Annotated in this window: 59 protein-coding genes and 6 tRNA genes (1 of these 65 running past the window's edge); 15 read left to right on the top strand and 50 right to left on the bottom strand. The window is 53.1% G+C overall.

The window, feature by feature from the left end:
* The 8 genes from tig to QMF38_RS04745 all read right to left on the bottom strand — a co-directional run.
* Window positions 1-812, bottom strand: the 5' portion of a protein-coding gene (tig, locus tag QMF38_RS04780; RefSeq protein WP_006446714.1) for a trigger factor. Its footprint begins 481 nt before the window's first position; only the first 812 of its 1,293 coding nucleotides appear in the window; it begins with the start codon at window positions 810-812; the stop codon falls past the left edge of the window.
* A gap of 173 nt (window positions 813-985) precedes the next feature.
* Window positions 986-1,062 (bottom strand) — tRNA-Arg (locus QMF38_RS04775).
* A 1-nt stretch (window position 1,063) separates the two neighbouring features.
* Window positions 1,064-1,137 (bottom strand) — tRNA-Gly (locus tag QMF38_RS04770).
* A gap of 14 nt (window positions 1,138-1,151) precedes the next feature.
* A complete protein-coding gene (rdgB, locus tag QMF38_RS04765; RefSeq protein WP_281758832.1) occupies window positions 1,152-1,757 on the bottom strand; it encodes an RdgB/HAM1 family non-canonical purine NTP pyrophosphatase in 606 nt (201 codons plus the stop codon).
* 14 nt (window positions 1,758-1,771) lie between these two features.
* A complete protein-coding gene (murI, locus tag QMF38_RS04760) occupies window positions 1,772-2,617 on the bottom strand; it encodes a glutamate racemase (protein WP_040289260.1) in 846 nt (281 codons plus the stop codon).
* An 80-nt stretch (window positions 2,618-2,697) separates the two neighbouring features.
* Window positions 2,698-3,132, bottom strand: a complete 435-nt coding sequence (locus tag QMF38_RS04755; protein ID WP_237716434.1) for a MarR family winged helix-turn-helix transcriptional regulator — start codon at window positions 3,130-3,132, stop codon at window positions 2,698-2,700.
* Window positions 3,133-3,275: 143 nt separating this feature from the next.
* Window positions 3,276-3,503: a helix-turn-helix domain-containing protein gene (locus QMF38_RS04750; protein ID WP_006446718.1), complete on the bottom strand. Its 228-nt coding sequence runs from the start codon at window positions 3,501-3,503 to the stop codon at window positions 3,276-3,278.
* Window positions 3,504-3,640: 137 nt separating this feature from the next.
* Window positions 3,641-4,861, bottom strand: a complete 1,221-nt coding sequence (locus QMF38_RS04745; protein ID WP_052012287.1) for a MalY/PatB family protein — start codon at window positions 4,859-4,861, stop codon at window positions 3,641-3,643.
* 200 nt (window positions 4,862-5,061) lie between these two features.
* On the opposite strand from QMF38_RS04745, the gene QMF38_RS04740 reads away from it, so the two are divergent.
* The 4 genes from QMF38_RS04740 (at window position 5,062) to QMF38_RS04725 (ending at window position 8,704) form a co-directional block, all read left to right on the top strand.
* Window positions 5,062-5,895 carry a sulfurtransferase gene (locus QMF38_RS04740; protein ID WP_006446720.1) on the top strand — a complete coding sequence of 278 codons (834 nt, stop codon included), beginning with the start codon at window positions 5,062-5,064 and terminating at the stop codon, window positions 5,893-5,895.
* Window positions 5,885-6,280, top strand: coding sequence for a hypothetical protein (locus QMF38_RS04735; protein ID WP_006446721.1), 396 nt, complete (start codon window positions 5,885-5,887; stop codon window positions 6,278-6,280). Before QMF38_RS04740 ends, QMF38_RS04735 begins: the two co-directional genes overlap by 11 nt.
* A gap of 107 nt (window positions 6,281-6,387) precedes the next feature.
* Complete coding sequence (locus QMF38_RS04730) at window positions 6,388-7,119, top strand: GntR family transcriptional regulator (protein WP_281758831.1); 732 nt, start codon at window positions 6,388-6,390, stop codon at window positions 7,117-7,119.
* Window positions 7,120-7,276: 157 nt separating this feature from the next.
* Window positions 7,277-8,704 carry an MFS transporter gene (locus QMF38_RS04725; RefSeq protein WP_040289263.1) on the top strand — a complete coding sequence of 476 codons (1,428 nt, stop codon included), beginning with the start codon at window positions 7,277-7,279 and terminating at the stop codon, window positions 8,702-8,704.
* Here QMF38_RS04725 and trhO read toward each other — a convergent pair.
* From trhO to gltX, 11 genes are all read right to left on the bottom strand, one after another.
* Window positions 8,667-9,602 (bottom strand): oxygen-dependent tRNA uridine(34) hydroxylase TrhO, encoded by a 936-nt coding sequence (trhO, locus tag QMF38_RS04720; protein WP_040289264.1) that lies wholly within the window; start codon window positions 9,600-9,602, stop codon window positions 8,667-8,669. The two genes, QMF38_RS04725 and trhO, sit on opposite strands and share 38 nt — an antisense overlap.
* 90 nt (window positions 9,603-9,692) lie before the next feature.
* Window positions 9,693-10,157, bottom strand: a complete 465-nt coding sequence (locus QMF38_RS04715; protein ID WP_006446725.1) for a hypothetical protein — start codon at window positions 10,155-10,157, stop codon at window positions 9,693-9,695.
* Window positions 10,158-10,234: 77 nt separating this feature from the next.
* Window positions 10,235-11,008 carry a succinate dehydrogenase iron-sulfur subunit gene (sdhB, locus tag QMF38_RS04710; RefSeq protein WP_040289265.1) on the bottom strand — a complete coding sequence of 258 codons (774 nt, stop codon included), beginning with the start codon at window positions 11,006-11,008 and terminating at the stop codon, window positions 10,235-10,237.
* A complete protein-coding gene (sdhA, locus tag QMF38_RS04705) occupies window positions 11,005-12,765 on the bottom strand; it encodes a succinate dehydrogenase flavoprotein subunit (RefSeq protein ID WP_074692579.1) in 1,761 nt (586 codons plus the stop codon). The genes sdhB and sdhA overlap by 4 nt, the downstream gene beginning before the upstream one ends.
* A gap of 53 nt (window positions 12,766-12,818) precedes the next feature.
* Window positions 12,819-13,445: a succinate dehydrogenase cytochrome b558 subunit gene (locus QMF38_RS04700; RefSeq protein WP_006446728.1), complete on the bottom strand. Its 627-nt coding sequence runs from the start codon at window positions 13,443-13,445 to the stop codon at window positions 12,819-12,821.
* Window positions 13,446-13,613: 168 nt separating this feature from the next.
* Window positions 13,614-15,443: an excinuclease ABC subunit UvrC gene (gene uvrC / locus QMF38_RS04695; RefSeq protein ID WP_058094576.1), complete on the bottom strand. Its 1,830-nt coding sequence runs from the start codon at window positions 15,441-15,443 to the stop codon at window positions 13,614-13,616.
* 13 nt (window positions 15,444-15,456) lie between these two features.
* Window positions 15,457-16,986: a hypothetical protein gene (locus tag QMF38_RS04690; protein WP_058094577.1), complete on the bottom strand. Its 1,530-nt coding sequence runs from the start codon at window positions 16,984-16,986 to the stop codon at window positions 15,457-15,459.
* Window positions 16,987-17,134: 148 nt separating this feature from the next.
* Window positions 17,135-17,210, bottom strand: a tRNA-Lys gene (locus QMF38_RS04685).
* Between the two features lie 9 nt (window positions 17,211-17,219).
* Window positions 17,220-17,292 (bottom strand) — tRNA-Glu (locus tag QMF38_RS04680).
* A 1-nt stretch (window position 17,293) separates the two neighbouring features.
* Window positions 17,294-17,367 (bottom strand) — tRNA-Gln (locus QMF38_RS04675).
* Between the two features lie 138 nt (window positions 17,368-17,505).
* The gene (gene gltX, locus QMF38_RS04670; protein ID WP_058094578.1) at window positions 17,506-18,993 is read right to left on the bottom strand and encodes a glutamate--tRNA ligase; all 1,488 of its coding nucleotides are present in this window, start codon (window positions 18,991-18,993) and stop codon (window positions 17,506-17,508) included.
* A 61-nt stretch (window positions 18,994-19,054) separates the two neighbouring features.
* Here gltX and QMF38_RS04665 point away from each other — a divergent pair, with 61 nt between their 5' ends.
* Window positions 19,055-19,384: a hypothetical protein gene (locus tag QMF38_RS04665; protein ID WP_058094579.1), complete on the top strand. Its 330-nt coding sequence runs from the start codon at window positions 19,055-19,057 to the stop codon at window positions 19,382-19,384.
* 214 nt (window positions 19,385-19,598) lie between these two features.
* Here QMF38_RS04665 and hisC read toward each other — a convergent pair whose 3' ends face one another.
* The 3 genes from hisC to cax all read right to left on the bottom strand — a co-directional run bounded on the left by hisC (window position 19,599) and on the right by cax (window position 22,497).
* Entirely contained in the window at window positions 19,599-20,696 is a 1,098-nt protein-coding gene (hisC, locus tag QMF38_RS04660; RefSeq protein WP_058094580.1) for a histidinol-phosphate transaminase, read from the bottom strand.
* Window positions 20,697-20,765: 69 nt separating this feature from the next.
* The gene (locus QMF38_RS04655) at window positions 20,766-21,422 is read right to left on the bottom strand and encodes a DUF502 domain-containing protein (protein ID WP_198146644.1); all 657 of its coding nucleotides are present in this window, start codon (window positions 21,420-21,422) and stop codon (window positions 20,766-20,768) included.
* Window positions 21,423-21,435: 13 nt separating this feature from the next.
* A complete protein-coding gene (gene cax / locus QMF38_RS04650; RefSeq protein WP_083496074.1) occupies window positions 21,436-22,497 on the bottom strand; it encodes a calcium/proton exchanger in 1,062 nt (353 codons plus the stop codon).
* A gap of 129 nt (window positions 22,498-22,626) precedes the next feature.
* Here cax and QMF38_RS04645 point away from each other — a divergent pair, with 129 nt between their 5' ends.
* Window positions 22,627-22,995 carry a hypothetical protein gene (locus QMF38_RS04645; RefSeq protein ID WP_058094582.1) on the top strand — a complete coding sequence of 123 codons (369 nt, stop codon included), beginning with the start codon at window positions 22,627-22,629 and terminating at the stop codon, window positions 22,993-22,995.
* A gap of 4 nt (window positions 22,996-22,999) precedes the next feature.
* On the opposite strand, the gene QMF38_RS04640 is transcribed toward QMF38_RS04645, so the two are convergent.
* Both QMF38_RS04640 and QMF38_RS04635 read right to left on the bottom strand, forming a co-directional pair.
* Window positions 23,000-23,224 (bottom strand): hypothetical protein, encoded by a 225-nt coding sequence (locus QMF38_RS04640; protein ID WP_058094583.1) that lies wholly within the window; start codon window positions 23,222-23,224, stop codon window positions 23,000-23,002.
* Window positions 23,221-24,123, bottom strand: a complete 903-nt coding sequence (locus QMF38_RS04635) for a DUF72 domain-containing protein (RefSeq protein WP_083496063.1) — start codon at window positions 24,121-24,123, stop codon at window positions 23,221-23,223. Before QMF38_RS04635 ends, QMF38_RS04640 begins: the two co-directional genes overlap by 4 nt.
* A gap of 93 nt (window positions 24,124-24,216) precedes the next feature.
* Between QMF38_RS04635 and QMF38_RS04630 the strand changes: the two genes are divergently transcribed.
* Window positions 24,217-24,411 carry a hypothetical protein gene (locus tag QMF38_RS04630; protein WP_232302234.1) on the top strand — a complete coding sequence of 65 codons (195 nt, stop codon included), beginning with the start codon at window positions 24,217-24,219 and terminating at the stop codon, window positions 24,409-24,411.
* A gap of 73 nt (window positions 24,412-24,484) precedes the next feature.
* The gene (locus QMF38_RS04625) at window positions 24,485-25,540 is read left to right on the top strand and encodes an LCP family protein (RefSeq protein WP_232302235.1); all 1,056 of its coding nucleotides are present in this window, start codon (window positions 24,485-24,487) and stop codon (window positions 25,538-25,540) included.
* A 26-nt stretch (window positions 25,541-25,566) separates the two neighbouring features.
* On the opposite strand, the gene QMF38_RS04620 is transcribed toward QMF38_RS04625, so the two are convergent.
* The 10 genes from QMF38_RS04620 to QMF38_RS04575 all read right to left on the bottom strand — a co-directional run bounded on the left by QMF38_RS04620 (window position 25,567) and on the right by QMF38_RS04575 (window position 32,469).
* A complete protein-coding gene (locus QMF38_RS04620) occupies window positions 25,567-26,721 on the bottom strand; it encodes a glycosyltransferase (RefSeq protein ID WP_281758830.1) in 1,155 nt (384 codons plus the stop codon).
* Between the two features lie 54 nt (window positions 26,722-26,775).
* On the bottom strand, window positions 26,776-27,015 hold the full coding sequence (locus tag QMF38_RS04615) for a hypothetical protein (RefSeq protein WP_058094586.1): 240 nt from the start codon (window positions 27,013-27,015) through the stop codon (window positions 26,776-26,778).
* A 33-nt stretch (window positions 27,016-27,048) separates the two neighbouring features.
* Window positions 27,049-27,930 carry an NAD(P)-dependent oxidoreductase gene (locus tag QMF38_RS04610; protein ID WP_058094587.1) on the bottom strand — a complete coding sequence of 294 codons (882 nt, stop codon included), beginning with the start codon at window positions 27,928-27,930 and terminating at the stop codon, window positions 27,049-27,051.
* Window positions 27,927-28,406, bottom strand: coding sequence for a MarR family winged helix-turn-helix transcriptional regulator (locus QMF38_RS04605; RefSeq protein ID WP_232302236.1), 480 nt, complete (start codon window positions 28,404-28,406; stop codon window positions 27,927-27,929). Before QMF38_RS04605 ends, QMF38_RS04610 begins: the two co-directional genes overlap by 4 nt.
* 70 nt (window positions 28,407-28,476) lie before the next feature.
* Window positions 28,477-29,160, bottom strand: a complete 684-nt coding sequence (locus tag QMF38_RS04600; RefSeq protein ID WP_052012282.1) for a TVP38/TMEM64 family protein — start codon at window positions 29,158-29,160, stop codon at window positions 28,477-28,479.
* A 122-nt stretch (window positions 29,161-29,282) separates the two neighbouring features.
* On the bottom strand, window positions 29,283-29,483 hold the full coding sequence (locus tag QMF38_RS04595; protein WP_281758829.1) for a hypothetical protein: 201 nt from the start codon (window positions 29,481-29,483) through the stop codon (window positions 29,283-29,285).
* 86 nt (window positions 29,484-29,569) lie between these two features.
* Window positions 29,570-30,097, bottom strand: coding sequence for a GNAT family N-acetyltransferase (locus QMF38_RS04590; RefSeq protein ID WP_281758828.1), 528 nt, complete (start codon window positions 30,095-30,097; stop codon window positions 29,570-29,572).
* Window positions 30,094-30,771, bottom strand: coding sequence for a ribose-5-phosphate isomerase RpiA (gene rpiA / locus QMF38_RS04585; protein WP_281758827.1), 678 nt, complete (start codon window positions 30,769-30,771; stop codon window positions 30,094-30,096). Before rpiA ends, QMF38_RS04590 begins: the two co-directional genes overlap by 4 nt.
* Before the next feature lie 42 nt (window positions 30,772-30,813).
* Window positions 30,814-32,265 (bottom strand): cardiolipin synthase, encoded by a 1,452-nt coding sequence (cls, locus tag QMF38_RS04580; RefSeq protein WP_281758826.1) that lies wholly within the window; start codon window positions 32,263-32,265, stop codon window positions 30,814-30,816.
* An 81-nt stretch (window positions 32,266-32,346) separates the two neighbouring features.
* Window positions 32,347-32,469: a hypothetical protein gene (locus QMF38_RS04575; RefSeq protein ID WP_269744864.1), complete on the bottom strand. Its 123-nt coding sequence runs from the start codon at window positions 32,467-32,469 to the stop codon at window positions 32,347-32,349.
* Between the two features lie 68 nt (window positions 32,470-32,537).
* Here QMF38_RS04575 and QMF38_RS04570 point away from each other — a divergent pair, with 68 nt between their 5' ends.
* A complete protein-coding gene (locus QMF38_RS04570) occupies window positions 32,538-32,864 on the top strand; it encodes a DMT family transporter (protein WP_058094593.1) in 327 nt (108 codons plus the stop codon).
* On the opposite strand, the gene QMF38_RS04565 is transcribed toward QMF38_RS04570, so the two are convergent.
* The 6 genes from QMF38_RS04565 to QMF38_RS04540 all read right to left on the bottom strand — a co-directional run bounded on the left by QMF38_RS04565 (window position 32,855) and on the right by QMF38_RS04540 (window position 40,456).
* Entirely contained in the window at window positions 32,855-33,826 is a 972-nt protein-coding gene (locus tag QMF38_RS04565; RefSeq protein WP_281758825.1) for a cation diffusion facilitator family transporter, read from the bottom strand. The genes QMF38_RS04570 and QMF38_RS04565 overlap by 10 nt on opposite strands.
* Window positions 33,827-34,165: 339 nt before the next feature.
* Window positions 34,166-35,068 carry an SPL family radical SAM protein gene (locus tag QMF38_RS04560; RefSeq protein ID WP_058094594.1) on the bottom strand — a complete coding sequence of 301 codons (903 nt, stop codon included), beginning with the start codon at window positions 35,066-35,068 and terminating at the stop codon, window positions 34,166-34,168.
* 146 nt (window positions 35,069-35,214) lie between these two features.
* Entirely contained in the window at window positions 35,215-38,418 is a 3,204-nt protein-coding gene (locus QMF38_RS04555; RefSeq protein WP_058094595.1) for an adenosylcobalamin-dependent ribonucleoside-diphosphate reductase, read from the bottom strand.
* A gap of 26 nt (window positions 38,419-38,444) precedes the next feature.
* Complete coding sequence (gene nrdR / locus QMF38_RS04550; RefSeq protein WP_058094596.1) at window positions 38,445-38,918, bottom strand: transcriptional regulator NrdR; 474 nt, start codon at window positions 38,916-38,918, stop codon at window positions 38,445-38,447.
* A gap of 149 nt (window positions 38,919-39,067) precedes the next feature.
* Window positions 39,068-39,931 (bottom strand): HAD-IIA family hydrolase, encoded by an 864-nt coding sequence (locus tag QMF38_RS04545; RefSeq protein ID WP_281758824.1) that lies wholly within the window; start codon window positions 39,929-39,931, stop codon window positions 39,068-39,070.
* Between the two features lie 60 nt (window positions 39,932-39,991).
* Window positions 39,992-40,456, bottom strand: a complete 465-nt coding sequence (locus tag QMF38_RS04540; protein ID WP_058094598.1) for a hypothetical protein — start codon at window positions 40,454-40,456, stop codon at window positions 39,992-39,994.
* A gap of 326 nt (window positions 40,457-40,782) precedes the next feature.
* Here QMF38_RS04540 and QMF38_RS04535 point away from each other — a divergent pair, with 326 nt between their 5' ends.
* From QMF38_RS04535 to QMF38_RS04525, 3 genes are read left to right on the top strand one after another with little or no spacing between them, the layout of a single operon-like run.
* Entirely contained in the window at window positions 40,783-42,036 is a 1,254-nt protein-coding gene (locus tag QMF38_RS04535) for a glycosyltransferase family 39 protein (protein ID WP_058094599.1), read from the top strand.
* Between the two features lie 24 nt (window positions 42,037-42,060).
* Entirely contained in the window at window positions 42,061-42,978 is a 918-nt protein-coding gene (locus QMF38_RS04530) for a glycosyltransferase family 2 protein (RefSeq protein ID WP_058094600.1), read from the top strand.
* A complete protein-coding gene (locus tag QMF38_RS04525; protein WP_006446760.1) occupies window positions 42,962-43,360 on the top strand; it encodes a DMT family transporter in 399 nt (132 codons plus the stop codon). The genes QMF38_RS04530 and QMF38_RS04525 overlap by 17 nt, the downstream gene beginning before the upstream one ends.
* Window positions 43,361-43,387: 27 nt before the next feature.
* Here QMF38_RS04525 and dapF read toward each other — a convergent pair whose 3' ends face one another.
* Window positions 43,388-44,224 (bottom strand): diaminopimelate epimerase, encoded by an 837-nt coding sequence (dapF, locus tag QMF38_RS04520; RefSeq protein ID WP_058094601.1) that lies wholly within the window; start codon window positions 44,222-44,224, stop codon window positions 43,388-43,390.
* Window positions 44,225-44,334: 110 nt separating this feature from the next.
* Here dapF and QMF38_RS04515 point away from each other — a divergent pair.
* Window positions 44,335-44,421, top strand: a tRNA-Leu gene (locus tag QMF38_RS04515).
* Window positions 44,422-44,484: 63 nt separating this feature from the next.
* On the opposite strand, the gene QMF38_RS04510 is transcribed toward QMF38_RS04515, so the two are convergent.
* Window positions 44,485-44,904, bottom strand: coding sequence for a DoxX family protein (locus tag QMF38_RS04510; RefSeq protein WP_083496066.1), 420 nt, complete (start codon window positions 44,902-44,904; stop codon window positions 44,485-44,487).
* 125 nt (window positions 44,905-45,029) lie between these two features.
* Here QMF38_RS04510 and QMF38_RS04505 point away from each other — a divergent pair, with 125 nt between their 5' ends.
* Window positions 45,030-45,554 (top strand): CBO0543 family protein, encoded by a 525-nt coding sequence (locus QMF38_RS04505; RefSeq protein WP_281758823.1) that lies wholly within the window; start codon window positions 45,030-45,032, stop codon window positions 45,552-45,554.
* A gap of 61 nt (window positions 45,555-45,615) precedes the next feature.
* Here QMF38_RS04505 and QMF38_RS04500 read toward each other — a convergent pair whose 3' ends face one another.
* The 6 genes from QMF38_RS04500 to QMF38_RS04475 form a co-directional block, all read right to left on the bottom strand.
* Window positions 45,616-46,980 carry a GH1 family beta-glucosidase gene (locus tag QMF38_RS04500; protein ID WP_058094603.1) on the bottom strand — a complete coding sequence of 455 codons (1,365 nt, stop codon included), beginning with the start codon at window positions 46,978-46,980 and terminating at the stop codon, window positions 45,616-45,618.
* Window positions 46,981-46,997: 17 nt separating this feature from the next.
* Complete coding sequence (locus tag QMF38_RS04495; RefSeq protein ID WP_058094604.1) at window positions 46,998-47,975, bottom strand: ABC transporter ATP-binding protein; 978 nt, start codon at window positions 47,973-47,975, stop codon at window positions 46,998-47,000.
* Window positions 47,968-48,960 carry an ABC transporter ATP-binding protein gene (locus QMF38_RS04490; protein WP_058094605.1) on the bottom strand — a complete coding sequence of 331 codons (993 nt, stop codon included), beginning with the start codon at window positions 48,958-48,960 and terminating at the stop codon, window positions 47,968-47,970. The genes QMF38_RS04495 and QMF38_RS04490 overlap by 8 nt, the downstream gene beginning before the upstream one ends.
* Complete coding sequence (locus tag QMF38_RS04485) at window positions 48,947-49,930, bottom strand: ABC transporter permease (protein WP_006446768.1); 984 nt, start codon at window positions 49,928-49,930, stop codon at window positions 48,947-48,949. The genes QMF38_RS04490 and QMF38_RS04485 overlap by 14 nt, the downstream gene beginning before the upstream one ends.
* Window positions 49,927-50,916, bottom strand: a complete 990-nt coding sequence (locus QMF38_RS04480) for an ABC transporter permease (RefSeq protein WP_040289290.1) — start codon at window positions 50,914-50,916, stop codon at window positions 49,927-49,929. The genes QMF38_RS04485 and QMF38_RS04480 overlap by 4 nt, the downstream gene beginning before the upstream one ends.
* 106 nt (window positions 50,917-51,022) lie before the next feature.
* Window positions 51,023-52,750, bottom strand: coding sequence for an ABC transporter substrate-binding protein (locus QMF38_RS04475; protein ID WP_058094606.1), 1,728 nt, complete (start codon window positions 52,748-52,750; stop codon window positions 51,023-51,025).
* A 469-nt stretch (window positions 52,751-53,219) separates the two neighbouring features.
* Here QMF38_RS04475 and QMF38_RS04470 point away from each other — a divergent pair, with 469 nt between their 5' ends.
* Window positions 53,220-55,766 carry a beta-mannosidase gene (locus QMF38_RS04470; protein ID WP_058094607.1) on the top strand — a complete coding sequence of 849 codons (2,547 nt, stop codon included), beginning with the start codon at window positions 53,220-53,222 and terminating at the stop codon, window positions 55,764-55,766.
* A gap of 78 nt (window positions 55,767-55,844) precedes the next feature.
* Here the strand turns inward: QMF38_RS04470 and QMF38_RS04465 are convergent, their stop codons facing one another.
* Entirely contained in the window at window positions 55,845-56,294 is a 450-nt protein-coding gene (locus QMF38_RS04465; protein ID WP_058094608.1) for a hypothetical protein, read from the bottom strand.
* Between the two features lie 82 nt (window positions 56,295-56,376).
* Window positions 56,377-56,613: an indolepyruvate ferredoxin oxidoreductase subunit alpha gene (locus QMF38_RS04460; protein ID WP_006446774.1), complete on the bottom strand. Its 237-nt coding sequence runs from the start codon at window positions 56,611-56,613 to the stop codon at window positions 56,377-56,379.
* Window positions 56,614-57,671 lie beyond the last annotated feature (1,058 nt).

Here is a 57,671-nt window from a genome sequence, read left to right as displayed (position 1 = left end):
AAGTCAGCCTTAAACTCGTCCACCGTCTGAAACTCGCTGATTTCCTGTACGAACTCGTCGTTCAATTCGCGTAGCACGCGACGCTTAATATCGTGCAGCAACACATGAAACTTCGCGAGTTTTTCACGCAAAGACTTGACGTGATAATCGTCAGGGAACGTGACCTCAATATCGCGTTCCTCACCGGGTTTCATACCGATCAGTTGCTCTTCGAACCCCTTAATTAAGGCGTTGCTCCCAATCTCCAATTGGAAATTCTCCGCTTCGCCGCCTTCAAACTCTTCGCCGTCGATGGTGCCCTTGAAGTCAATACTGACCGTATCGCCGTTCTCCACTGCACCATCTTCAATCACTTCAATTTGGGCATGGCTGCGCAAAATGCTCTGCAATTCTTCTTCAACGGTCTCATCTGTCACATCGAACGACTTGTCCTCGACTTCGAGCCCTTTGTACTCTCCCAGTTGGACTTCCGGCTTGACCGTGACCGTAGCTTTAAAAATGAACGGTTTGCCCGTCTCCACCTGCACCACATCGACGGCAGGTTGATCCACCGGTTCGATCCCTGTCTCAACGACGGCCTCCTGATACGCTTGCGGCAACAGGATATCGACCGCATCCTGATACAGAGACTCCACACCAAAACGAGCTTCAAACAGTTTGCGCGGTACCTTACCCTTGCGGAAACCAGGCACGTTTACGCGCTTCACCACGCGTTTAAACGCTTCATCCAGAGCCTTCGCAAACCGTTCGCTGGCGACTTCGACCTCCAGCACACCCACATTCGCCTCGGTCTTTTCCCACTTAGCCGTCATCCATCATTTCCTCCTAACAGTCCTCGCAACCGTCGGACCGGCAGCTTTCAATATCACTCACGATTTCAGGCGGAGTAGCCCACCTACGGCAAATCACGGTTATCCAGACAACGCACAAATATCATATTTGCGAATCGAGCACCCCTGTCGGGATGCTCAAGCATTGGCCACCGTGGCGTCCCAGGAGGGATTCGAACCCCCGACCCACAGCTTAGAAGGCTGTTGCTCTATCCAGCTGAGCTACTGAGACATGGAGCGGGTGATGGGAATCGAACCCACGCTACCAGCTTGGAAGGCTGGAGTTCTACCATTGAACTACACCCGCACGCGTAACTCCACCTATGATAGTTTAGTCGATTCCGCCATTGATATCAAGATAGGTCGAATGAGTTCAACTGCCTTCGCGCGATGGGAGTATGCAGCTTTCTCTTCCATGGACATCTCTGCGAAGCGACGCCCTTCGCCATGTGGTGTGAACAGCGGATCGTAGCCAAAGCCATGTGTGCCCCGCGCAAAGTCGTGGACGGTCCCGGTCACTCGTCCCTCGACGGCGCCGATGACACCATCTGCGTTGGCAAACGCGACAGCACATGCAAAGTACGCCTCTGCCGACGAAATCCCTTTCTCGTGCATGCGTGCAATTAGCTTAGCATGATTCGCGAGATCATCGCCGTGTTTTCCACCATAGCGCGCTGAATAGATCCCTGGTTCGCCATTGAGTTCGGGTACAACCAAGCCAGAATCGTCCGCTAACACCATAGCACCGAGTTGTCGCGCATAAAACAGGGCTTTTTCCTGGGCAATCGCAAGAAACGTCGTCGCAGTCTCAGGCGCTTCAGGCAATTCCGCAGGCAGGGGCAGAAGCTCAGCCAGGATATCTGCGAGTAGCAACCGAAATTCCTCAACCTTATGCACATTCTTTGTGGCAATGAACAATCGCATCATTTATCAGACCATCCTTAGGGATTCACCATGCGCTCAATTGTCACGACGAGTGGAGCATCCACATGTTCAACCGCTGCAGCCACCACAGGTTCCGCAAACCAGTTGGCGAGTGCCACCTTCAAACTGGCTGAGTCCCCTGATGTGAGATAGCGATACATAGGTTTGGCAGAATCTGTATTACGAAGGTTGCGCTCGGCAAGCAACCTTGCCACGTGAGCCGCCGTCGCATCGGCCGACGAGATGACCTGCACCGCGGCACCCATCACACGTCGGATGATCGGTGCAAGCAACGGATAATGGGTGCAACCGAGCACCAAACTGTCGATATCACTGCCGGCCAGAGGCTTAAGCGATTGGCGGACGACAGCCTCGACGTGATCCCCATCCAATTGGCCCCGTTCAACGAGTGGCACAAACAACGGACAAGCCAACTCATGTACAACGATGTCAGGCGCGATTGTACAGATGGCCTTCCGGTAAGCGTGGCTCGAGACGGTCACGGATGTCCCGATGACACCGATACGACGATTGCGCGTCGCCCTGACTGCCGATAAAGCCCCAGGAGCGATCACGCCGACGACCGGAATCGGGAGTCGCTCTTGAAGATTGTGCAAGGCGACCGCTGTTGCCGTATTACACGCGACGACCAACAATTTAATGCCGCTAGCAAACAGATAATCTGCAATTTCTTCCGAAAATCGAATGACTTCCTCTGGCTGACGGTCGCCATACGGACAACGAGCACGATCTCCAAAGTAAACCACAGACTCATGTGGTAAGCGCTCTTGTATAGCACGCATCACTGTTAAACCGCCAATGCCCGAATCGAACACACCTATCGGCAGCCGCGACGTTTCCAAGGTATGTGCACTCCTCACGCTGATCTCAGGTGTCGATGAGCACCAATCGCTACGACCTGCAACACGCCGTAGGCTGGCGCCTACTGATTAGCCATATTCGTCAAAAGCAGTTCGAGTGCTTCTAAAATTGTCTTGCGCGTCGAAACGTCGACATGGCTTAATATAGTATGTAAATAGGCGCGGCGAGCACGAAGCACTTCTTCAATAATTTGTGCCCCCGGCGGCCTTAATTGAACGCGCACAACGCGACGATCCACCAAGTCCCTTTGTCGGCAGACGTAGCCAGCCTTTTCCAATCGATCCACCAAGTCGGTCGTCGTGCTATACGCGAGATACAGCTTGGACGACAACTCACCAATCGTCAGTTCCCCCTCGTTGTTGAGTGCGATGAGAGCATCGAACTGCGGCGAGGTAATGTCGTGTTCTCGCAATAAAACACGGCCCTTGCGGCGGACAGCAGCTGCCACTAAGCGAAGGGACTTTTCAATTTCCTCAACGTACTCGTTGAACTCCACCAAGCCTTGTCCACATCCCGTCCATGCTTGCGTCCAGTAAATAGTACCACTCAGCAATTTCGACGGTCAACGGACAAATCTCGACATGAAGTTCACTGCCAAATAAGACGCTGAACACCCCTACCTAAGTAGGGGTGTTCGGATCAAATCACAAGCTCACCCAATCGAACCAATTCGACAACCGCTTGCGACCGGCCTTTGACGTTCAGCTTTTTCATCACATTCGAGATATGGTTGCGAACCGTCTTCTCACTGACGAACAGCTGCCCGGCGATCTCTTTGGTCGTCTTATCCTGAACAAGGAGTTCAAATACCTCCCGTTCCCGATTTGTAAGCAGCGATTTTACGCGCGCGTCCTTGGCAGGTGCCATCCCCTTATCCCTCCTTGTCGAGTAATACAAGAGCGGGATACAGTCAGGGTATAGTATGACACCTCGTAAGCGAGCGTTCCGCGACGTATCCGGGATGGGCGGCTGGCAGCCAATCACGCCAAGCCTTCTCCCTCCCTTTACCCTTTCCTTCGTGCCTTTATCGCTCCGGCCAATTGTTGCAGTCCTTGTTCGAGCAAGGCGCGTGGACAAGCGATGTTCATGCGTTGGAAGCCCTCACCTTCCCGACCGAATAGGTGGCCCTCGTTCAAGCCTAGGCGAGCTTCTTCAATCAAAAACTGATCGAGTTCTTTCGGACTCAACCCCAGTGCACGAAAGTCGAGCCATACCAGATACGTTCCTTCCGGCCTGAACATGCGCACTTCGGGAACGTTTTGTTGTAAAAATGACTCCATAAAATCGAGATTGCCTGCAAGGTAATGCAACAAATCATCCAGCCAGTTTTCACCGTGGTTGTATGCCGCAATCATCGCCTCAACGCCAAATACATTTAACTCCGCCATCGCGGCGCGCGCCGACGCAGTCTGGTACTTGCGCCGCAAATCGCCATCTTCGGCGATGATGTAAGCAGTATTCAGCCCAGCCAAATTAAAGGTCTTGCTCGGAGCCGCACACGTGATCGAGCGAGTCGCCAAGCTTGGATCCAGCGACGCAAACGGAATGTGGCGATGTGGCGCAAAGACGAGATCCGCATGAATTTCATCAGCCACCACGAGCACATCGTGACGTAGACAAATCTCACCGACCCGCCTGAGTTCATCCTCTGTCCAGACGCGCCCCACAGGATTGTGAGGAGAGCACAAAAACATAATCTTGGCCTGACGCGCCTTCTCCTCAAGGTCTGCAAAATTGATTTCATAGCGACCGTTACGTTCCACGAGTGGATTTTCAATGACAGTTCGATTCCAACTCGCAATCGTCCGCTTGAATGGGTGATATACGGGCGGCTGGATCAGCACACCTTCTCCTGGTTCTGTGAAGGCCTGGACGATCACGGATAATGCAGGCACCACCCCTGGTGCGGGGACAATCGCTTCAGGCGCAATGGTCCACTTGTGCCTGCGCTGCATCCAAGACACGATACTGTCGACATAGGCTTGAGACTTAATGGTATACCCATAGACTCCATGTTGAACGCGGCGCATCAACGCCTCTTGTACGGCTGAAGGCGACGGAAAATCCATATCAGCAACCCACATGGGCAAAACATCTGTGCGGCCAAATCGCGAGGCCAAGGAGTCCCATTTCGAGGCCGCGGTATTCCACCTGTCAATGACTTGATCAAAATCGTATGACACGCTGCATCCTCCGTTCACCCGCCTGCGCACTGGGTGATCCATCCGCATCGGCGGTTCATACCAACACATCTACTCTATCACAAGCACCTCGGATAGTGTCTTTCTGCCGGAAGGAAGCGCTAGAAAAATGGAGAATTTCCTCTTGCGTATTGACGCGACATTCTCTAATTTTAATTTAAGGGGTCGGAAAACAAGGTTTTCGGTTTGCCACCTCTACGTTCCGATTTCAAGGAGGTCGTACCATGGCAAAGGACGTACTTGTCACAACAGAGTGGGTAGCAGCCCACAAAAATGATCCCAACGTACTTCTCGTAGAAGTCGATGTCGACACCAGCGCATACGAAAGTGGTCATATTCAAGGCGCTATCGCGTGGAACTGGACGACCCAATTGAATGACCAAGTTCGCCGCGACATTCTGAACCACGAACAGTGGGCGGAGCTGTTGAGCAATAGCGGCGCAACGCCAGAGACGCTCATCGTCCTCTACGGCGACAACAACAACTGGTTCGCTGCATTTGCTTATTGGCAATTGAAGATCTTCGGTCACGAGAACGTCAAACTGATGGACGGCGGCCGTAAAAAGTGGGAACTCGAAGGTCGCGAACTCGTCAAGGAAGTTCCGTCGCGCACGAAAACGCAATACCCTGTTCCAAACCGCGATCTCGACACTTCCATTCGCGCTCGCCAGATCGACGTTTTGAATTCGCTCAACAAGGGTAATGTCGCTCTGGTCGACGTCCGGAGTCCACAGGAGTTCACAGGCGAAGTCATCGCACCTCCCGGCATGACGGAAACAGCTCAACGCGGCGGTCACATTCCGGGCGCAGTCAATGTACCGTGGGGCAAGGCTGTCAACGAAGACGGCACCTTCAAATCGGAAGCTGAGCTTAAGCAGTTATACGAATCGGTCGGCGTTACCCCTGACAAAGAGGTCATTGCATATTGCCGCATTGGCGAACGGTCCTCACATACCTGGTTCGTCCTTCGCGAGTTGCTTGGCTTCCAAAACGTCAAGAACTACGACGGATCGTGGACAGAATGGGGCAGCATGGTAGGGGTGCCCATTGAGCGATAAGCACACACTCTATCGCGCTGACGCGCAACCTCCGGCAAAGCGCTTGCTTGAAGCCATGACGTCCAAACAGAAGCCTGATATAGCGCAATTGTTTTTTGATGCGAGCGTGTTGAATGCGTATCGCGAGCGCGACGGTTTCCGTATCATCCGCACGGACACGTCTGGCAGGCTGAGTAAGCCGGGTGGCTGGAGCGTCGATTTCGGTATCAGCGGCGAAGGCGACCGGTATATACATATCCCGGCGCACGCATGGGTGCATCGCATCCCGGTCGAAGAGCAAGCGCATTGGCTAGAGTACGCCTTGACACTGCCGCTTAGCGACAACTTCGTCCGCGGCGTCGTTCGCCCCGGCTGCATAGATGACGGACCCATTCGCAACTGGTAAGGTATTAGGGGAAGCCTTTGGCACAGGCCGCGGCTTCCCCTCTCCGTATATGCCAGCGAAAGCAGGGCGGATAGGGACCATACCCGCCCGAGAAAGGATCGAGTTTCATGCGCGAAAGCGTCCCGCTTTACAAACAATTAAAAGCCGAGCTGTTATCGAAAATTCGCAACGGAGAATGGGAAGCAGGGCAGCAACTTCCGTCGGAAGCGGAACTGGCAACCTTGTTTGCCGTAAGCCGGACGACGGTTCGGCAAGCTGTGGGCGATTTGGTCAGCTCGGGATTTGTCATACGCCGCCAGGGCAAAGGCACGTATGTGGCAGAACAGGCCTTTCATTCCACAGCCACCACACTATACGGATTTGCGGAAGAACTGAGAGCAGCGGGATACGAGGTCAATATTGTTCTTGATCGCCTTGAAGAACGGGAGTGTCCAGAGGATGTTGCCGCCATCTTACGGCAAAGCAAAAACCGACGTATTCTGTATGTCGAACGGACGGCACACGTCGACGACCTGTGCTATTTTCGGGAGACTTCGTACATTGTCCCCCCTTATCACATCGACCTCGCCAAGGTGATTAGCCAACGTTTGGCGTACGATTACATATATGGATTTTTTGAGCAAAACGGTGTGAGAATCAACTCAGGTAATCAGACGATTTCGGCAGAACTTGCAGACGAGACGGACTGCAGCGTCTTTCAACTCGAACCTCCCGCTGCCGTGCTTGCAATCGAACGTATCACGCGTGACGAGTCTGGTGCAGCCGTCGAGTATTCCCATGTTCGCTACCCTGCCTCTCGCTATCGCCTTCACCTCAACCTCCTTCGACACACGGACTAATTCGACCTATACAAAAGACACGGCCTTCGTTACAATGGTCGTGTTGAATCTTACTTGTTATGATGTCATAACAAGTATATGCATAGTGACCATAGAATTGGCGAGCTGACACCAGGTTTGCTTGGCTTTGGATCGCCGCACGCGGTAGGTGACCACGATGCATTCACATGTAAAAGGTCGTACAGTGTTGCACCGATTTCCCCTTAAAGCTGTTTCCTCGAGCCCCCATGGCGTCTGGTTTGTGGTAGGTACAGTCTGCCTCGGAGCCTTCATGGCGGCCCTTGACGCGAGTATCATCAGCATAGCCTTACCAAAACTGGAACAGTCATTTCGAACAACGATGGCACAAATCGAATGGGTCAGCTTGATTTATTTGCTCGCACTGGCGGGTTGTATCGTGACATTTGGGAGACTGTCCGATATTTTGGGTAGAAGGCCGATGTATACCTTTGGCTTTTGCGTGTTCTTGGTCGGATCTGCCCTCTGCGGCGCGGCGTGGAGCTTGCCATCCCTCCTCGCTTTTCGCGTGCTTCAAGGCATAGGCGCTGCCATGCTGCAGGCCAACAGCGTTTCCATAATCACCGCAGCGACCGACGCAAGCCGCCGCGGCCAAGCCATCGGCTTTCAAGCGCTCGCGCAAGGACTTGGTCTGAGCTTGGGGCCGTTATTGGGCGGTGTTCTGACACACATGGGATCTTGGCGTCTCATTTTCTATATGAACGTTCCCGTCGGCATTGTCGGGATCTTATCGGCCATTCTTTGCCTCCCGCGCGATCGCGATGGTCAATCTCACCCAGCATTCGATTGGGCGGGATCTATCACATTGGCCGGCATGCTTGTGGCGACAATGTATGTTTTAAAAGAAGGATTTCGCCCACATAGCTCCATTGGGGTGACCGCGTGTATCGTTCTGGGAATTGTCCTGCTCGGAGCACTTTTCGTGACTCTGGAGAGAAGGCACAGCTCGCCCTTGATTTCTCTGGCATACATCGAACGTCGCCTCATATGGCTCGGCAATCTCAGCTCTATCCTCGCATTCAGCGTCATGTACGCGATCACGCTGCTTGTACCGTACTGGTTCGTGCATATCGAACATCGCTCGTCAGCCATCGCTGGGCTTCTACTGACAACCTTGCCCATCGGTATGGCACTTTGCACACCGTTTGCCGGGCGTCTGGCAGACAAATGGTCACAGCAGCGTGTCGCCGCAGTCGGCATGGCTGTTGCAGGGATTGGGTGTGTGTTGCTCACGTTGTATGCGTATCGCACCCCCATTTTTCTCTGCGGCCTTTTCTGCATCGGATGTGGCGTCGGAGCGTTCACCCCTGCGAACAACGCCCGCGTGATGAATGCCACGCCGAAACACGACCTCGGCGTGGCTGGCGGAATCCTGAATATGTCGCGCACTCTCGGCATGGGGGTCGGCGTCACGATAGGCGGATTGAGCGTGGAATTGCTAACAGCCGCATTGGGTCAGCATGCCGTCGCAACGGCATACCGCGGCAGTTTCATTGTCGCCGCAGTTTTCGCCTTGGTGGCGCTCATTCTCAGCCTTGTGCCAGCCCCGACGTCGACAGATGTTTAAATAGCGGATCGACTCTGTCTTCAGCAATGGCCTTGGCTTCGCACTCCGGTGTGCAGAAACCATGCCGCTCCACTTCACAAGCAAAGCAACATAAGTGCTGACGATGGCAATCTAAATATGCGCAATTGATATAGCGATCACATGGTTGACCACAGTGACTGCAGCGGGAGATCACTGTATCCTCTTCCGTTTGGTTGATGCGAACGGCTATCCGATTGTCAAACACATAGCACTTCCCATCAAAGAGGTGACCCTTGACTTCTGGGTCTTTGGCATAGGTTACAATGCCACCATCCAGTTGATATACTTCGTCAATGCCTTCGCGCATGAGGTAGCCAGACAGTTTCTCACAGCGAATGCCGCCCGTGCAGTAGGTTAGAACCTTCTTGCCCTTCCACTCATCCTTATGCTCTGCAATCCACTCCGGGAATTCGCGAAACGTGCGGATGTCTGGACGTATCGCATTGCGAAAGTGGCCGATGTCGTACTCGTAATCGTTTCGTCCGTCGATCACGACGACATCTTCCTCCTGTAACATGGCATGCCACTCTTTGGGCGACAGCCGTTTCCCTGTTAATTCCCACGGACGAACCTGGTCTTCGACGCCAAAGTGAACGATCTCGCTTTTGTGCCGCACGGATAGCCTGGGAAACGCATGGTCCTCCGCTTCGTCGACTTTGAAGACCATATCGGCAAAGCGCTCATCGCGATGCATGAATTTTCGATATGCCTCGGTCGCCCGTTTTGGGCCGGAGAGTGTGCCGTTGATCCCTTCATGTGCGACGATCACACGTCCACGCAAACCCAACATCTCACACAGTTGTAGTTGCTCCGCAACCAAAGCATCCGGATCATCAATCGGAATGAACTTATAGAACAGCAAAATTTCGTATGACATGCAAATGCCTCCTTTACATCTTATACACGGCAAAGGCCGAGGCCCGCCAACGAGCCCCGGCCCATCTCTTGATTCCTGACATCCGTGCGTTTACTGTGCAGAAGAAGAACCGCTTGCCGTTGCCCCGCCGCCAAGCGACTGATCCACTTCATTCGGACTCATGATCAACCAACGGCCATTGATCTTTTTCAGATACAACACGCCACCCTGTTCACTGGAAAACTGAACTTGCGCAATATCGCCTTGCTGGCCCGTAAGTGCATACGAAGTCTCCGCTGGATCGAGCGAAACGTACAGATTGTACAACGACGCATGCCAACCAGGCGTGTTTTGGAACGTGGGCGTCATCAGATTACGCGCCTGGGTAAACTCTTTTAACTCCACAAATCCGATAAAGCGCCGCACGGTATTTACCGGCGTGTTGCTGGTTTGGTTATCGATGGTCGGACGCAACAAGAAGTAGCTCCCGAAACCGAGGATCAACAGCGCCACGATCAGAGTGACAAATCCACGCGTCTGCGCCCGCTGCCGACGCCTTTGCGCCTGAGTATTCATCGGCGAACCCCCCGCTTGAAAATCAAGGCACTGCCCCGGCAACCCGCATAGCGCGAAGGCCAGGGCAATGTTTCACATTATTTACGCAGCCAGGCGCCAAGTGCGTGGTACGTAACCTGTCGATTCATGGCCGCGATCGACGTCGTCAGTGGAATGCCCTTCGGGCACACTTGGACACAGTTTTGGGCATTGCCGCATTCGTGAATACCGCCCTCGCCCATCAAGGCTTCCAGCCGGTCTTCTTTGTGCATCGCACCGGTTGGGTGCATGTTGAAAAGACGGGCTTGCGAGATGGCAAACGGTCCGATAAACGGGTTTTTGTCATTCACATTCGGACACGCCTCAACGCATGCGCCGCACGTAAAACAGCGCGACAGTTCGTACGCAATCTGTTGATCCCGCTCCGACATGCGCGGTCCAGGGCCGAGATCATACGTCCCATCGATCGGAACCCAAGCCTTGATCTTCTTCAACGCGTCGAACATGCGGCTACGATCCACCACGAGATCGCGAACAACGGGAAACGTACGCATCGGGCGGATCCGGATGGGCTGTTCGAGTTTGTCGACGAGAGCCGAGCAAGCCTGCCGCGGCCTGTTGTTAATGACCATGGTACACGCGCCGCAAATCTCTTCAAGACAATTCATTTCCCAGGTCACAGGTGCCACAGGATCGCCATTTTTGTTGCGAGGGTTGCGCTGAATCTCCATCAGGCAGGCGATCACGTTCATACCCGGACGATATGGAACGACAAATTCTTCGGTGTATGGATCGGATTCCGGGCTGTCTTGGCGTTCAATGATCAAGTGCACCGTCCGCGTTGTTTCCATCGTTTCCGCTGTCGTGCTCATTCTTTGGTCGCCTCCTTGCTAACCGCATAGTTGCGTAAGCGTGGCTTAATCAGGGAGACATCGACGGCTTCATACGAAAGCTTTGGACCATCAGGCGTAAATTCCGCAATGGTGGTCTTCAGGAAGTTTTCATCATCGCGATCCGGAAATTCTGGCTTGTAATGTGCACCCCGACTTTCATTACGATTGAGCGCACCCAAGGTAATCGCCCGCGCCATAATGAGCATATTCTTCAAATGGCGAGTAAACTGAGCTACTTGGTTCTCCCAGCGCGATCGATCCGACATATTGATCCGTTTGAACCGCTCTTGCAGTTCCTGAATCTTTTCGTCGGTCTTCTGCAGCCGTTCATTAACGCGCACGACCGTAACGTTGTCGTTCATCCATTTACCCAGTTCGCGGTGGATCTGATACGGATTTTCGTCGCCTTCCATACGCAGAATCCCCTCGAACTCGTCTTCATATTTCTTGCGATACGATTCGAACAACGACTCAGGCAAACTATCCGTAGCCTTACGTAGATTCTTCGCATAGCGAACCGCGTTGGGCCCCGCAATCATGCCACCGTAGATGCACGACAACAAGGAGTTTGCACCCAAACGGTTGGCACCGTGGTACTGAAAGTCCGCTTCGCCTGCCGCGAACAGCCCGGGGATGTTTGTCATTTGATCGATATCCACCCAAAGTCCACCCATTGAGTAGTGCACAGCCGGGAAGATACGCATCGGAACTTTGCGCGGATCATCACCTACGAACTTCTCGTAGATATCCAAAATATTTCCCAATTTGACATTCAGCACATCAGCCGGAATGTGCGACAAGTCAAGGTAAACCTGATTTTGGCCGTCCACACCGAGCCCCATCTCGACACAGACTTTATGGATGGCACGCGTTGCAATGTCGCGCGGCACCAGGTTTCCGTACTCTGGGTACATCTCTTCGAGGAAATACCAAGGCTTTCCGTCTTTGTACGTCCAAATGCGGCCGCCCTCACCACGAGCTGACTCTGACATCAACCGTAGTTTGTCGTCGCCTGGGATGGCGGTCGGGTGGACCTGGATCATTTCCGGATTGGCGTACTTGACGCCCTGCTGATACAGCTCTGACGCGGCGGATCCCGTATTGATCATCGAGTTCGTGCTCTTGCCAAAAATGAGACCATTGCCGCCCGTACACATGACAACTGCGTCCGCCTTAAAATAATGAACTTCCATCGAACGCAGATCCTGTGCACAAATACCGCGACAAACCTGTTCATCATCGAGCACAGCTCCGAGGAAATCCCAACCCTCGTATTTTTCGACTAGGCCGGCCACCTCGTAGCGGCGAACCTGCTCGTCCAGCGCGTACAACAACTGCTGCCCTGTCGAGGCCCCGGCAAAAGCTGTACGGTGATGCTTCGTACCACCAAAACGGCGGAAGTCCAGCAATCCTTCGGGCGTGCGATTAAACATAACCCCCATGCGGTCCATCAGGTGAATAATGGCTGGAGCCGCCTCACACATGCCCAAAACCTGCTGTTGGTTGGCGAGAAAGTCGCCGCCATAAATCGTGTCGTCAAAGTGTTCCCACGGGGAATCGCCTTCCCCTTTGGTATTGACCGCACCATTGATACCGCCCTGTGCACACACCGAGTGCGAGCGCTTGACAGGCACCAGGGAGAACAGTTTAACCGGCACACCGGCCTCAGCGATTTTGATGGTTGTCATCAAACCTGCCAAACCGCCGCCGACGACGATGATTGTCTGATTAGCCACGCAGAATCCCTCCCATGCTCCGTGGTTCCTGCACGTTTCAAATACCTACAAACTCATGCGGAATGCGTGAATGCGATAATCGAAGCCACGCCCATCCCCGCGAGGACGACGAACACAATCATCGTGACCCATGCGGTGATCCGCTGTGCGCGAGCGCCCACGGTGATGCCCCAGTGGATGCAGAACGACCAAAGACCGTTGGCGAAGTGGAACGTCGCGGCGACCACGCCAATGATCATGAACCAGAAATAGGCCGGGTTGCTGACGAGATTGTGCACCATGTCATAGTTCGGTGCATTCCCGGAAAACCGCGTCGTCCAAAGGTGGAAAATAATAAACACGAACGTGATGACGCCCGTCACCCGCTGCAACACAAACAGGATATTGCGGCCGAACGAAAACCGATTCGCGTTGTACCCCGACACAAATGCGACGTACAGACCAAATACCCCGTGGTAGGTGATTGGCAGAAAAATAAAGACAAACTCGATGAAATGCAACAGCGGCAGCGTCTGAATCGCGTCGACCGCGTCGTTGAACGCCGCCGGACCGCGCAATGCTGTCGCGTTTGTGAACAGGTGCTCCAACAGGAAAAGCCCAACCGGGATCACGCCAGACAACGTATGCAAACGCCGCCACAGGAATTCCCGATTTTTGTGCGCTGCTTGGGCCACCGCCACAAAGGTTCCTCCCTTCGACTCCTAGCCAGTTCATATGTATCGGCAGCCTTCTGGCCGCCTTGCCGGATAGGGTACAGATTTCTGGTTCGAGACTCCACATGACTGGGGAACATCGGTTCTCGAACCTGCTTTGCACTTTTTAAATTGTAATGATTGGCCATCGTAGAATCAAGAAAGCGGTGCCTTAGAAGAAGCATCCTGTCGAATATTCTTGTTTCGCTCGTTTAGCACCGCGCGCAAATGCTTGACGATCTCGCTCGCCAATTTATCGCCAATCCCAAGGCCTCGAAATTCATCCAAATCAGCATCCGCCATCGCCTTAAGACTTCCAAACTTGCGCAACAGCGCCTTTTTACGTTCAGGGCCAACCCCCGGGATGTCGTCAAGCGCCGACGAAAACCCTGTCTTTCTGCGCTGCTGTCGGTGAAACTCGATGGCGAATCGATGCACCTCGTCCTGTATGCGCTCCAACAGGTAAAAGGCCTGGCTGTGCCGATCCAGGGCAACAGGAATCTCTTCGTCCATAAAAAAGAGCTGACTCGTCCGGTGCTTATCGTCTTTCGCCAAGCCGCAAACTGGAACGTCGAGGCCGAGTTCGCCTTCGATCACCGACAATGCAGCCGCAAGTTGACCACGCCCACCGTCGATCACGATCAGATCTGGCAAAGGTTTGCCTTCACGTTGCAGGCGCGTATATCGTCGGCGAACCACTTCCCGCATGGATTCGTAGTCATCGGGCCCGGAAACCGTCTTGATTTTGTATTTCCGATACTCTGATTTCGCCGGTTTGCCATCGATAAAGACGACCATGGCCGCGACGGCGTCCGCCCCTTGGATATTGGAGTTGTCAAACGCCTCAATTCTGCGTGGCGCTTCAATGGCCAAGGCATTCCCGAGTTCTATGACGGCCCCCAGCGTGCGATCCATGTTCTTCTCCATCAACTGGATCTTATCTGACAGTGCTTGTCGGGCGTTTTCGCAAGCGAGATCGACAAGGTCTCGTTTCGGACCGCGCTTTGGCTGAATAACCTTGGCATCGAGCACCATTGCCAAAGCCTCTGATGGCACACCATCCGGCAAGAGCACTTCCTTGGGCAAATCGGCCCGCTCGTGATAAAACTGTTCGACGTACGACATAAAGTCGGTCAGCGGTTCATCGTAGTGTGGCATGATCGCGACGGAGCGTTCGATGACCTTGCCGCTGCGAACATAAAATACCTGGATGCTCAAGAGGCCCTTATCTTCTGCATAGCCGAACACGTCGCGATCGACGCGGTCTGCGGTCGTCATCTTTTGTTCTTCCATGACCTGTTCGATGTGCCGGATCAGATCGCGCAGTTCAGACGCGCGCTCAAATTGCAGCGCTTCCGCCGCGGCCTCCATTTTCGCGGTCAAATCCCGCACAACGTCCTGATGACCACCACTCAAAAAATGTGTAATTTGCTTGGTCATCTCCTGATATTCCGTTGCGTCGACTGTGTACACGCACGGTGCAAGGCACTGCTGAATGTGATAGTACAAACAAACCTGCTTCTTGAGCGTTTTGCATTTGCGCAACGGATACAGTCGATCCAATAATCGCTTTGTTGCTTGCGCGGATGTGGCACTTGGATAGGGGCCGAAGTACTTGGCTCCATCGCGCTTGACCCGCCGTACGATTTGCAATCTCGGATGCGGTTCATTGGTCAATTTGATATACGGATACGTCTTGTCGTCGCGCAACATAATGTTGTACGGAGGCGTGTGCTGCTTAATCAGGTTGCACTCGAGGATTAACGCCTCAGCCACCGTGTCCGTCACGATGTACTCAAAATCACAGATGTTCGAAACCAGAGCTTGTGTCTTGCGATCATGTGATCCTGTAAAGTACGACCGAACGCGATTGCGCAAGATCTTTGCCTTCCCGACATACAAAATCTCGCCCTTGCCGCCCTTCATCAGGTACACCCCTGGGCGCTGCGGCAACAATTCCAATTTGTCGCGGATCATTTGGTTCATCCAATCACCCCCCTCACTGGACGGCTGCGATGACAAACTCCGGACCGCCCTTGCCCGATTGTACCCACAAGACATAGGAGCCACATGTCGAAAATTGTTGCAGAGGCGTTTGTAACTGCATCGGCTTTGCCGTGCCGCCAGATTTGACCAACGGCGCCATGGTCAACTGCAGCCCCCTCCCAGCATTCGGTGTCGTCTCGAGCCACCATAAAGTACCGGAGGCACCTTCTGCAACGTAATGCGGTTGCCCGTCGACCGGCGGTCCCTGATAGCGCGTGACCTGCCCGCTTAGATTGATGCCATACCACGTCGATCCGCTGTTTGCAGAGGCGCGTTGAGGCTTGCCGACAATTCCTTGAAAGACTAGCCCATCCCCGACGACGCTGGGCCCTTGCATAAACCCGAAAGCTGCCGGTATCTGCCGCACCTCGGTCCAGGCTTGCGCCGGACTGCGGCCGACCAATGTATACTCGCCGATGGGCGTACCTATCCACGCACCATCTCGATACATTCCCGACTGGACAGCAATTTGCCCGTGTCCAACGGCGACGACAGCCGACGTCGATGGCTGTTGCGGGATCGACTTGACCAGTGCCGAACGTCCGTTCGCCAATAACAAAGAGTAGATCTGTTCGTCACTGATGCCGCCTGGCGCACGCCAGTTCGCCAGCAGCACAAGCCACCCCGGAATCGCCACAAGCGACCAGTTGCTCAACTGCCATGCCGATTCTTCGACGCCCGAGACGACCGGGGTCACAAACGCCAAGGCGTAACGGCGGCTTGGCGTCGCCAGTGAGCCTGGTGTTTGTAGCGGATAACGGCGCACCGCAATGGCGTAAGATCCGTTACCATACTGCTGAATACTTCCGAGAAACAACGAACCTGCCCCCACTGTTGCATGCGTGAGATCGACTTGTTGGCCTTGCGCCAATGAGTACAAACCCTTCAGTTTAAGCGGTAGCGAGTCAAACTGGATAGCCGCAGCCGTCTTGTCCTGGACGTGCGTCGACAGTTTGGCGCCGTAAACCGATTGCCATTCGCCAAACCCACCGTACACGGCAAGCCCCACACCGACAAGCGCCAGTCCTGCCGCACCAATTCGCACAAACCCCGGCCCGCGATGGTGCCGCAGCGCTTCATCAAACGCGATATTCGCGCGCATGACTTGTACGGCGCGAACGAGCAATGGCCGCGGAACGCCAATAGCAGCTTCGGCGACCTCGGGCAACGCGGCCGTTTCGCCCGACTCGGGCCAGTCGTCGAGATCGTGCGAATCGTCCAGAGCCTCACCGACGTCAATATGTGGTACCGTGGCCGCCTCCACTTGTTGCAAACAACGTTCGATCACGCTGTCGGGCAGCGTCTGCACCTCGGAGCGCCGGATTGTACGAATGGCGACGACAAAGACCTGTAAAAACGCGTCCTCGGCCTTCACGCGGTCGTTATATCGATTCCAGAGTACTTCCCAAACCTGTGCGGCGAAGCGCTCGAGCAAGCGCTCGACCAACTGCCTGCGTTCACTGCCACTTAACCGCCTTTGCACACCGCAGCTCCTTCTTCCCGTTCCAGAATTCCTAAACCATCATACCGAACCCTCGTCGGAAAGGACAGGACCAGCAATCGCCAAAAGTTTGCCATGGGTTTCTAGAAGCGCAAAAACGCGATCTCCTTAATGGAGACCGCGTCATCTATGGTGGGTCATGAAGGACTCGAACCTTCAACCTGCCGATTAAGAGTCGGATGCTCTACCAATTGAGCTAATGACCCTCGACCTAATGACCCTAAGGGGATTCGAACCCCTATTACCGCCGTGAGAGGGCGGCGTCCTGAACCATTAGACGATAGGGCCATGGCTGCCGAACTAGGACTCGAACCTAGACTAACTGATCCAGAGTCAGTCGTGCTACCATTACACCATTCGGCAACAGAGCGAGCGTCAACGGTATTAACTATACTCACTGACGCCCATTTTGTCAACCACTCTGCAAAACTTTTTATCGGTTACTTTTTCCCGTCTCTCCGAAAAGAGGTCCGTGCATCATCAACCCGGCATGAACCGTCTTTACTTTGTCGCTATCGTCCCCGACGCGATGCGCTCGGCTGCAATTTCAAGCCGCTGGCAAGCTTCCTCGCGACCAAGCATGGCGATCACGTCAAACAGTCCCGGACCCACTGTGACACCCGTCAACGCCAGACGGACAGGATGAATGAGTTGCCCCGCCTTTAAACCAAGTTCGTCGATGAGGGCGCGAAACGACGACTCGATGACCGGAGTTGTAAATGGCGCAACGCCGGCAAGTCGCTGTGCGACCGCCCGCAGCCTCTCAGGAGTGGCCGGATCGCTAAACTGTTTGCGTACACCCTTGTCGTCATATGCCGTTACGCTTTCGAAATACGGGCGCATACCGTCGATCAAATCCGCGGCGCTGCGACTGCGCGTCTGCACAAACTCCACGACAGTCCGAATCCAAGCCAATACATGCCGATCCACTTCATTCGCCGCAACATAGCCGAGCTGGACCAATGCATCCCAGATTTGACCAACCACCACATCTGGCGATTGCGCGCGGAAATAGTGCGCATTCAACCATTCAAGCTTTTTCACATCGTAGACAGCCGCATGTTTCGCGACGCGATCCAGGCTGAACACTTCGATAGCCGTCTCTCGGTCGACAATTTCGCGATCGTCACCGGGTGAAAAACCGAGTAGCAACAGATAGTTGACCAGCGTCTCCGGCAAAATCCCCATCTCTCGGTACTCGGACACGCTTGTCGCACCGTGGCGCTTGCTTAATTTACTGCGATCCGGCGCCAGAATCATGGGCACGTGCGCAAACGCTGGTGCCTCGGCACCGAACGCTTCAAACAGCGCCACGTGCCGCGGCGTGTTCGATAAGTGCTCTTCGGCTCGAATGACGTGCGAGATATGCATGGCGAGATCATCCACACAGGAGGCAAAGTGGTAGGTCGGCGAGTCGTCAGCCTTCCAAACGATAAAATCGTCGATCTCGCTGTTCTGAAAGACAACATCTCCGCGAATGAGATCATGAACCACCGTCTCCCCCACTGCATCAGTACGCAATCGATAGACATGTGGTTCTCCTGCCGCCAACCGGCGCTCCCGTTCCTCGGCCGGCAAGTCGCGACATCTTCCGCTGTAGCGCGGCGGCCGACCTTCGCGCGCCGCCTCCTCGCGATCCGCCTGCAACTGTTCTGCACTGCAAAAACACGGGTATACTTTGCCTTTGGCAATCAGTCTCTGCAAATGGTTACGATAAATTTCCGTGCGCTCCGACTGCCGATACGGTCCATACGGACCACCACAATCAGGGCCTTCATCCCAGTCGATGCCAAGCCACCGAAAACTGTCCAGAATCTGCCGATATGACTCCTCCGTTGAGCGCGCTCTGTCCGTATCGTCGATGCGAAGTACAAAGATGCCTTGCTGCTGACGCGCAAACAACCAATTAAAATAGGCCGTACGGGCACCACCGATGTGCAGTGCACCCGTCGGACTCGGCGCAAAGCGAACCCGAACCTGCTTGTCCATAGTTACCTCCTAGCGGATAGCCAACCCGTCAAAGCACACAATACAGCTGAGGTGACAGCACATGACACGACGAGTCGATCCAAACCTTCGGGAAGTCGACGTCAGCCCGAACTCGGGTGCCTACGACCCCGGACCACTCGACGAAGGTGTAACCGACTACCCAACAGCCGAATTATGGCAAGCGCAAGCGACGACATACGATCTCGCTGTCGAAGAATTCCCGGAAGGGCCCTACGGTGCGGCAACCAACGAGAAACGCCTTGGCAAGACCTCTCCTTGGCTGGAAGGCCAAATGGTCAGCGGCCGCTTTCGCGACAGCAATCTGATTCGCTCGGACCGGCTCTCCGCTGCACACGAAAGCGATACCGATGAAACCGTTGATCCCACCTAAAAAGCGAAGTGAATAACGCCTTCGTCCAGCCAACCATTTTGTGGTATGGAACCCACCAGCCCCCGATTGCCAGTCTGTGCTTGGTACGGGTAACATCGTATTTGAAATCAGTACTCTGATTGAAGACACGGCCCCCTAATCTGGTTGGTTTACCACAGGGGGCCGCTGTGATTTTACGGCTTTTTTCTCCGCCAAACAAGCCAGATTGGCAGCCTTAAGCGTGTGCGACGACCTCGCGCAAGGCGGCGATACACGCCTGATTCTCAGCCTCAGTGCCAAACGACACTCTCACATAGGATTCCAACCCCACAAATCCCGTTCGCACAAGAATCGCTTGCTTGCGCAAAGCCTCGAACACACGCTTTCCATCCCCGACTTCAATGAGCGCGAAATTCGCCTCGCTCGGGACAACATGCATGCCCGACTCACGCAACGTCTCGTACTGGCGGCGACTCGCCTGAACCAGCTCCTGTGACCGTTTCACGTGCTCTACATCGGACAACGCGGCGATAGCACCGACTTGCGCAATGCGGTTGACGTTGAACGGTTCCCGAACGCGATGGACATAGGCGAATACCTCTGGATGGCCAATCGCATAGCCAACACGCAATCCGGCAAGGCCGTACAGCTTCGAGAATGTGTACAGAAGACACACGTTCGCGTGCCGTAACACCCCTGCATTAAACTGAAACCGTTCCGGGTTCGTCGCATAGTTATCATAGGCCATGTCGACAATGACCAACACATGATCCGGCAAATGCTCTATTAAGTGATCGAACTCAGCCTGCTTAAGGACCGTTCCGGTTGGATTGTTGGGCGTGCACAGATACAACAACTTGGTTCGTTCGGTCACCGCGGCCAGCAAAGCCTCGACGTCGTATGTAAAATCCGCACGCAACGGTGCGAGCTTGACCCTGGCCTTCATGACCTGTGCCCCAAACGTGTATTGTGAGAACGTCGGAAACGGCGTCACAATCTCGTCTCCCTCATCGAGAAACGTCTCCGACAAAAGTTTGATGATATCGTCCGACCCATTCCCCACGAATACTTGTTCAGGCTGCACGTGATGGTGCTTGGCAATGGCAGCTTTGACCAAGTCACTGCCGCCGTCAGGATACAGGTGCAATCTTGGCAACTCGCGTTCCATCGCACGCAATGCCAACGGCGAAGGCCCAAGGGTGTTCTCATTGGAATTCAGCTTGACAAGCGGGCGATCACCCAATTCCTTTCGCAACTGTTCATCACTGAGACCTGGCTTATATGGCTCGATGTCCTTCAGATTTTGGCGAACCTGCACATTCGGATCAAACATGGTTGGCACCTCCGGCCTATATACGTTATGTCCATTGTAGCCCAGCACACACCTGACGTCACCTGGTGGTTACATCGGCATCGGCGGGGATTTCGGCAAGTGGGTCGGCGCCTGTGTACTTTCAGCCCCCTCTTCACGCTTCGATGCACGCGATTGGCCTAATCCTGCAGACAAGGCGAACTTCCAGGCTTGTTCCACTGTCATACCTGCTTCGCGCACCCGGGATCGGGGAACCATGACCGTCGCTCCAGCGAACTGAAATGCATTGGGCAGATACACCGCAACCAAATCCCCTGTTGGATCTATACTTTCGGGCAATTCTTCAGATGTGATAAAGCCAAGTACGAGTGCACGCTCGTCTGGCCACTCAATCAAAACGGGCGTCTGAAACGCCTGGCGTCTGCGAAACAGGTTCTCGATGAGCTCCTTCGCCGTTGTATACAAGGACTTGATCACAGGGATGTGCATGAACAAAGTGTCCGCCCAGGACAGCAGCACGCGACTGACGTAAATCCGAGACAGTAATCCCAGGATAAAAATCGCGACAATCACGATGGCAAAGCCGAGGCCAGGGATGTGCAGATAGGCCCAAGGCACATACCAACTGACCAAGCCGTCTACCTGATTGACAACAAATACGACGACCCAAACGGCGAACACAAACGGCAAAACCGTGGCAAGTCCGATACCGAAATGTTTTGCCGCTGCACGCAACAGCCCCTTCATCGCAATCACCCCTTTACGCGGCTGCCGGTAGACTGTAGAATCCGGCAGCGAGGACGAGATAAGCGCCAACGGCCATGGCGCCCTCGAGCCAGTTCGATTCTCCGTCGAGCATTAAAACAACCACGAGTAGCACGGCGGCAATCATGCTGACCAACTCGGGCCAGGTAAACATAAAGTTGAAAGGTACACCGATGCACACGCCGACAAAGAATAGAACGGGCGCGATGAACATCGCCACCTGTAGGGTGCTGCCGACTGCAATTTCGACAGACAGATCCATGCGATTCTTCCATGCCATCCAAACGGCCGAAGCGTGTTCGGCGGCGTTGCCAATAATGGCGACAACGACAACGCCGATGAATAGCTCGCTCCAACCGAGTTGCGTCGCGATGGATCGCACGGTACCGACAAGCCAGTCGCTTTCGACGCTGACAAGTACGGTGGTTACGGCGAGTGTCAAAATGGCTGGCCAAAGCCTTGGTTGCGAACCTTGTGCTTCCTCCTGCTCGTGCCCGATATAGGCGAACACGTCGCGATGCGTAAACAGGCTAAAGTAAAGGCCAAGAAGATAAACAATGAGCGATACACCCGCAACACCAAAGGACAACACAGACGAAACTGGATGAGCCGTGCGGGCAAACACTGTGGGTACGACAAACGCAACCCCGACACCGAGCATCAGCATGGAAGCATTGCTACGAGCGACCCGCACGTTAAATTCTTGAATCGGGTGGCGGATGCCGCCCACAAAAAAGCTTAGCCCCAGTACAAAGAGAAGATTTCCGACAACGGAACCGGTAATCGAAGCCTTTACTAAGGATGTTAACCCTTCGTGCAACGAGAAAATCCCGATAATCAATTCAACCGCATTGCCAAACGTCGCTGACAAGAGTCCTCCCAAACGTGCACCAGCATGTGCGGCAATGGTTTCGGTCGCCTTCCCCATGAGCGCAGCTAGCGGAATAATAGCAATTGCGGCAGCAAAGAACTGCGGCATATCACCAAAGCGACCTACTTGTACGACAATGCTAACCGCCACGAGAATGGCCGTGACGATGGACAATAAACGGTTCAAATCCGACACCTCACTCGAAACGACAAACGTTGTCTTCAACGTAACAGATTTTCCCCACAACTGCACATGGTTCAGTAAGCACGTCTAGTTGCTGTGTTACAATACGATTGAAGAACGGGGGGAAGATGGATGTATCAGTTTCCGAAGATCAAAATGCTACGCGGCGAACTGAAGCGCACGGAAATTCGCAATCAAGTCAAATATCAGTTGACCACCAAAGAGTTTATTCAACAACGTGGTCGAACAACCTATCGGATCGCGCTTGAGCATATTTTAGGATTCGTGGAGTGCGCCGATTCGGAATATGATCGCCATGCCAAGCCCATGTACGGCACGAAACCCGATCGATTCGGAAAGCCGTACAAAATTGTCGCGAACTTGATGTACCTGGTCACGGAAAGCGGCGTGATCGAACAGTCGCGCGTTTCCTTTTACACGCGTCTCTCGTCGCACTTTGCAAAACAAATGGAAATGCTTCTTGGCTCGAGCGGAACGTGAGCCATCAGTAGTTTCGCCAGTCGTCTTCCTCCTGCTCCGGGGGCCGTTGCTGTTGCCGGATTCGACGCACCACCCAGCGTATCGCAACGACGAGGACACAGAGTGCGACGACTCCATACCCCACCCACATGATCCAGGGTACGCCCAATCGTTGATGTAACCAAGCTGCCAATTCATACGCGGCAATCGCAATTGCTGCGAACATCCAGTCAGGAAAGCCGTAATTCATGAACATCCTTCACCGCCGTCTACAATGTGGTCGGGTAAAAGCGACAATTGCTCCGAGTGCTGTAACATCGGGCGCGGACGCTTCGCCCCTCCGATCAAATCGAGCCAATCAAACGCGTTCCATACCGCGTCATTGTTAGAATTGTTGTTCATGAGAACATGAAACTCTTGAACCCCATTGGCAAGGGTAACGACGTCTGGCACGAACGATTCGAGTTCGGTGCGGCTGTATCGGTAGTCAAACCGCTGTTTGGAAGATGTCAGCCCTGGCTTGTCCCACATCTCCACGTTCCTCCCGTGCATCCGCAAAATTCCTAATTGCGCATGCGTCACACGCGGCACATAGGGCACCGATTTGCGACCGGCTTGGGGTTCATCGCAAATCACATGGACAGCGCCAAGCGACGAGAGCCAAGCGATGGTCTTTTCGATCCGCTCGGGATCTTGAAACCAACTGCGTTCCCGAAATTCTACAGCCGCGTTCAGAGGATGGCAGAACGCCACCAACCGCTCGACGGTTGCTTTATTCTCGCGCGTTGCTCCGAACCACGGTGGAAACTGCAACAAGATGGCTGATATCGCCCGTCGTTCGGCAGCTGGGCGCAGTGACTCGAGAAACGCTCGGCCCACTTCCCGCCGCTCCTGTCGCGTCATACCATGCGCATGCAACGTCAACGCAGCGGGTGCTTTCGCGTGAAAACGAAAATCTCCGTCAACCTGATCCAACCACCGCTCCCATGTCCGAGCGGCTACAATGCCATAAAACGTGCTGTCGATCTCGACGACGGAAAAAAAAGAAGCATAATAGCGCAAACGGTCCACATTGGCCAAATGACGAGGATAGAACGAATCGTGATCGGCAAATGCACACGTTCCAGCGCGTATGCGCAACCTCTCCACCTCATTCCAACCCTCGCAACTTTGACCGCTTTCCTGTCAAATCGCTATAATAGTCATGGTTATTTGGCACAGCTACCCCAGCACTGATAGGAGATGAGACACGTGGCCAGCAACCAACACGCCATCCGCTGTCCGCATTGCGATCATACCTGGTTCCGAGAAGAACGCCAAGTGCAGCTTGACTCGAGCGTCGTCATACGACCCGACTTACCGGTACCAGGGCGCATCCTGCGCGAGCAATACCAGTACATCTGCACAAATTGCAACCAAGTGTTGCACCACGAATAAAATCCTCGTTTAACCAAAACGCATAAAACACCCCATCTCCTCAAATCATAGGATAGATGTCGAGGAGATGGGAGTGGTTTTCTTGACAGAAAGACCCAAGAAGCCCTACAAAAAAAGACTTGCTAGCGCTGGACGCTACGCCGCCGTCGCGTTCGGCCTCCTCGCAGCCGCGGCGACATTCGTATATGGCAACCGCCATATCCTCGCACACAAGTTCGCGCCGGCCACAGGCTCATCAAACCATCCAATACAGCCGCAAATCTGGCCTCATGCCCAGATGAGTCACATCGGCTCCGCGACCAGGCAGACCATTCTGTTCATCGGAAGCGATGAGCGTCCAAAACAGGGCAATGGCAACTCCGACGTCTTGATGGTCGCAAGCCTCGACGATGAACATCGCCGAATTGAACTACTGTCCATTCCGCGCGATACCCAAGTGGCTTTTCCGGACGGCCGCTATCACAAAATCAATGACGCTTTGGCAGAAGGAGGTCCATCGCTCACGTGCGGTCTGGTCGAACAGCTAATTGGCATGCCCATCGATCACTATGCCTTGACCGAATTTGACGGACTCGTGCGCATCGTCGACCGCATGGGCGGTATTGACATCAACGTCCCGCGAAATATGTATTATCGCACCGGGGACAAAAAGTATGGAATTATTCGCTTGCACAAAGGCACGCAGCATCTCACCGGCGAGCAAGCGTTGGGTTTCGTCCGCTATCGGCACGACGCATTAGGCGATATCGGCCGCACCGAACGACAGCAAGCATTTCTCGTTGCCGTCAAAAACCAACTGCTCCGCCCAGAGACCATTCCGCAACTGCCCGCAATCGCGTACGATCTATTACGCAGCGTGGACACCGATCTGACAGCTGTCGATCTCGGTCGGCTCATTGCGCATGCGCACACGTATCGCACCTACAGCACCATCCACGCAACACTGCCGGGATCGTTTCACGATCCGGACGCAACGAGACCGGGCGATTTAAGCTACTGGATCGTGAATCCAAAAGAGGCCCACTATGTTGCCAAGCGCTTCTTTATCGATGGAGTCGTCCCCAAAAACACCATCCAGGATCCCCAATTGACCCGCACTTGGACGACACCTGCCGACTCAGATCATTGAATAGAGCAACAAATGAGCGGCGCATGTTAGACGCCGCTCTTTGCACGTGTGAACGTAGTTGATGCCGATTCTCGCGTGACCACGATCTCGCCGCGTTCACGATGCTCAATTTCTCGCCATGTCACCCTATTGTTCATCACGTATGACCAGACCGTTGAAACGAGAATGCCAACGGCTTGTCCAATCGGAACCATCAAGCCGATCCGTTCGCAGGCATGCATCACAAGCGTCGTAATCAGGATGCCGACGAGCGAGATCGCAACAAAGATTGGTAGCTTCACATTCCATTTACGGCCCTCACCCTGCGAGCGCCAAGTAATTTGATCGTTCCAAATGTAATTGCTCAACATGGCGACAAGGGAAGCGAGAATGGACGCCATGGTATCCTTCATATGAAATCCATAGAGCAAGATGGACAGTACCACCTCATTGACGATCACGCCGCTTGCCCCGATGATACAGAACAAGAAAAACCGTCTATCACTGGGGCTTTGTGAGACCAAGCGCACAAGGTGCCGGAAATAGTTCCACTGTTCATGCATGCTCATTTTCGATTCGCCGGCATCGCGGGCCAAAAAAGAATACGCGATTTCGTGAACCGTTCGATAGTGCCCCTTGACCAACACCTCAATCAGGATCTTCCAACCAATCGGATCGAGCTCGGCGCCTGCTACCACTTCGCGCTGCAAGCCGAAGAATCCACTCGTGCAATCCGAAATACGCCGTAGACGGTGTAATGCAATTTGCCCGATCACGCGCGCAGTCCACGATACTAACTTTCGGAATGGCCCTAATCCTCCGTCCGATCCACCTTCGACAAAGCGACTTGGGATCACGATATCGGTACCCTGTTTAAGTCGTTCATACATCGCAGGAAGCAACTCAGGAGGATGCTGCAAATCTGCATCCATCACGATGAAATATCGACCCTGAGCCAACTTGAATCCTTGCACAACCGCACTGGCTAAGCCGCGCTCACCATCTCGATGATGCACATGCACGCGCTCGTCCGTCCCTGCCAGCTCGGACAACACCTGCAGTGTTTCGTCAGAACTATCGTCGACGAACCAGATCTCATATAAGACATCATGCAAAGATGCCATGGCTTCGTGAATACGCCGCACGATCGGACGAATGTTATCCTTTTCATTATAGGACGGGATAATAATACTTAAGTCCAAGTTGACAACCCCTTTGGTCTGCTCACCGTAGCGAGTTCGACCATCTTCAAAGCACTATGGCCACCAATAGCCTGTGTGCATCGCCAGCCAATCCTGTTCGATGAGCGACCCGATGGGATAATACGGTGCCAGAACAGGATAGCTGTTGACAAACCACTGAGCTTCTTCGGACGAGCCTTTACGCAACCACCAAGGAAGCAGACCCATTCCTTGCCCCAACCACAAAGGCTCTTCTAAATCCTCGTACCAATCGTACCACGTATAGGGTTCACTCGCGTCACCATTTTGCACCATGCCGGGCCCTCCCGTATGAGAGACTCCTACAGCTTATGCCTGACGCTCGCCTCCGGTTTGTGCAGCCATAAAGGCGACCAGCGAAGCCATATCGAGATCGCCAAATCCTGATGCGACAGCCTCGCTCATCACGGATGCGGCGGTCGACGCCAAGGGAAGTCGCCCATGTACCACTTCCGCCTGACGCAATGCAAGGCGCATGTCCTTCAACAGATGCTTTAACGCGAACTGAGCGGGATAGTCATCCGTAACGACAAGTTGCCGTTTTGCAGACAAAACTGGCGACCAAATAGCACTCGCTTCCAGAACATCAAATACCGTCTCACGCGCGAAGCCGCTCAGTTCGCCATAGATGACCGTTTCGGCCATCGTTTCCATGACGATACCCAGAAATGAATTCACCAACAGCTTCATCGCCGCACCTTGGCCGACACCACCCAAATAAAACGACTTGCGTGCCATGACAGCAAGGAGGGGTTCTGCTTCCGTAAAGTCGTCGACTTGACCGCCAGCTACAACTACCAAGGCTCCATCCTGAGCGGGTTTCACCGAACCCAGAACTGGGGCTTCAAGATACCGCAATCCAAGGCTATATATACGATCCGCCAATCGACGGCTTTCCTCGACGCCTATGGTGCTCATATTCACCACGAGCGTACCTTGTTCCATGCTTTCAACTGCACCAGAGTCAAACAACACGGATTCGACTGCGGCAAAGTCGGACACCATCACGAATACGACATCCTGAACAGCTACCGCGTTATGCACATCGGAAACGACCGTCACATTCTCAGGCATATCTTGCGCGAACGGTTTCACGGTTCGATTATACGCCGTGATGGAATGGCCCAAGCGCGCTAGGTTTCGCACCATGGGTACCCCCATATTGCCAAGACCCAACCAGCCAAGTTTCACTCCACTTCACCCTTTCTTCCGTGACAGGGCGCATCGCACTCGTTGTCCAAAATCTCCACCATACGTTCCAGCAAGTTTAAAAATTGCCGCGCATCATCTTCACCGAGCTTGTCCAACAAGTCCCCCAATTTTTTTGTTCGCTCGATGGACAGCAGCCTTAATTGGCGTTTTCCATCTTCCGTCAAACTCACATAGACAACACGGCGATCTTCGTTGGACCTGACCCTCTCGACATAATGTAACCTGACCAGCTCGTCGCACACTTGTGTGATGGCACCCGGGCTCAATCCAGCAATACGGGCGATTTCAGATGACTTTGCCTGCTGAACAAAGCTCAGGTACCGCATGACAAAGAGCTGTGTGGTCGTTAAGCCGGATTTGTTCTCAGGGAAATGCGCACGCATGCCACGCACGAAGCGTTCCACAATAGTATCCAGCTTTTGAACGATATCCAGACGCTCTGTGTTCACCGACATTCACTCCAAATCAAAGATACAGGCAGCTCGCCCATAACGCATGGCTGCTGCCGTGCTCACATCCGGGAAATTAGCGAGGCATACGTTGCTCTGTCTCATGAGACGATCGCGACGATTTTGATACGCGTTTGCGCAACAGCGTACCGAACCACACTAAAGCAGCGAGCGGTATGCAACCGATGATGATATAAATCCAGTTGCCGAACACTCCTGCATAGACCAGTGCCACACCAAGATAATAAGGTAGCATCGCGACAACCGCAGTCCATGTGTACGACCACAGCGTGGTCGCCGGAATCATGCCTGCGACATAGTTGACGACAAACGCAGGCACCGGCAGCAGACGGGCAAGCAATAAGCCCCAGCTTCCCCATTCGCGAACCCAGAGGTTAACCTGGTCAAACCGCTCGTGTGACGCAACACGCCCAAGCATGATGCGAGTAAAATGGCGGGCAATGAAATAAATGATAATGGAACTGATGGTGGATCCAATCCAAGCATACGCAGTCCCATACAAAACGCCAAACACTCGTAAAAATATAATGAGCAGGCCCTCTGACGGGATTGGTGTGAGGCACCAAATAACCATCAAAATGATTCCGTAAATAATGCCCCAAAATCCCCACGACTGTATGAGTTCCGTCAGTCTATGATTTCTATCTAGATACAGTACCACACCGGCCATCGCAGCGCCCAAGACGACCATTGAAATGGTGCGCCAATCGGTGAGTAACTGTTTGATGAATCCCGCCACGCCCACGACTCCTCGCTCAACTATCCACTCTTCCTTCACAGTATCAGACCGCGGGCAAACGTTCAAACGTTTCCCTAGCCAAAAACGTGAACTGCCGCTCAAACGACAGTTCACGCTTTGCGTTACACAGGATCGATGGGTGACGTGCGTTTGCTCCCGATCCGCTTGGCGTCCTCAGGCTTCGGTGCCAAGGAGTGATCATTGAGTGTCGTGTGGATGGCATAGTGTTCTGCAATTTCGCGATCGCGCTCCATGAGTTCGTGCTGATCGAAATTCCGCATCGGCGGCCCTGGTTTGCGATGTGTCTGACCTTGCACAAACATCCCTCCCTCGTGCCTTTACCCTGCCCGCCTGTGGTCAAGCTATGTATACCGAAAGGGAGGGTGAAATCTCCATATGTGGCGAACCTTTATCGAAGGGATGCAGCGAGGCCTTGGTCAAGCTCCCGCTCCATGACGTAATATTCAAGCCCAGCCGTATCGACATGTGTTGCGATCCGCACAAAGCCCGCCTTCTCGAACATCCGCCAAGATGCCCGATTTCTCGCCAGCACTTTATGTGCAACAAGCTTTGACCAACCGAGTTCTGTAGCCAAGCGAACCAACCTCTCGATGACCATCGTACCAATGCCCATCCCACGCCATCGCGAATCCCCGATGACGATGGGCAGCATATCTTTGCACAAGGTTACATCGCCGACCATGAACCAGTCTTTGCGGCCCATTCGCCTTTCAATGGCAAAGGAATGCCCACGGCTCGCCAGCCAAGTATACATTCGAACGATGTGGCGCTCATCATAAGGGGCATCCGTTGTGCCCTCAAGCCATTCCACCAATTCGGCGTCATACCACCGGATAGCAACAGGCAGGTCGCACCGCAAATTAAATGGACGGAGACGCCAAGCCCCGTCCGCCAGCCGCAAAGTACCGGACATCATGGTGAATCCGCACGCGACAACGTCTCGACACCATCGGCTCGCCCCACGATGACAGCGTGGGCCATGTTGACGAATAGTCCCGTCTCGACGACGCCCGTGATCGCCTTGAGGACGTCTTGCAACCGACCCGGATCGGCGACAGAGTCGAAAACGGTGTCCAGAATATAATTGTGATTATCGGTGACAAAAGGCGCACCGTCCCGCTCGCGAAGCGTCCACTTACCGCCCACATTTGCGATCCGTTGAGCCGTCGTTTCCCATGCAAAGGGAACCACTTCGATTGGAATCGAAAGTTTGGCGAAGGAATCATACAACTTGCCGTCGTCGACGACGATAAGCAATTGATCAGACGCCGCCGCAACCAGCTTCTCGCGAAGCAGGGCACCGCCCCCACCCTTGATCAATTGAAAATCAGGTGTCACCGCGTCCGCGCCGTCGATGGTGAGATCCAGCCGCGGGCATTCTTGAAATGTCGTCAACGGAATATGTAACTCTTTTGCGAGTGCCTCGGTGGCGGCAGACGTAGGAATACCGACAATGTGCAATCCTGCGGCAACACGCCGACCCAGTTCCACAATGGTATAGTAGACGGTCGACCCGGTCCCGAGTCCCACCTTCATGCCGTCCTTCACATGATTGGCTGCTTCCACACCAGCGAGTTCCTTTTTGTTCATAGCCTTCACTCCAGGTCATTTACATACATGGCGCCCGCCTCTTTAGAGAATCGGCGACAGCAGTCGCGCACACGATTCTGCGATACGTTCAAAGCGCGGTCGACCATTGTACATCTTCAATGTCAATCTATCACACTTGGCGAGATCCTGCTCAAAAATGTCGGCCAACTCGCCCGCCTTAGCGCGATCGTAGAGAATGGCGTTGACCTCGAAATTGAGTTTAAAACTGCGGATGTCGATGTTCGCGGTCCCCACCGAGGCCACGGCGCGATCGACAACCACCGTCTTCGCATGTAAAAAACCATCGCCATACAAGTAGCATTTCACGCCAACCTGCAGCAACTCCCCCAAATAAAAGCGCGACGCCCAAAACACCCAAATGTGATCAGCTTTTTGCGGCAACATGACACGGACGTCAATACCGGAGAGTGCCGCCGTTTTGAGCGCGGTCAGCAAACTGTCGTCCGGGATGAAGTATGGTGTTTGAATGTAGATGCTCTGTTTGGCAGCATAGATCATCTTGATGTATGCATTGCGAATTTGCTCCCACGCAGTGTCCGGACCACTCGCCACCACCTGCATGCCGACGCCGCCAAGGCTGGACTGCGCCCGTCTGAAATAGCGGTCCTCAAACTCGATGGGATCTCGAGATGAAGAGTTCCAATCAAGCAAAAAGATGGATTGCAGTTCAACAATGGCACTACCCGTTATGCGCAGATGTGTATCTCGCCAGAATCCGAAGCGCTCGACGCGCCCCAAGTACTCGTCGCCAACATTGAATCCACCCACGTAGGCAATTTTCCCGTCGATCACGACGACCTTTCGATGGTTGCGATTGTTCATCCGCAAATTGATATACGGGATGCGAGATGGAAAGAAGGCAGCCACCTGTCCCCCAGCCGCCTCGAGACGGCGGAAAAATGATTTGGGTGTCCACGCACAGCCGACAGCATCGTAGAGCAATCGAACTTCCACGCCAGCTTTGGCGCGCTCGGCAAGTGCCGCTACAAGCCGCTCGCCAAGGCCATCTGGGCGAAAAATATAGTATTCAAGATGAATATGATCCTGCGCGCGAGCTATATCCCCCAGCAGGGCTTCAAATTTATCCTTGCCGTTGGTGAATACCTGCACCGAGTTGTCTTGCGTATAAATCGCGTATGCGGTCGTCAGGTTCATGGCGATTAAATCTTGGTATTGTTTTGCTGCCGGATCGTTATACTGCATGCCCCCACCTTGGGCGAGCTGCCGTTGCTGCCGCTCAGCCAGGCGGGCGACCCACGTTGCATTGCGCAAGCGAAAACGAGCTAAACGAAAGCGACTGATATGTTGACCAAACAACACATAGAGAAGAAAACCACCAATCGGTATAAACAGAAGAACCATCAGCCATGCCCAAGTGACAGCGGCGTTGTGACGTTCGACAAAAATGATGACCGCGGCCGTTCCAACATCGACCACGAAGATGACAACATACAGTAGATGTAAAACCGACATGATGGCGATAACTCCAATCCTGAGTACATCGTCTAACAATGCTAAGCTTGTCCGGCATACCAGTGCGTGACGAACATTTCGTCACGCACGTGCCCGCCAGTACGTGTAGACCACTGGCGCGAATGCGACACAAAAGGCGGCGACAGCCATCCATTTCAGGTAATCTTGTTGTATGCCACGCCACATCGCTTGTCGATCCTCCACGTCAGCCTCTTGCCATCAGCATATGCCCGGACAAGAGGCTATGGCACACTCAGAAAGGTGTAGATAACATGCCTTACTTTTTTCTAGCCGTCGCCATTGCGAGTGAGATTTGTGCAACGTCGTTGCTCAAAGTGACAGATGGTTTCACCAAGTTATGGCCGAGCATCGGCGTCGTTCTGGGGTACGCGCTGTCGTTTTATTCACTGTCCCAGGCATTAAAACACATTCCGCTCGGCCCCGCATACGCGATATGGTCGGGTATTGGCACAGCGGCCACGACCGTGATTGGTTTGTTGGTGTGGAAGCAGTCCATTTCCATTCCCGCGGCGATTGGTCTGGGACTAATCGTGGCAGGCGTCATCATCCTCAATTTGTCTCCCACTTCTCATTCATGATGGTGGTGATGCCCTTCCCCCAAGTCGCTGCCTGCGCATAAGACGGCTTGGTCATGAGGATGGTTCTGATCTTCCACTTGAATCGTCACATGGCCAATATTTAAGTGCAGCAACCGATGTTCAATTTCCCGGATCACCGACTGACTCTCCGTGATCGTCGTGGCGCCATCGAGTGCAATGTGACATGAGAGCGCATTGCGCCCGCTTGCGATGGTCCAGACGTGCAAATCGTGCACGTTGTACACGCCGTGAACAGACCCAATCGCGTCGGCTACTGTCGTGAGATCGACGTCCAATGGCGTTCCTTCCATTAAAATGACGATGGTTTGGCGTGCAATTCGCCAAGCACCGTATGCAACCAGTAAAGCAATCAACACGCTTAACAGCGGATCGACGACATACCAGCCTGTGATGACGATCACGATGCCGCCCACGATCACCGCAGCCGAGGCTGCGGCATCGCCGAGCATATGCAGGACCGCACTACGGACGTTCAAATTGTCGCTACCATGCATGGTCAGCCCCATCGAGAGATTGATGACAAGGCCGATCCCCGCACTGATAAACATCCAGATTGGCTGTACGGTCTCTGGAGTCTGAAAGCGCCGATACGCCTCAACCAAAATCCATATCGCAATCAGAATCAGCGTAATCGCGTTTAAAAAAGCTGCCAATATTCCGGCGCGATGATACCCATAGGTCATCCTTTGATTGCTTGGGCGCTCGGCCTGTTTTAATGCGTACCAAGACAAGCCGATGGCAGCGATGTCTGTCAGCACATGACCCGCATCGGATAGCAGTGCGAGACTGCCCGACAATAAACCGCCGGCGATTTCAACAGCGAGTATCAATGCGGTTAGGAAAAACGCACTGCGCATTTTGCCGGCCGGTGCGTGTGTATGAAAGACACCGTGATCGTGATGATGGTGATGTGCATGTGCGTCGTGCGTGTGGTTCATCATGATGCGCAAACTCCTCGTCGTGTATCCATGCACCGAACCCGCTTCATGGATCCGCTGACCGATGCATTTTGTCAATCTCACCATATTCTTTCGCGTGGCGTGGTGCAATACCCTTGTGAAAAACATCCCACATGTCAAAACGCATGCTTTACACGTACAGGGAAACCATGAACCTAGCTCAGACCAATGGGGGGAGTATGCTTGAAACCAATGGAACCAATCACGTCTTCTGAACTAGGCACGCTGTGGATCACATATCAGCAAAAAACCATGTTACTACGGATATGGATGGATGGAAGAGCCTTCGCAAATGGAGGAACGAAGCGCTTTCGTTCATGTCTAATCCATATCCTGATGTGACGGTCCTTGCGCCACGTCCCTGCGAGGACTTTTCTCTCGTCCCCCGCCCGCTACCGGAAAAGCCTCTGACCTCGAGACCCGAATCATCGATTCGGAAAAATATTTCTTGAAATGCTTGGCCACCACGATATGTAAATCTGGTCGATACCACTTGGACAACCCATGTTCATCAAAAAGTCTGGGCATTCCAAGTCGTACGGAACGCTTGCCAAAGGATCCATCCCCAATGCTTAGCGTATCGATCCAGATGCGATCCACCTTCCCACTCAATAATTTCGGAAATTCCGCAGAGAATGGCAGTACCGGAGAGATGGCGGCCTGTATTGCAATTCCAGCGTCATGCAGTTGCTGTAAAGCCTTGATCCTTGCTCGTATGCCTGGCGCAAACGGAGCAAAAATTCGCCTGATATCGTCTCGGTCGGTCTCGACGGTCATGGACACAAGCAAATCACAGCGCTTCTTGAGTTCAATTAAAAGATCGATGTCCCTTGTGATGAGCGGTCCCCGCGTTTGAATTTGAAGCACGTCGGGCGGATACTTCAACATCGTTTCAAGCAGTGCTCTTGTGATTCCAGCCTGACGTTCAATCGGCTGGTAAGGGTCGGTCGCCGAGGACATGAAGATATTGACGGGCTTCTGCTTCCTACGGAGCTTAACCATTTCCATACTGTAATTTTCAGCCGCATTGCTTTTCACGTCGACCCATTCTCCCCATGGGACAGTGTGAAATTTCTGAATCGGCATTTCTCTCACATAACAATAGGCACAAGCAAAAGCGCAACCACGATACGGGTTTAATGAGTGCGTGAAGCCAACGTCCAAATATCCCTTGGCCTCGGTTAGAATTCGTTTCGCAACAATGTGCTTGAACTCAGGCTTCATACCGCCTCGCCTTTCCTCGCATGCGCGGCTGAATTGAACATCATGGACAAACAATGGACAAACAGGCGTGGGCACCAACGCTCCCCACGCCTGTTTTTACGCTCTGCCAATCTCCGTAACCGCTCAAACATGTAAGTTCCGTACGGTTAACACTTACTATAACCGCATGCCTCACATTCATAGCAACCACCGGTGCGAATCAAGGTGTGTTGATGACATTCAGGGCACCAGTCTTTTGCAATTGAATATGAACGCAGTTCGACCCGCTCTGGTTGCACCTGCTCTGTCGTGACCGTCTCCTGACCGCTGGCCCACTCATGATACGCAAGCTGACGCATTGGGAACGTCTCAGCATGCTCAATCAGCGCCTTCGCAATCGCGTCCGGAACCGATGTAATCCGACGATCACCAAAGCCAACGGCATTCGAACCGCCAATCCCTGAGAAATGCTTGACCAGTTCCGCCTCGCGATGAGGATTGTTCGAATCGCGGAGATATAGTGTGATGGCACGACCTAATGCCTCATTCGCCGCATAGACATCCGATCCCGCTTTGCCAATATTGACGAACACCTCTGTTGCCACATGTGTCTCGGGATCGTCGTTAATTGTGATAAACGCCTTGCCAAGTGGCGTTTCCTTGCGGTATGTCGCACCGTACAACACATCGGGCCGCTTGCGCTTCACGTAACCAGCCATCGCTGCAAGTGCTGCCACACGCTCGGGTGTGGATGACTGCTCCCGCCCCGACTGCACATGGTTCTCCTCGGTAGCATCTTCTTCATCAGCCTTCAGCGACAAAACCTGCTCCGAACGCGAACCATCGCGATAAATGGTGATGCCTTTGCAACCGAGTTCGTAAGCGAGATCGTACAATTGCTTCGTATCCTCGACCGTGTACGAGTTAGGCGCGTTACACGTCTTGGAAATTGAACTGTCGATCCACTTCTGTAAGGCGCCCTGCACGCGAACGTGCTCTTCCGGTGTCAATTCCATTGCCGTGACGAAGTAGGAAGGCAATTCCTTCTCACCGTGGTGCGTCTGGAAGTACTCATCGACGATGGATGCGTGCTCCTCAAACATGCCAAGGCGAGAATTGCGGAAGTATGTCCAGGCATAATATGGTTCACATCCGGTCGAGCAACCAACCATAGTGCCTGTCGTGCCTGTCGGTGCAATGGTCATGGTCGTCACATTGCGCACGCCAAAGCGGCGGATTGCCTCGACGACGTGCGGACGCAGAGCGGCCATCTGTTGCATAAACCCGGACTGCAAATACAGTTCGGCGTCAAACTTCGGAAATGGTCCGTTTTCTTTCGCCAGCTCTACTGACTCGAGATATGCCCATTCCGCCATCAGCCCCAGTACAGCGTCAATGAGTTTCACGGCTTCATCAGAACCGTATCGGACGCCACAGTAAAGCATCAAATCATGTAAACCCATGATACCGAGTCCGACACGACGCTCCGACATCTGATTGATCCGATTTTCTTCAAATGGATAATATGTCGCATCGATCACGGCGTCCTGAAAGCGAATGCCGCTGCGCGTGGTCTGCTCAAGTTCCTCCCAACGAATGTGATGGAGTAAAAACTCGGCTTCAGATTCCGAAAAATGCTTTCGCAGACAGGAACGAACGTAGTTTTCCCGCTCTTTATCTTGGAACTCCGTACGTACCCCACTGTCTCGGAACCCATTGGCAAAACGGGCCAAGACGACGGCGCCCAAGTTGCAAATGCCGTTTGCCGGTAAGGGTTGCTCACCACAGGGGTTCGTGGCGACCAGCGGATTGAAATACCAAGAGTTGCTCATCCGGTTTGCACGTCCAAGAAAGACGACGCCCGGTTCAGCTGATTTCCAGGCAGATAAACACAGTTCATCCCAGAGCTCACGCGCCGAAAGCGTCTGCGTCGCTGCAAACGGCTTTCCGTCAGCCAGCCAAGTCTCGAAGTCACCATCGAACGTCTGTGCTGTTTCTCCCGTGACAAAGCCGATTTGCCACGGCTCGTCAGCGGCCTTTGCTTGCATGAAGCGCTCGGAAATGCCAACGCTAATGTTCGCACCAGTGATGACACCATCGACCTGTTTGGCTCGGATAAAGCGCAAAATGTCTGCGTGGCGGTCGTTCAAAATCAACATGAGCGCGCCCCGGCGGGATCCACCCTGCAATGTCAGTTGACATCCGACACTCATAATTTCCCCGACGCCGACAGGTCCGAAGCCGTCGCCAAACACTTGATTTCCTTTATCGTACAGCTGCCCCCACGAATACGCGCCAGAGGAACGGCCGTTTACCCCTCGAACATAACTGTAACGCGGGCGCAGTGAGGACAAAATCACGCTGACCCGTTTACCCTCGCGCATACATTCCCACATATCACCTAGCGTCGATGCAATGGTACTACGCTGATCTCCGGGATAGAGAACCACACCCACCACTTCTGGAAGCACCTTAACGTCGCTTTGCAAGATCTGATCATATAGTTCGCGCGCCGAGACCGTGCCAGATTCAATGACCGGGCGTCCGGCTGCAATCCAGTTTTCGATTCGACCATCCCAAAGCTCGTCGTAATTCTCAACTGAAGTGTCAGGAAACTGGAACGTCCAGTCAGCATCCTCCTCCACAGCCCTTAGAAACGCCTGACTGATGCGTATCACTTTGGTCGAATGCGGATAGTCTGCCTCAAGGAAATCGAACACGTCACCATGCCACACATCGAGTACCAGACAAAGCTCGGATTTGCGTGACGCACTCGACACAGGCACGAGCGTACCTTGGGGTGGGATGCGCGACAAATTCATCCCGACGCCGCCACTGCGAGCCTGAATCTCGAGTGTCTGTCCAAAAGATTCGGCGTAATCGCGAAGCGTGGGTCCAACACTAGGGATGACAAAACAGTTGTAGCTCGTCGTCTGCATGCCTGTCCCCATCGACGCATTGATGCGACCACCGGGCACATAGCGCCAACGGTTTTGCAACTGATAGAACGCTTCTTCCCAACGCGCCGGATCATTGGTCACGGCAGCAGCTCCGCGGGCGACACGGCGCCACATTTCGCGCGGCGTCGTTTCCAGCAATACATCCACCTGATGCAACGGCAGCGTCTCCTGAACGCCATCTCGCAACTCCACTGTCACTTGAGCCGCTTCGCTATCAATGGCGACGACGCGGGCCAATTCGTGATACGCACGTTTCGTGTCCAAAACGGCCACCACAAGGGATCCCACAGCGAGTGAGTCTTTGCGCACATCCTTCTGCAGGTAGCGATCCGCCAAAATTTTCTCGCCGGTCGGACCTAAATAGTCGTCTTCATTAAACTGTAGCATCGGCGTCTCCGTTGCATTCGACATATGTATCCTCCATCCCGCGCACCCCGTCAGCGCGCCTTTCCCGTTTCTCCCAAAAGTGAAAGTACTTCCTTAGCCAATGTTTCCACATCTCGAAATTCGCGATATACGCTAGCGAATCGTACATAGGCAACCCCGTCGAGCTTCCGCAATGCGTCCATCACCCGCTCGCCGATGGCCGACGAAGGCACTTCCCGCTCGTACTCCATGCGCAACGCCCGTTCAATATCAGCACATACCGATTCGAGCCGTTCGACCGAAATGGGGCGTTTTTCGCACGCCCGCATCAGACCGCGATATAGCTTTTCACGCGAAAATTCCTCTCGCTCCTGATCTTTCTTAACCACCATGAGCGGCCTTTGTTCAACGCGCTCATACGTCGTGAATCGGCGACCACAACCTTCGTTGACACATTCGCGACGGCGCCGGATGGTGCTGCCGTCCTCCCCCGGACGCGATTCGACAACACGCGTGTTCTCAGCGTCACAGTACGGACACTTCACCCCAGTCACCACCTTAGCTCGTCCATCAAACACCCACATATGTGGTGTCACTAAAGAAACAATCGCATTATACACGCTAGATGTGCGTGTGACAAGACGTGGCGAGATCGCCGATAAACCGCATAAAATCGCGGTTTTATCACAATCTCTCAAGCGTTTTGTCGAAAAAGATTTGCTACCGAATCCACGATCAAATCGGGCTGCGGATCGCCATCTTTCGGCTCTCCACTGATGCCAGAGCGGACGAATACGCTGTAGACCCCCGTTTGATTGCCCGCTAAAATGTCCGTGTGCAAATTGTCGCCGACGATGAAGGCTCGTTCCACTGGCACGCCATATCGCGACAAAGCATATCGCACAAACGAAGGGTCCGGTTTGCCTGTAACCACGACCTCGGCGCTTGAGGCAGCAGCGACAAATGCCCCAATCGCGCCATTGCCGGGCATGAATCCGTCCTCGACAGGAAGTCGGACGTCTGGGTTCGTCAAGGCGAACCAACCTACTCGATAGGCAATACGAGATACGACGGCGAGATCGCCATATGTCACACCTGGATCGAGCCCAACTGCCGCCGCTTGTGCTAGCTTCACCCACGGTTCGCGAATGTCCTTCCCGTCGGCTCGACGCGCGTCGAATCCGGCTTTCCGCAGCGCCTCGCGCAACCCTTCTCCCCCCACATATGCGACGATCGCGCCCGATTTTGGTACCCGCTGCGAAACGGCGTCAGCTGCAGCCTGGGCCGACGTGCAGACTTCGTCGACCGACGCCGTAAAGCCCATGCGCTGCAATGCAGCAACCACAGCCTCCGGCGTCCGCGAGGAATTGTTGGTAAAAAAGACTGGTCGTATGCCGGAATGTCGCAACCGCTCGACAAACTCCGGCGCCCCCTCAATCACGTCGCTGCCGCGCCACAAAGTACCGTCGAGATCGAGAAGCGCGAGCTCAAATGAACCGCCTTTGAACATGCCTTTGTGCAATGTGGACATATCGAATTGGAGTGGCTGGCCTGACATGTGTACACGTCCTTCCGTACAAGAGTCAGAAGAAGTGTACCACGCTCACCCACGCACTGCTCACTCCTTCTCCCGCGCGACGGCTGCTAGTGCCTTATGCAGCCAACGCCTCCGCTCGCGATGCCACAACTCTAACGAACGAAGCCACTCCGCCTCTACATTGGGTTTTCGGAGTCCGGTGAGTTCGCCTTCCGCATGGTCATCCGCTTCATTGGCACGGCGCATGGCCATGATGAGCAACTGGCGCGTGCGTTCCTGTTCAGTTGGCGCCTCGTCCGGTATGAAGTGCAAACGTATACAGTGACCGATTGCGACAACCCGCATGCGACTCGTCTCCTGTTGGATCAGCGCCAACTTTGCCGTCATCTTCGCGCTATACTCGCAGACGTGAAGCTCATCGATAAGCGCTGATATCACCTGTTCTGCGTACAATGAACGGCGCAAATCGCGTAAAGGTGTCCCCCAAACCGGATGTAACGGTTGTAATACTTGCCTCATCCGTACAGGCAAATCTTGCTCTGACATAGACATTCGCCCCTTCGCCGGCCATCTCTGGCCCATCCTATGACCCCCATGCCTACGTCGTCACCGTTCTGAAAGAACTTCACGGAATATCAAATTGACCGGAATCACGCAAACTTTTAACATGAAAGCTGGCTACCCATTGGCCCGTCACGGGTCATCTCGCCGTGCAGCGGCCATTGTCACGGTCGAAATGGGCTAAACACGGCCGCATACATACGCGTTTTTGACAGAACAACGTCTGTAACCGCTCGTTGCGCCAAATCAGTTCACTTACATCAGAGACGAGACTGCTTGCAACGAGCAAATCTTGAGGAGGAATCTCGCACTTGACCCCCACACACTCTGCATCAAAGACGTGGCTCTGGAGCCTTATCTTACTTGTGCTCGCAGTGTTGTTTCATATGTATTTCATCGTAAGTGCGTGGAAACAACCGGTGATGCTTTTTGGGGACGCGTATTATTACGATCACTCAGCCACCGTGCTCAACGCCTTGCATCTATACTCCTATTGGAGTTGGGGACCTGCGGCGCAAGTGACGCCCGGATACCCGCTCTTCCTGTCCCTTATTTACCGATTTGCTTCCTTGTTCTCGCAAAGTCACCAGGTGGCTATGCACACGGCACAGACGGTACAACACCTGCTCTCCGTGGTCACCGTCATGCTCGTGTATAGGCTGATGCGCTTTTGCCTTCCACGCTGGGCCAGCTTCATCGGAGCCCTGCTTTGGCTCGTGTATCCGCCTGTCATCTACGCGAACAATCAGCTGCTTACCGAGAACCTGTACATTCCTTGTCTCTTGGCGTTTACCTTTGCGTTCCTCACAGCCATTCGCGATAAAACGCTTTGGCATTTTGCCGTGGCAGGTTTTTGGCTAGCCGTGACCACATTGGTTCGACCAAGCGTCATGCCGCTTGCCGTGGCGCCGTTGCTCTTGCTGTTTGATCGCGCAGTCCGCACGCAATGGCGGCACTGGCTAAGCGAATTCGCCTCGTATGTCGGCGTTTTCGTGTTGTTCATGCTGCCTTGGTGGATCCGCAATGCCGTGGTCATGCACCAATTGATCCTGACGGATCTCGACTCGGCGAATCCACTGTTGTATGGTTCGGACCCAAATTTTGAAAAGGACGTCTCTTTAAGTAGTGGATTATCTTTAGAACAGCAAAAGGCATTGGCTATCCATCGGATCGAAGCAGGTTTTCATACTCACCCACTGATGTATTTAAAATGGTATACTCTCGACAAGATTGGTCTGTTATTCGGCACACCCTGGTATAATTCGACATTGGCAAAACACGCGGGACTGCTTACGCGTGCCACCTTTGCCTACGCTCACCTGCATATCTTGTGGGTCGTCGTCGGGGCGATTGGCCTTCTGATGAGCGCATGGTTCCCGTATTTGCGGTGGATTGCGGCACTTGCGCTCTTTCTCATCGTCGTGCAACTGCCGTTCATTCCCATCAATCGCTATGCCTACCCAACCATGCCGTTCTTCTTTCTCGGCGTGGGCGTCGTGCTGTATGGACTACAACAACTTTGGCTCCGCAGACGCGGTGCTACACCAACTTCGCAAGGGGACTAACGACAAACGGAGGAACAAAACTCAATGCGGATTGCGGTACTCATCCCGTGTTACAACGAGGAACTGACCATCGGCAAGGTAATTGCCGACTTTCGAAGGGAATTGCCTGATGCTGATATTTACGTGTACGATAACAATTCCCGGGATCGTACAGCGGATATCGCGCGCGCGGCAGGTGCCATCGTGCGAAGAGAAGTTCGCCAAGGAAAAGGCAATGTCGTACGCTCCATGTTTCGCGATATCGACGCCGATATTTACGTGATGATCGACGGCGACGATACGTATCCCGCCGAATTTGTGCACGATTTAATCCAACCTGTGGCTGCCGGCGAGGCGGACATGAGCATTGGTGATCGCCATTCGGATGGATCGTATTCGAGTGAAAACAAACGGCCGTTTCACAATTTTGGAAACCAGTTTGTGAAGGCTTTGATCAATCGCCTCTTCCGATCCCAACTGCGCGATATCATGACTGGGTATCGGGTCTTTAATCGGCGTTTTGCCAAGACGATGCCTATTCAAAGCGAAGGCTTTGAAATTGAGACAGAGATGACGTTGCACGCATTGGACAAGCGTTTCCGGATTATCGAGATCCCGATCCGCTATCGAGATCGGCCACCTGGCAGCGAATCGAAACTGAATACCGTAAGCGACGGTATCCGCGTGCTCAAGACGGTGTTTTGGATTTTCAAAGATTATAAACCGCTCGCCTTCTTCGGCACGGTTGCCTTGCTTTTCTTCATCGCCGGCCTCGCCGTAGGCATTCCAGTCATTACCGAGTTTTTCGCGAGCGGTCGGATTGCGAAGATGCCATCGGCCATATTAGCCGTCGGTCTGATGGTACTTGCGACCAACTCGCTCACGTGTGGGTTCATTCTGGATACGATTGTCCGCAACCACCGGGACAATTACGAGCTGTTGCAAAATGAGTTCAAAGATTGAAGACCGGCAGCAGCCGACGGCGAAAGGGCGCGTTTCCATGCTGTACGTCGTATTGATTCTGGCCAACGTATGTCTTTTGGTAGGAGGACAAACGCTCTGGAAGTATGGCCTTCAGCATCGCGATTTAACAGACATTCGGTCCATTGTCGTCGCGATGTTTTCGCCATGGGTCATTGCAGGCATTGTTCTTTACGTGGTCGCTACTGTCATATGGATTTTTCTGCTCAACAAGCTATCGCTTAGCCTGCTCTACCCGTTGCAAAGTTTGGCATATGTACTTGCCATTCTCGTATCCATGTTCGTGTTTCACGAACACATTCCTGCCCTGCGCTGGGTTGGCGTTGGCGTCATCCTCGCCGGCGTGGCGCTTATCGCCGTATGACGGTCGGTAAGCGCCACTTTTATGGACTCAAACGAAGTAATCTCCTTCGCAGACCGTGACAGCCTCACCGGTCATCAAGATATGCCCATCATCCCGCAATTCGATATCGAGATCGCCGCCGAGCAGGTGCACAGTGACTTTGCTTCCGACCAATCCTTTGTGCGCCAAGGCGGCCACGCTCGCGCAAGCACCCGTTCCACAGGCATAGGTCACGCCAGACCCGCGCTCATAGACGCGAAAATCGATCTCAGATGGCGACTTGACAGCAACAAATTCCGCATTAATTCGTTCAGGAAAGTCCGGATGGGATTCAATGCGGGGCCCTATGCGCAAAACCTCTTCGTCATCGACGCGATCGACCAACGAGACAAAATGGGGATTACCCACGCTGACGAGCGTACCCCAGACCGGGACGCCATCGATATCGACCGCCACGTCATCTCCGCGATGCACCCCCGTGTAAGGCACAACAGACGAGCCAAAACCCGCCTGCCCCATATCAATGGTCACCAGGGGCACTCGCCCATGACGATCCATATGCACCCGCGCTTCCACGACGCCCGCTTTCGTCTCGATGGAAAACACGCCTGTATCGACAAGCCCGTGCTCATACGCATATTTCGCCACGCAACGCAGGCCATTGCCACACGATTCCGCTTCCGATCCATCCGCATTCCAAATCCGCATCCCCACGTCCGCCACGTCCGAAGGCTGGATCACAATCAATCCATCAGAACCAATGCCGCGACGCACGTCACTCACACGCCTTGCCAACTCCGCAAGATCCAAAGAAGGCAGCTGTGTCTCTGCGGTTGAAACGTAGATATAGTTGTTGCCGAGCGCATGCATCTTGGTGAACCTCATTGGGCAACCCCCTTGGCTTCAGACATAAAAATTTTTTCGTCCGATCGAAAATATTCGTTGCAATCCACCCAAATTCCTTGTATACTTTAATCGTTGCCTCGATGAGACGCGCGGTCGTGGCGGAATCGGCAGACGCGCTAGATTCAGGTTCTAGTGGGGGCAACCCCGTGGAGGTTCAAGTCCTCTCGACCGCACCATAGAAAAGGGATTTCGGAATTTTTCCGAAGTCCCTTTTGTGTTTACTGCAACGTATCGTCCGATCACGGCAGCGTAAACAACACATAGTTCCCCGGACCGACACACGCTAAGGCAAACGCGGTTGCCATCAACACGACGTTGTATTCGAATCCTCCGCGATCGACCCAATACCCATTGCGCCAGTGAACCGTAATGATGGCATCCAGCATAACTACGATGATAAAGACGGCCGCCACAGGCAACAACACGCCTACACACAGCATAGCGCCCGCAAGAAATTCCAACGTTCCGGCTACGACGGCCCAAATTCGGCCACCAGGACGAAATCCCAAACTCTCAAGCCACTGTCCGGTCCCGGAGATCCCGGCTCCACCGAACCAGCCAAACAACTTCTGCGTGCCGTGTCCAATGAACGTCAGACCAATCACCAAGCGAACGACCAATAAGCCGATATCCGCAAGACCTGCGTGCGCCATGCCCATCCCATCCTTTGCTCATACACATAGTAGCAGTGTTTCCGGAAGCGATGGCAAATACGCAGTCGGATGGCCGCAGCAATGTCATATGTGTACCGCATGGTTGCTCGGCACACTGGATACGCTTGAAGATGGGAGTTGAGGCGATTCGTGTGGTGATATTGTCCTTTTCTGCAATATTTCTCGTGATTGTTTTCGCTACAAAAACACATCCATGTCTTACTCAATATTGCAAAAGCGTGCTTTGGGTGACCGTGATCGCACTGTTGTACAATCTCGTGTGCCGAGGCTACCCACTTTGGTATCATCCGCGCTGGTGGCTGATGACGGACAAGTTTTCTCAATTGGTTCAAATATTTGTTCTTCTCCCCTGTACCACCCTACTGTTTCTGCGGAACATGCCGCGCCGGCGGATGGCGAAAATCATCTACGGCTTGTGCTTTCTTGCGGTCTACGGAATTTATGAGGCCTTGCTGTGTGCGACCCATGAAATTATCTATTGTCACGGTTGGTCATTTGGTTGGTCGCTATTACTGGATGCCTGCATGTTCTTCATCATGTGGCTTCACAACGAAAACTGGCGGATTTCCGTCGGCTTGTCTGGACTCATCATGTCGCTTTTCCTCGCCTGGTTTCATGTGCCATGGGACACGTAAACGCAAAAGGCCAGGGATGACTACCCACTGGCCTCAAGCGATTTCAATCTGGTTGTGGAGATTATACCGTTCCTTGCACGGTTTCTGGCAATCCGTTTGCGGCGATCACCTGGCGATACCACGCAAAACTGTCCTTCGGAATGCGCTCTTGCGTATCATAGTCCACGTAAATGATGCCAAAGCGCTTGGTATAACCGAAAGCCCATTCGAAGTTATCCAGCAAGGACCAAAGGTAATATCCCTTCAAGTTCCCGCCTTCCGAAATAAACTTACGAGCCGCCTCCAGGTGTTGATGCAGGTACGCGATTCTATCTGTATCATGCACATTTCCATCTTCGACCACATCGGCACTCGCTGCCCCATTCTCCGTAATGTAGATAGGGAGATCCGTGTAATCCTTTTGCAAGCGATGTAAAAGATCATACAACGCATCCGGATACACTTCCCAACCCATGTCGGTCACGGGGTTGTCCGTCTTCAGGTGCTTCACGCCAAGCAGCGGATCGTTTGGTTCATCCGCAACCAAGGAGCGCGTATAGAAGTTGATGCCCAGAAAATCCATTTTCGTTGCGATGGTCTCCATGTCCCCAGGGCGGACCACATCTAAATCGCCACAAAAACGATCCACCCGCTCCATGAACTCGGCCGGATACTCGCCCTTGAAAAGCGGATCGAGGAACCAGCGATTGGCAAAGCAATCTTGGCGCGCCGCCGCAGCTACATCCTGTGGCGAGTCGGAGGCGGGATACGCGGGCGTCAGGTTGAGTGTGATACCGATCTCGCCCTTCAACCCGAGCGAACGATACAATTTCACCGCCTCGCCATGCGAGAGCAAAAGGTGGTGCGCCGCACGATAGGCCCGTCGCCAATCGCGCAAACCTGGCGCGTGCTCGCCGATGCCGTAGCTCAGCAACGATGCACACCAAGGTTCGTTGTGCGTAATCCACATTGGAATTTGATCGCCAAGCTCTCGAAATGCCTTTTCTGCAAATTCAAGATAATAATCCACGACGGCTCGGTTCGACCAACCGCCTTCATCTTCAATCCACTGTGGTAGATCCCAGTGGTAAATCGTCGCCGCCGGGGTGATGCCATGCTTGTGCAACTGCTCCAATAACCGCTTGTAAAAATCAAACCCGTTGTCTAGAACCTTTCCCTTCGCTGGGAATACGCGAGGCCAAGCCAAGGAAAAGCGATAAGAACGGATGCCCAATTCCGCCATGAGCTTGACGTCAGATTCGTAGCGATGGTAGTGGTCACAGGCAATGTCACCCGTGTGACCGTGTAATACCTTGCCCGGCGTCTTCGAAAACGTGTCCCAAATCGACGGTCCTCTGCCATCTTCTGCAGCGGCCCCTTCGATTTGATAGGACGCGGTCGCAGCGCCCCAGATAAAATCGTCCGGAAACGAACGGTTTTGGCTCATAGATCATCATATCCCCCTTATGCAGGATGGTGGCAAGCAACAGCATGGCCACTCGACAACTCGCGCAACGGTGGCTCCTCGTTTCGACACACGTCGGTCACGAGAGGACAGCGATTGGCGAACGGACAGCCTTTGCGCCCCTCGAGCAGATTCGGTGCACTATTACTCGTCTCAGGCAACGGGCCGCGGTGGCGCGTGCCGGGTGTCGCGGTGAGCAACAGCCTTGTATACGGATGTGTCGGCGCTTTAATCAACTCCGCCGATGGTGCAGTTTCCATGACCTTGCCGCCGTACAAGACCATAATGCGGTTGCCAATATAGCGCGCCGAAGCCAAATCATGCGTGATATACAGGAAAGCTAGATTGAGATCATTGCGCAAATCGTTCATCAATTTCAGAACGCCAGCACGGATCGATACGTCAAGCATGGAAATGGGTTCGTCGGCCACGATGAACTTAGGGTTGACCGCCAACGCGCGGGCGATCGCCACACGCTGCCGCTGACCTCCAGACAACTCGTGCGGAAATTTACGGCGCGTCTCAGCAACCGGTGTCAGACCAACCTTGGTCAGCAGCTCATCAATCTGTTCACTGACGCTGACACCCTTGTTTGCCCGATACTTGCGCACAGGAAACGCCAAGTGCTGTTCAATCGATCGCGTTGGATTTAGCGAACCAAACGGATCCTGAAATACCATCTGCGCTTCCTTGCGGTATTCCTTGATCTCGCGACCACGAATGTGTGTCACGTCGCGTCCACCGACAATAATCGAACCGTCCGCAGGCTCAATCATCCGGACTAATGCCTTGCCAATCGTCGACTTTCCGCTTCCCGATTCACCGACCAAAGAAAGAACCTCACCAGGCCCAATCGAAAAACTGACGCGATCGACAGGGCGAATAAACTGACCCTGGCCAATCGGAAAGTGAACCACCAAGTCCTTGACTTCCAGGAGCGCCGTCCCGGTAGCAGGCGTCTTTGTCGCATTAGACATGGGAGACCAACTCCTTTTCACTGAATAGGTGGCACTCGATCAATTTATCGCCGACAGCCAACTTTTCCGGACGCACGCGCCGACAAATATCCGTCGCATAGGGACAACGAGGATGAAAAGCACACCCGGATGGGAGATCCTGCAAATCAGGCGGGTAGCCACCGATGCCCTGAATCGTAACGTCCTCAGCAGTCAACTCCGGAATCGCCTTCAACAAGCCTTCTGTGTAAGGATGGTGTTTCTCTTGCAGATGCAAAAGATCGCTTGGTGTGACTTCAATAATCCGCCCCGCATACATGATGGCAACCCTGGACGCCAATTCGGCTACAAGGCTGAAGTCGTGACTGACAAACAAAATGGCAAATCCTACTTCTTGCTGAATCTTGCGGATTTCATCAAGAATTGAACGCTGGACCACCACATCGAGAGCTGTTGTCGGTTCGTCCATAATCACGAGCGCAGGGTTAAGTGCAATCGCGATGGCGATGACGACGCGCTGACGCATGCCACCCGAGAGTTCGTGCGGATAACTCTTCAGATGTTTGGGATCAATGCGCACAAGTTCCATTAGCTCCCGGGCGCGGGCCCGTGCCTGTTCCTTCGTCATATCTTTGCGATGAGACAACAGAGCATCCAGAATTTGTGTTTCCACAGTCATCACGGGGTTCAGGGCGCTCATAGCGCTCTGAAAGACCATCGCCATTTTACTCCACCGGAATTGACGCAATTCTTTCTTCGAGAGTTGGTAAACGTCTTGGCCAAGGATCTTCACCCGACCCTTGGTTACCACTGCATCGCCCTTGAGTAAGCGCATGATGGTGTAAGCCATCGTCGATTTGCCAGACCCCGATTCGCCAATGAGCCCTACAATCTCGTTTGGGTAGACTTGCAAGTTGACGTCGTTGACAGCGTGAACAAGTCCGCTGCCTGTGACATACGCGACAGACAGGTCCTCAATCTCCAGAACTGGTTTATTGTCCGCCATCTGTCGACACCCCTTTCGTCTGGCTCTGTTGCAACTCCTTCAGCAACTTCTGCACATCCTTCTTCTTGCGCGACGTACGAAGGCGTGGGTTCGTCACCTGGTCGATACCGAAGTTCATCAACGCAAAACTTGTGCCAAGCAAAGCGATTCCGAGACCTGGCGGTACAAACCACCACCATGCGCCACTGATCATGGCACCGTTTTGGGACGACCAGTACAACATCGTGCCCCAACTGGTGGAAGCCACATTTTCAAAACCGAGATAAGCCAAGCCAGATTCCGCAAGTACAGCAGCAAGACACGCGTACATCACGTTCGACGCGATGACCGATGTCATATTCGGAACAATTTCGAAGAGAATGATGCGAAATGTCGATGCACCCGACAGCCGAGCTGCCGCGATATAGTCTCGACTTGCAATCGTCATCGCCATCGACCGCATCACACGGGCGCCCCACGCCCAACCGGTCAATGCAATGATCAAGCCGTTCATGTACGGCGTCGAATTATTGACGTACGATTCGATGATAATCAGCAGTGCCAAGCCAGGCATGACCAAAAAGATGTTACAGATGGCGTTAAGAATCGAATCGGTCACGCCACCCAGATATCCCGCTGTCACGCCGATGAGCACCGCGATAATCGTACTGAGCACGCCAGCCCCAATGCCGACGATCAGCGTCGCGCGAGTGCCCCAGATAAATTGTGAGAACACATCCTGCCCCAGACTTGTCGTGCCAAAAATATGGCTCGCTGAAGGCGGTTGCAACATGTTGAAGTTCGTCGATGAAGGATTGTATGGCGCTATCAACGGTGCAAATATCGCAATGACGACAAACAATCCAAAGAGAATAACACCGACCAGCGATCTTGGGTTTTTAAAAAACGTCTGCAGCGCGGAGTTTTTACGCTTCGCTTTTTGCTTCGGAGTATTGGCGGTTGTATTGACGGCAACGCTCTGTGTACTCACGACGTTGCACCTCTCCTTCTTACGCGCGGATCCAAACGTCCGTACAACATATCGACGATGAAGTTAATCACCAACGCCGTCACGGCGATAATGAGAAACATGCCTTGGATGAGCGGATAATCCTCACTCGAAACCGCATTCGTCAATCCGTAACCGATACCCGGATAGGAGAACACTTGTTCAATCAAAATCTGACCACCGATAATGGAAGATAGCGCGATCGCGATCGAAGTCAACTGCGGTAGCAGCGCATTGCGTGCAGCGTAGGAAAATATCAAGCGACGCGTTGGCACGCCCTTGGCTTCTGCAAAAACAACATAATCTTCCCCAAGCGTGGTCATCATATTGTTCCGCATGCCGATGATCCATCCGCTGATACTGCCGACGAACACGACGAATGCCGGAAGGATACTGTGATAAATCGCACTCGTAATAAACGGCAAGTTGTATCCTTGCGTCACATCGTCACCGGAACCGTGCGCCATCGGAAACCAATGGTGTATAAACCCAAAGAAGTAAATACAGATGAGTCCCAGCCAGAAGCTTGGAATCGCCTGTCCAAACATCGTGACAATCGGAATGACGTTATCCGCCGTGCCACCGCGGCGCCAAGCGATGAGTATCCCAACCAAGGTACCGACAACAACCGCAATGATGGTGACGACGCCGAGCAAAATGATTGTCCAAGGCAAGCTGTTGGAAATAATGCTAACAACGGAAGTCGGGAAATATTGAAACGAGCTGCCCCAGTGACCTGTCAAAAGATTGCCAAGATACTGGAAGTACTGCTGATACAACGGACCGTTCGACAATCCAAGTTCCTGCTCAATCGCTTTCAGGGCAGATGGATTGATGTTGCCGGCTTGTTTCGCAATCATCGCCTGCGCCGGATTGCCAGGCATCAACCTCGGCAAAATGAAGTTGAGCGTCACGGCAGCCCATAGGGATAAAATTAAGAACCCTAAGCGGTTGAGGAAGTAACGCATGGATCACACCCCTTTTCGAAAGGCGAGAAGACTGTTCGAAAAAGTCCTCTCGCCCGCCTCACAAAATTAATTCTATCCTAGCCGATGCTAAAAGCGGTTACAAACCTTAATTTACCGGCTTTAAACGATCCATGACAATCGCTGCGGATTGATAGTTATACGGCGATGGATCGATCCACAAATTGCTCTGGGTCGAGAATCCCGTGAACTTCGCGTCGTTGTACTCGAACCAGAGTGCGCCGTCCAACAGCGGAATGACAGGCAATTGCTCTGCCGCAACGCGTTCGACCTGATACATATACTGCTTTTGCTGGCTGAGGCTCGAGGTTGCCGCGAACTTGTTGAATATCGCATCCAGGCTCGGATTTTTGTATCCTTCGATATTAAACGAGCCATTCGAATCCAGCATGTCATAATACGTCGTGTATGGGGTCGGCCCTGTGTTAGTCCACGAGATCGCGAGATCAAAGTGTGGTGTCTGACCGGCACCCGGATCAATGGAGTTGTAGTACGCTGTGTATTGATCTTGCTGAACATTGACGTTGATGCCAACCTTTTGCAGTTGCTGCTTGATGAGAAGTGCATCCTCATCCCAATCGCTCCAGCCGGAAACGGTCAACAAATTGAAGGATAGCTCCTGGCCGCCCTTCGCAAAGATGCCATTCTTGTCCTTCTTAAAACCAGCTGCTTCGAGAAGTTTGACGGCCTTGGCGTCGTTGACCGTGAAGGACTTATCGGCAGCAGGCAGGTTCGGATCAAGCCAAGCCTTTTGCGGCGGCAAGACCAAGCTGGTCGGTACGGCTGGCTGTTCGTACCCCGTCTCACCCTTCTGTGACAACGCGTTCCGATCAATAGCCAAACTAATCGCTTCGCGCACGGACAATTGCGCCAACAGCGGATTGCGCAGGTTCGGATACAACTCGACAGGGTTGTTTGGCGGGAAGTAGTAGTGATTGTGCTTCGGATCCGCCGCCACAAACGTCTTCTGAATGTCCGGGATGTTGATACCGGCGTACTGAATCTGACCGCTTGCAAGGGCCAAGTCGGCGCTTGAATTACTAGAAAACGCTGGGTAATTGAGCGTTTTCACAGCGGGCGCTCCACCGTAATACTGCTCATTCGCAGTAAATTTATAGTCTTGTGACGAGAAATAGGAGATTTTAAACGGTCCGGTGCCAATCGCGTTGGCATGTGTGATTTTCGCCTTTGCCGGGTCACCCAACTTGCTCCATTGATGTTGCGGAACGATATACGTCCCACCGAGTACATATTGTTCAGCAAACGGGATATTCGGTGCCTTAAAGTTAAATACGACGGTGTACTTGCCTTGTGCTTTAACGCTTACAAGCTGTTGCCAAATGCCGTTCGTGTCGGCGTCCGGATACTTCTTCAGCGATTCAAATGTAAAGACGACATCATTCGCCGTAAACGGAACGCCATCTGTCCACTTTGCCTTGTTCTGCAACTGAACGGTCAATGTCTTACCACCGTTGCTAAAAGCGAAAGATTTACCGAGCAAATCGAACTGCTTGCCTGTCGTATTGTCAAAGTAGAACATGGTCTCGTAAATGTTGCCAAGCGTTCCATCAACACTGTTTGTTCCCGAAAATGGGTTGAAGTTGTCAGCGAAGCTACCTGTGACATTGGGAGCCACCGTCAAGACAGCGTTACTTGTGCTGGCCGACCCTTGTGAAGCACTCGTCGTAACACTTTGATTTCCGCTTGTCGAAGTAGAATTTGAAGCGTTCGTCGTCGCTGTACCACACCCCGCAACCCCGAGTGCGACAACGACTGCCGAGCCAACGATGCCAAAAATCCGTTTGTTTGACACCATAAGTCCCCCTTTAATGTTGCAACAATTACTGCGCAGAAACACGACTCACCCGAAACCGTTTTCGACGAAGCCGAATCCGCTTTCCTTGACCTCCGGGTGCGCGTAGCTGCACACTCCCGCATTCGCCTTGCATAGAATCGGACAACAAGCGACAACACGGCGATTGGCGAAAACGGTTTCGACACAAACACTAGTGCGGTTCGCCCTAGACAATGGTTATTGTGCATCATTTGTTGTTCATTTTCAAGTGCGAAATTTGGTTGAACGAGTAGAAAAATATAGAACGAGTTCGAAAACGGTTCCGAAAATGGGTAGGTCGATGCCTGTTATGCTCGGAGAAGCCGCAATTGACGCCAAACTTCCGCCATGGCTGCCACGACTGCCGCAACATTCGGTTTCGTCTATCAACATAGTGCCCCGTTTTGTATAATGTCGCTTGTACGACCTATGTCAATGTTAGGAGGCTACTATGACTTCCACGCTCTATCTTCACGACAACTGGCGTTTTTCGGCGGCCAACGAAATCGATTGGCATAACGCTACGGTCCCTGGGTGCATCCACACAGATCTGCAAGCAAACGGCCTCATACCTGATCCGTTCTACGGAACTCATGAGGGCTCGATACAATGGATCGATAAACAAGATTGGCTATATGAAACCGTATTCGATGTGCCTCAGGAGGTGTTGAACGAATCACAAATCGAGATCGTCTTTGAAGGTTTGGATACCTATGCAGAAGTGTTCCTGAATGACACGCTCATTCTCTCGGCCGACAATATGTTTCGGACATGGCGCACAGAAGTCAAGCGCTTCTTAAAAACCCATGGTAACCGGTTACATATCCGCCTTCGTTCGCCGATTAAAGAAGATTTGCCAAAGCTAGAACGCTTAGGGTATGGTCTGCCTGCAACGAATGACCAGTCAGAGCGTGGAGGTTTAGGTGATAAAAAACTGAGTGTATTCAGCCGCAAAGCCCCTTACCATTACGGCTGGGATTGGGGTCCACGCCTTGTGACAAGCGGCATTTGGCGACCTGTCAAACTTGAAGCCTGGTCACAAGCACGCATCACAGATGTCTATATTCACCAATCTAGCGTTACACTTGAGCATGCCATATTAGAAACGAATATTGACATCGATTCCGAAGTAGATGGCCCGGCCCTTCTTCAACTGCATGTGGACGGACGAGTCATCAAGAGACAAGTGTCACTTAGCCAAGGCATGCAGACGTACTCAATCCCTGTGGATATCCAAGATCCTCGGCTTTGGTGGCCACGCGGCTATGGCGAAGCCAACTTATACACATTCCGCGCAGAAGTGTTGATTGCCGGAACGGTAATTGCGAGCCGTACGATGCGTACGGGCCTACGTGATATTCAACTGGTTCAGACGAATGACGAAATGGGCACCTCGTTTTATTTTCAAGTGAACGGTGTCCCTGTGTTCGCCAAGGGAGCCAACCACATTCCAAATGATAGCTTCATCACGGAAGTCGACGAAGAACGCTATCGACATGAAATTGTAACGGCCGCTGAGTCCAACATGAACATGTTGCGAGTATGGGGCGGCGGCGTATACGAAGACGACTGTTTTTACAACTTGTGCGACGAATATGGAATTATGGTCTGGCAAGATTTCATGTTCGCCTGTAGCATGTATCCCGGCGACGAAGCGTTTTTGCGAAATGTGGAACAAGAAGCAGAGGACAACGTCCGGCGACTCCGAAATCATCCGTGCATTGTCCTGTGGTGTGGTAACAACGAGATCGACACCGCTTGGGCACAATACGATGAACAGGGAGGATGGGGTTGGAAACAACAGTACACCTCTACACAGCGGGCAGAAATTTGGTCCGCCTATGAAGCCATTTTCCACCGCCTCTTGCCCGATGTCGTAGCTCGCTTGGCGCCACGAGCCGCATATTGGCCGTCCTCTCCTATGCAAGCACTCACGGGAGATATCAATCAGCATGCCAAGAACGATTCAACACGAGGCGATATTCACTACTGGGGCGTATGGCATGCTGTAGAACCGTTCTCTAACTATAACGTCTACCTTGGCCGTTTCATGAGCGAATACGGATTTCAGTCATTTCCTGAACTGCGCACAGTGCGATCTTACGCTAGCGAAGCTGACATGGAACTGGAATCGGATGTGATGAAATGGCACCAGCGCAGCGGCGATGGCAACCGACTAATTAAAGAGTATATGGACATCTATCTGCCGACACCAAAGGACTTCCCTGCATTTTTAACGATGAGTCAAGTCTTGCAGGCTGAGGCCATCCAAACAGCCATAGAAGCGCACCGCCGCAAGAAACCGTACTGTATGGGCAGTCTGTACTGGCAAATCAATGATTGCTGGCCCGTCGCTTCCTGGTCGAGCATGGATTATTTCGGACGCTGGAAAGCGCTACAGTATTATGCAAAGCGAAGCTTTCGTGACATCGCCATATCCTTAGAAGAAGATGATGAACACATTGCGGTCCAAATCATCTCGGATGGACGCGAAGATCTCGCAGCTACACTACATGTCCAGTTGTTTCAATTTGATGGCCAACAGATTCGCGAGCACACGACACAGGTACACGTCGAAGCTAATCGCGTAATGACTGCGTTTTCGTTGAACAAAAACGACTGGACGGCAGGCTGTTCTCTGCCTGAAATTGTCCTAGTGGCTACACTCGAGAATCAAGGTCACACACTCGATCAAAAATGCCACTACTTCACTTCAGTGAAAGAGTTGCGACTACGCAAGGCAACCATCACTGTTCGACCCGTAAATCCCGACAATGGAATGACCTTCTTGGTAGAAACGAACGTCTTCGCCAAAAGCGTGATGTTAACTGCATCTGTTGAAGGCGTCTTTTCAGACAATTATTTCGATCTCGTTCCGGGGCTGACAAAGACGGTCACATTTTTGCGGCGCGAACCCGGTCAAACTGCTCTCCAGCCTGCGCAACCGGGACTCATTACCGCGTCGTCCATGTGTGATTGGACAGCCGTAGCGCAATGATGTTCATGAAAGCTCTGATGTTCCTATAGTCTCGAACATCGTGCAAGGGTTGCCTTGATGGGCAACCCTTGCGTTATCTTAGGCACTTGGGCGGTATTTTTGCAAAGAGTTTTTTAATGCATCCAATGCGGTTTGCAGTTTGCTATATGCCGATGCCGGCGCACCCTCGCCATTGATAGCATCCTCTATCGTCACGACGGCCTCGGCTTGTTCAAACAGAATGCCGTTTGGAGAATTTGGGGCACTACGGGTACCTAAATCCGTGATGGTCTCCAGTTGTGTGTCGTAACTGACATTGCGATTTTCTGCAATCGTCTTCGAAACTCCGTGATAAATCGTTTCACACACTTGGTAAAGATGCGGATCAACGGAATGTTGATTGGCCGACGGACTGGCAGACTGATTCACTCCGTCACTTGACACCGTTTGGTTCGCTGGCATGGTGTTCGCTGAGTCGGATTGGACTGTGCCACATCCGGCGGTCAGCAGAAATATGCAGCAAAGCGGCCAAACCCATGGTTTTCGCACACCCTATCCCTCCCTTACATGTTCTCCATGAAACATAAAGCCGCCGATTCGCATCTGCGAACCGACGGCACCGTCCATCTGCTTACTTCTTAAAGAAGTCAGCATTCTTTTGGATGAAGTCCTTTTCATCCTCCGGAACGAAATCTTCCTGGAAAATCGCGCTAACCGGACAAACCGGCTCGCACGCAGCGCAATCGATGCACAAATCCGGATCGATATAATATTGATCTGGACCTTCATGGATTGCATCAACCGGACAGGTTTCGACACAATCCGCAGCCTTCTCGCCAATGCAAGGCGAGGTAATGACAAACGGCATTCGTATGATCCTCCTTTGGAGTAAAGTCAGGATGATGTCCTATTAGAGATATACATCAAATGTATAGGAAAACTCAAACGAAATCTTTGTGGCAATTTATTACGAACTGCCTATCGAGTTTTCCACGGAAATAGAAAATACACAATAACGAAAGAATTCAGTGCTCACTTCAGCAATGCCAAAGCATGACGCCTTGCCGTATCCTGGTATTGAGTCAATACAATGGACACATAAAAATTGAGAATGTACAAGATTTCCCACTCGATGCCTTGGCCGTGCTTGACATGTAGCCTATGTGGGCACGATGTCGCCTTTGACCGCAGCGCAACCACGCTCGCCCTTGGTAGACCGGCCAGGCTATCATACCCGCCTCTCCACGTCAAACACTCACTTGGCAATGTGCACCGGCACCTTTCAACCGTTCCTCGAAATATTGGCGTTCGACGTCATCGGACGTCCGATAGCCAACTGCAGGAGCGAGGAATTTTCGGCCGTTCGCGCCATGCGTAATAGCTGCTCCGAGATACACCGAGGACTTTGTACATCTTCTGAACCGGAAATTTGGAGCGGTACTTGTGGAGCCAGGCATACACTACCTTCCGTGAAGATGCACATTTTTTTTTAGAATTTCATTCTCCTCTCGCAATTGGCGATTTTCTCGCTCCAGAGCGCACATCGCTTTCGCGTCCGGTCTCAGGTTCCCGCTTCCAACGAATGGGGTCTTAAGATCTTCGCGATACTTCGCGATCCACCCTTACAAACTCGTCACGAATATCCCGAGATTGCGTGCGATCTCACTTGGCTTCTGGCCTTCCAAAGCGAGTTGAACAGCATGTAGCTTAAAGTCGTTGTGGTACTTTTCTGTCACGTGGCTCACCCCGAATGTACTTATTCTTACATTCTCAATTCGCTGTATCCACTGTTTGTAAATGGCCAGGTTAGAATCGACAATAGTGGCCACTAAAAATCGTCATTGATAGGGGTGATAAAAAAGATCCGCACTCCTCTTGTCGAAAGTTGTAGGTGCGAACAAACAACATAGACAAGATGAAGAGGTG

It is taken from the genome of Alicyclobacillus hesperidum subsp. aegles, from assembly GCF_027923525.1.
Lineage (GTDB): Bacteria > Bacillota > Bacilli > Alicyclobacillales > Alicyclobacillaceae > Alicyclobacillus > Alicyclobacillus aegles.
This window is presented reverse-complemented; position numbering and strand designations above follow the sequence as displayed.

Excerpts from the sequence above, each read along its gene's own strand:
- rdgB (WP_281758832.1), bottom strand. The coding sequence starts at position 1,757 with ATGATGCGATTGTTCATTGCCACAAAGAATGTGCATAAGGTTGAGGAA.
- QMF38_RS04750 (WP_006446718.1), bottom strand. The coding sequence starts at position 3,503 with ATGGCACCTGCCAAGGACGCGCGCGTAAAATCGCTGCTTACAAATCGG.
- QMF38_RS04745 (WP_052012287.1), bottom strand. The coding sequence starts at position 4,861 with ATGGATCACCCAGTGCGCAGGCGGGTGAACGGAGGATGCAGCGTGTCA.
- QMF38_RS04740 (WP_006446720.1), top strand. The coding sequence starts at position 5,062 with ATGGCAAAGGACGTACTTGTCACAACAGAGTGGGTAGCAGCCCACAAA.
- QMF38_RS04730 (WP_281758831.1), top strand. The coding sequence starts at position 6,388 with ATGCGCGAAAGCGTCCCGCTTTACAAACAATTAAAAGCCGAGCTGTTA.
- QMF38_RS04725 (WP_040289263.1), top strand. The coding sequence starts at position 7,277 with ATGCATTCACATGTAAAAGGTCGTACAGTGTTGCACCGATTTCCCCTT.
- trhO (WP_040289264.1), bottom strand. The coding sequence starts at position 9,602 with ATGTCATACGAAATTTTGCTGTTCTATAAGTTCATTCCGATTGATGAT.
- QMF38_RS04715 (WP_006446725.1), bottom strand. The coding sequence starts at position 10,157 with ATGAATACTCAGGCGCAAAGGCGTCGGCAGCGGGCGCAGACGCGTGGA.
- sdhB (WP_040289265.1), bottom strand. The coding sequence starts at position 11,008 with ATGAGCACGACAGCGGAAACGATGGAAACAACGCGGACGGTGCACTTG.
- uvrC (WP_058094576.1), bottom strand. The coding sequence starts at position 15,443 with ATGAACCAAATGATCCGCGACAAATTGGAATTGTTGCCGCAGCGCCCA.
- gltX (WP_058094578.1), bottom strand. The coding sequence starts at position 18,993 with ATGGACAAGCAGGTTCGGGTTCGCTTTGCGCCGAGTCCGACGGGTGCA.
- QMF38_RS04665 (WP_058094579.1), top strand. The coding sequence starts at position 19,055 with ATGACACGACGAGTCGATCCAAACCTTCGGGAAGTCGACGTCAGCCCG.
- hisC (WP_058094580.1), bottom strand. The coding sequence starts at position 20,696 with ATGTTTGATCCGAATGTGCAGGTTCGCCAAAATCTGAAGGACATCGAG.
- QMF38_RS04655 (WP_198146644.1), bottom strand. The coding sequence starts at position 21,422 with ATGAAGGGGCTGTTGCGTGCAGCGGCAAAACATTTCGGTATCGGACTT.
- QMF38_RS04645 (WP_058094582.1), top strand. The coding sequence starts at position 22,627 with ATGTATCAGTTTCCGAAGATCAAAATGCTACGCGGCGAACTGAAGCGC.
- QMF38_RS04640 (WP_058094583.1), bottom strand. The coding sequence starts at position 23,224 with ATGAATTACGGCTTTCCTGACTGGATGTTCGCAGCAATTGCGATTGCC.
- QMF38_RS04630 (WP_232302234.1), top strand. The coding sequence starts at position 24,217 with ATGAGACACGTGGCCAGCAACCAACACGCCATCCGCTGTCCGCATTGC.
- QMF38_RS04615 (WP_058094586.1), bottom strand. The coding sequence starts at position 27,015 with ATGGTGCAAAATGGTGACGCGAGTGAACCCTATACGTGGTACGATTGG.
- QMF38_RS04605 (WP_232302236.1), bottom strand. The coding sequence starts at position 28,406 with ATGTCGGTGAACACAGAGCGTCTGGATATCGTTCAAAAGCTGGATACT.
- QMF38_RS04595 (WP_281758829.1), bottom strand. The coding sequence starts at position 29,483 with ATGTTTGTGCAAGGTCAGACACATCGCAAACCAGGGCCGCCGATGCGG.
- QMF38_RS04590 (WP_281758828.1), bottom strand. The coding sequence starts at position 30,097 with ATGATGTCCGGTACTTTGCGGCTGGCGGACGGGGCTTGGCGTCTCCGT.
- rpiA (WP_281758827.1), bottom strand. The coding sequence starts at position 30,771 with ATGAACAAAAAGGAACTCGCTGGTGTGGAAGCAGCCAATCATGTGAAG.
- cls (WP_281758826.1), bottom strand. The coding sequence starts at position 32,265 with ATGTCGGTTTTACATCTACTGTATGTTGTCATCTTCGTGGTCGATGTT.
- QMF38_RS04570 (WP_058094593.1), top strand. The coding sequence starts at position 32,538 with ATGCCTTACTTTTTTCTAGCCGTCGCCATTGCGAGTGAGATTTGTGCA.
- QMF38_RS04565 (WP_281758825.1), bottom strand. The coding sequence starts at position 33,826 with ATGATGAACCACACGCACGACGCACATGCACATCACCATCATCACGAT.
- QMF38_RS04560 (WP_058094594.1), bottom strand. The coding sequence starts at position 35,068 with ATGAAGCCTGAGTTCAAGCACATTGTTGCGAAACGAATTCTAACCGAG.
- QMF38_RS04555 (WP_058094595.1), bottom strand. The coding sequence starts at position 38,418 with ATGTCGAATGCAACGGAGACGCCGATGCTACAGTTTAATGAAGACGAC.
- QMF38_RS04545 (WP_281758824.1), bottom strand. The coding sequence starts at position 39,931 with ATGTCAGGCCAGCCACTCCAATTCGATATGTCCACATTGCACAAAGGC.
- QMF38_RS04540 (WP_058094598.1), bottom strand. The coding sequence starts at position 40,456 with ATGTCAGAGCAAGATTTGCCTGTACGGATGAGGCAAGTATTACAACCG.
- QMF38_RS04530 (WP_058094600.1), top strand. The coding sequence starts at position 42,061 with ATGCGGATTGCGGTACTCATCCCGTGTTACAACGAGGAACTGACCATC.
- QMF38_RS04525 (WP_006446760.1), top strand. The coding sequence starts at position 42,962 with ATGAGTTCAAAGATTGAAGACCGGCAGCAGCCGACGGCGAAAGGGCGC.
- dapF (WP_058094601.1), bottom strand. The coding sequence starts at position 44,224 with ATGAGGTTCACCAAGATGCATGCGCTCGGCAACAACTATATCTACGTT.
- QMF38_RS04510 (WP_083496066.1), bottom strand. The coding sequence starts at position 44,904 with ATGGGCATGGCGCACGCAGGTCTTGCGGATATCGGCTTATTGGTCGTT.
- QMF38_RS04505 (WP_281758823.1), top strand. The coding sequence starts at position 45,030 with ATGGGAGTTGAGGCGATTCGTGTGGTGATATTGTCCTTTTCTGCAATA.
- QMF38_RS04500 (WP_058094603.1), bottom strand. The coding sequence starts at position 46,980 with ATGAGCCAAAACCGTTCGTTTCCGGACGATTTTATCTGGGGCGCTGCG.
- QMF38_RS04495 (WP_058094604.1), bottom strand. The coding sequence starts at position 47,975 with ATGTCTAATGCGACAAAGACGCCTGCTACCGGGACGGCGCTCCTGGAA.
- QMF38_RS04490 (WP_058094605.1), bottom strand. The coding sequence starts at position 48,960 with ATGGCGGACAATAAACCAGTTCTGGAGATTGAGGACCTGTCTGTCGCG.
- QMF38_RS04480 (WP_040289290.1), bottom strand. The coding sequence starts at position 50,916 with ATGCGTTACTTCCTCAACCGCTTAGGGTTCTTAATTTTATCCCTATGG.
- QMF38_RS04475 (WP_058094606.1), bottom strand. The coding sequence starts at position 52,750 with ATGGTGTCAAACAAACGGATTTTTGGCATCGTTGGCTCGGCAGTCGTT.
- QMF38_RS04470 (WP_058094607.1), top strand. The coding sequence starts at position 53,220 with ATGACTTCCACGCTCTATCTTCACGACAACTGGCGTTTTTCGGCGGCC.
- QMF38_RS04460 (WP_006446774.1), bottom strand. The coding sequence starts at position 56,613 with ATGCCGTTTGTCATTACCTCGCCTTGCATTGGCGAGAAGGCTGCGGAT.